The sequence below is a fragment of the Methylocystis sp. genome, assembly GCF_051061225.1.
In the GTDB taxonomy this organism is placed as follows: Bacteria; Pseudomonadota; Alphaproteobacteria; order Rhizobiales; family Beijerinckiaceae; genus Methylocystis.
Genome location: NZ_JBPFEB010000031.1, coordinates 109,439 through 157,715, shown reverse-complemented (window position 1 = coordinate 157,715; position 48,277 = coordinate 109,439). Strand labels below are relative to the sequence as shown.

Below are 48,277 nucleotides of genomic sequence, written 5' to 3'. Positions count from 1 at the left end.
GGCGACACGATGCAGGCGGCTCGTCAAAGATTACGAGCGCTATGCTCAGACCCTCGCAGGCCTCCACGTCGTCGCCTTCGCATGTCTCATGCTCAAGCGCGCCGCAGAATTCATGCTCCAAGGTGCATAACACCCTCTAGTTAGAAGCCAGAACGGAACGGTTATCTTCGAAATAAGCAGAGATTCCCCTGGGCGCTAGATTAAAACGCCCCGCCGATACATCCACGGTCGGGGCGTTTGCAGACTTTCAAACTGCGATCTGCAACGCTGTGATGATCGTAAGGACAAAAGCCTCCAGGGTGATAGCGAGGGCTATGACTTGTTCCGGCATGGCGAGTTCTCAGGCAAGCGAGGGGGCCTCCTGAGAGCGTAATGCGAGTAACACCGTTCGGTTCCAGATAGTTAGATGCAAAAACGCCCGGCCTGTCCATTCGCGGTCACGCCGGAACGAAATCCAGTTGGCCGCATTGTCATGGTGCCGCGGCGGCTCATCCATCTCGCCGGCAAATACGCACGGCACCATGGATGGCTGCCACAGCAAAGGCCCCGCCGAATACAAGGGAGCGCATGATCATGGGCAACGACGACAAACCTTCAACGTCGGTAAAATCCACAGAGCCGACGACAAAATCCACTGAGCCCAGCAAGCAAACATCGCAGCCCGCCAAGAGTGAAGAAGATAAGGACATCGAGAACAAGTCCAGGAATTGGGGAGACAGATTTGGGGGCATCATTAGAAACCCCGGTAAACCCGGAAATCCTGCGAATTGAGCAGAAACGAACATTGCTTGGTTAGCAAAAAATGGGAAAAAACATGAATATGACAACACAGCCAATCGCCGAATCCAACGATTTGCCCAATCTTCCGGAAGAATTAGCCATTGCACGACGCGCAATAGAACTGCCCGAGATTCAAGAAATGATGCGCAAATTGGCAACATATAATCTCGGCATTTACATGCCGCATATGCACGATGAGAAGACCGGAGCGTTCAAAGTCCTTCCTGCGGGTGTGACCCAAGTGGAAGACAATTTGAAGATATCGTTCCAATCGGAGGATCCGCAGGGACGCTCCTACGTTCCTGTGGCGTGGCTATGGCGTGACGGTCCAACCCCAGGAGCTAAATGTGCGGCGATTTGTATGACGGTCCATCACGCCCCCTTGGGAGCAGAAGACTCTAGCTTGTAACCATCCTGCCGAGCAGGGCGTAGACGATGGCGAGAAGGGGGGAGGACGCGCGTCAGGCCACGCGCCGCTGGGCGGTGATGTCGCGGCCCATGTTGATCGGGCTGGCGCTCGGCGCGAATGCGTTCCGCCGCCCATGGCGTGCTCAGGCACCGTTGGAACGCAGCGGCCGAGCCCGCGAAAGTCGCCCTTCGTTAGCTCGGCCGCCTTCGCCCTTCTGGCCTGGTGTATAATTCGTGCGCATGGGTCCTCCGGCAATCCCGATCATAGTTTCACTCGGCCGCCTGCATCGCCGGCGGCCAGCGGCTCGGGAAGCGCCAGCCGCCGCGCCGATCGAGAGGCGGTGTCCGGCCTCTGAAGCGGGTCCACGCGGCCCATTCAGGGGATCCGCACTCGATCCAGACGAGCGGTTTAACCGGCCCAGATTTTGGCCCGTTGCGCCACCGCCCCTCATCCAGCCAGCGCCGCGCCGACATGGTGAACCTCGCCGGCTGGCCCTCTCTGGACCGTGCATAGGCCAAGGCGCCCGCGATGATCGCCTCGGAGTCCGCGCGCCTGATCGCCCGGGCCCATGCCTCCCGCGCGGCGGTGACGTCGTGCGGCTCGTCTCTCGCCGGGAAGGCTGAGAGGAACCGCTGGAAGGGGTCTGTCTGGTCACGATCAGCGGGCATTGGGCTTCCCCAAGAGCGTCTTTTTTTCAGATGTCTTTTCGGGAGTTTCCCCGATGGCTTTTGGTGAGGGCGGGGAGGACGCACTTCGCCTAGCAAGGGCGAAATGCATCGGCTGGCTTTCGGAGCCGGGCCGTATCGTTGCACTGGCGTGGCGACTGCTTTCGCGGGCCCGGGTCAGCCGGTAGGCCCTTCATCGCTGCTTCATCTGACGGCGGGGAAACGGCGCGACGCCAGCCACATCCGCTTCCCGTGCGGCTCCTGTTCGGGCCGCGTCCTGTGCGCCCAACGCAAAATTGCGTCGGGCCACTTTCGCCCGCTTCGCTGCCCGGCCGGTCATGTTCCCGGTCCTTCGTCCCATGGGGGAATCGCTGCTGTGGACTTTCCCGCGCCCGTAGGCGCGGGCCGAGATCAGTAAATCCGGGTGGGATTTCGGTCGCCGCTCGGCGGCCCAAGCTCTTCGTCGGCTCCGTCTTCGAGATCCGCGTCGCCGTCGAGCTGATCAAGCAAGTCGATCAGCGTCTCGACCAGCGCCTCGATACGGCGGCGAGCGTCGCGGGGGAGTTCTACGAAGCTGCGCGATGGAGGGGCCGCGTGCATCATGGCTGCCCTCTTGTCGTCAGGTGAATGTCGATCGCGGTGAGAATCTCTTCGGCGTAGGACGTCGCCCAGCTAGCCCCCCAAAGCGCCTTCTGGACTGAAAGCAGGTAGGCGAGCTTCGAAAAGAACTCTGCGTCGTCGGCGCATGGGGTGCGGGCCAGCGTGTCCAAGGCGGCAGTCTCGGCGTCGACGAGCTCCTGCGGCACATCGTCGGGGCCGGTGTGGGCCTCGATGGCGGCGCGGGCCGTCTTGTGGCGCTCAATGGCGGCGGACAGGGGATCAGCCATTTCTCGCCTCCTTCTCGGCACGCATCATCTCAAGGAGGTCACCGGCTGCTCTAGCGGCGTCCTTCAACAATTCGTCCAAGCCGTCGACTCTGTTGATCGCGTCATACTGCTCGGCGATGGAAACGAGCTGCGCCAACGCGTCGAGCCGGCGGAACTGCCTAAGCGCCAAATCGTAAGGCGTCGGGCCGATGATGGTTTCGGCTTCGGTCTCAGCGGCCATGACGGCGGCCTCCCCGAATGGCGGCCACGGCGCGCGCGGTTTCGGCCGCGGTGAAGGCGAGCCAGAGCAGGGCAAATGGACTGAGGAAGTAGAGGGTTGCGGCGGTCTTCCAGGTCATGGGCATGGCTTTCCCGTTCACCGGAAAGGGGTTTTCCGGCGGTGCGAGGCGTGATAGAAAGTTATAACGACGCTCTAACGTTAGGGCGAAAAACTCAGGACGTCAACTCAAACTTATAACAGGGTGCGCACATGGTCCCGGTTCAATGCAAGATGGCCAGAGTCGCACTTGGTCTAGGCGTGCGAGAATTGGCCGAGCTTGCGAAGGTCGCTCCGGCAACAATCTCTCGGCTCGAGGCAGGGGAAAATCTGCATCCGCGAACGCTTGACGCCATCCGCGCCGCGCTCGAGGCGGCGGGTGTCGTTTTCCTCGAACCGGGCGAAAGCGCCGATGGCGGGCCGGGCGTACGTCTCCGGAGGGACAAGCAGGACAATGCGGCGGCTTCTGTAATCCCGATCGAGAATCTCAGCGCCGAGAACGACGAGTAGTGCTGCAAACGCGGCGCTAGGAAAGGAACTGATTATGAGTGATGCCGCCGCGGCTTTGGCTAACCGAGCGCGTAAGAGCGCGAGGAGCGCCGGAATATCGTTCTGGGAGTTGCGCGAAGGACGTTGCAGGTTTCCGTTAGGTCTGATCCATGAACCGCCGACGCTCTTTTGCGGCGCGCCGGCAGTTATCGGCGTGCCTTATTGCCCCGACTGTGGGCGTCTAGCGTATGCGCCAAGCTCTCGGAGGTGAAATAGGCGCCAACCTCGGACCCTCGAAGCTCCGCAGCACGCCAACCATCGCGAGGAGCCCATGTCGAGGATTTTGCGATCGCTGAAGCCGCCCGCACAGGCACCGCCGACCACTCCACAGCGTAGGCAGCAGGCGTGGCTTTCGACAACCGCGATGGTATGGTGCCTGTGCGGCTGGCAAGATCGAATGGACCATAGGCGATGGCCGAGCCGCTAAGCCCTACGACAATCATTGAAACGCTGCGGTCCATGGGGATTTCGGACGCAGAGATCTCTTGCCGAGAATTAGCGCACGGCTGGCGGGTTCGGGCCCCAGGGGGGCTCGTGGTGCAGATCCGCAAGAATGGCGAGCTGGTGATATCGGGCAAAAACACTCACGCCGTGCGCAGAGCGCTGGGCCTGACCGGGCGGGGAAAATTAAAGCCGCCGGCATGAAGGTCCGGGGGTGCGGCGCAGAAAGGAAACTCGGAAATGAGTTCGACGGACAATGAGCAGCGAATGCGACTAACTGAGGCGGCGAAGCTCGTTGGCGTCTCAGTCGGCGCGCTTCGCACGGAAAGAGACCGCGGGCGGCTTGTCATCTGGCGCATTGCAGGAAGGGATTGGGTGTCCCTCGAAGAGGTTGACAGGTTGCTTCAAGCGGTGCCGAGGCGGCCATGAGGATCAAAAAAGGAAAGCGCGGAGCGAGGCCGGCCTAAGGTGGAGAAATTCCTGGGCGGGGGCGGAGCGGACGGGCAATAGGGCGTCGGCCCCTTGGGGAGCGATGGGATGAAGCTCAAAGTCGAGATGACCCCAGAAGCTCAAGGAGACGGGCGAGCGCCTAGCGGGCATGAACCTAGGCGAAGACGGATTGCTCGCCGCGGCCATCCTCATGCGCATCGCTGCAAATTATGAGCGGGCACGCGAAGTGGCCGACTTTGAGTTGCTTCTTGAGAACGGCGAGGGGCCGGGGGTGAGGCCGAGGAAGTAATAGGCACGAAGATGAACGATCAGGCTGAAGACGATGATGATCTAGAGGAATCCCTAAAACACCGAGAACGCTTTTTTGAGTTGGTCGGGCGTTGCATCGTGAGATACCAGAGTGTCGAAGACTTCTTGCCGCAGGTATTCTGTGCCGCTTTGGGCGGCGATGAGGAGAGAGCATCTGCCATATTCTCGGTTGTGGCAAATAGAGGCCTAGACACAAAGATTAAGGCTATATCTGCCGCGCTTTTTGGTCTTGATGAAAGCATTGTCGCCCCATGGCGCGATCTCAGTGGAAGAGTCATTGCTGCGGCAGAAGCGAGAAACGAAATGGCGCACGGCAATTCTGTCAGTGCGGGCACCACAGTAATTATCACCGTGGATAAAAGCGGAAAGCCTTTGCGGGTCTCCTCAGTAGGAAAGACACGGACTGAGCTCCACAAGACTAAGGGGGCAAAAAAATCTGTGTGGACGCTGGAGAAACTGGTGGAAGAGGAAGAGAAGATCTGGAGGCTGATCCGCAATCTCATCGCCTATCAAAAATTCCTACGCGGCGAAAAGGTGCCTCCACATTTGCTTGAGTGCTGAAGTCATCCTCTCGGAGGTCGAGTTTGCCACGATGCGCTGGGCGCGTTGTGGGTTTCAGCACGGTCGCGATCACAAGAGGGCTGTTATCTCACGCCCGATCGCCCGCTCCAGCTCCGGGGGCAGTTCGATGGCGGGGAGCACCTTCCCCCCATGCGCCACGCCCGGCGCGTCGATCGTGAGCTTGCCGTCCAGGCCGCGGCGGACCTCGAGGCCATTCACGGCGATCTCGACTCCCGAGATCCACACGCGGGCGCTCGCGATCGCCAGCACGCCGCCCCTGCCGACGTGCTGGATTTCAACTGTGAGGCGCGTTTTCGTCGTGCGCGTCATTGCGTCGGCGGCATGGACACGCCAGTGTCAGGCGACAGCGCGCCCTCTGTCGACGTTGTCGAGGTCGCGAAGATGCTGAAACCCGGCGCGGGCGCCACGCGCACGTCTACAGCGATGCGCGCCGCGCCCTCGAGCTTCGCGACTGGCGTTTGCTGCATCACAGGCCCGCCGAGCCCAAAATTCAGGATGCCGGCGCGTTCGCTTTTGGCCGGGGCAGTCATCTCGGCGATCGGTTTCGGAACCTGAAAAAGTTTGTCGGTCTCGTCCAGCATCGCAGAGAGCTTGCGGTAGTTTTCCGTCAGCTTGTAGCCAAGAGCGCCCAGGTCTGCGGCAAGCGCGACAGGCCCCATCGTATTCGCGAACGCGCCAAGAGACGCGCCGAGCCCGGCACCGCCGAAATAGCCGCCGAGGCTCGCAAGGCCGAAATGCGTCCCAAGCCCGGCCAAAAGCCCGCCCCCGATGAGCGTCTGCGTGCGCTTATGCGGATCTTCGGTCAGGTCCTTGTTGAGGATTCCGAGCTTTTCCGACGCCCAGTCTACAATGCCCGTCAGTTTCGGCGTCACGTCCTTGCCGAGCGTCGCGGACAAGGCGTCAAACTGGTTCTTGAGCCCCTGCGTTGCCTGCCCGAGGTCTTGCGTCATTTGCGTGTATGCGGCGTCGAGGCCCTTCGCACCTTCGATGAGCGCAGCATCCTTGGTGATGCGCGGTTGCTGCGTCGCGAGCAGGCCGACCATCTGCGCGGCCGTCTGGTTCTGGAAATCTTGCGAGATGCGCGCGAGAATATCTTCCTTGCTCGTCACGCCGGCCTTGGCGAGTGATGGCAGATAGAACTGCTTCACCCACTCGTTGGGGTCGCTCTGCGCGAGCTGCCAGCCCTGCATGTGGGCTCCGGGCTTAAAGCCCTTTGCCTCACCCGTCTTCGTGAAGAGCAAGTCCTTCTGATCCGCAAGCCCGAGGGACACGAAGTCCTTGAGCGCCGAATGCTTCATGACGCCGCCGACAATCGCCGCGTTGAACGCACTCACCGCCTTACCGTAAGACGAGCCGCCCAATTCCTGCGCCAGCGTGGGGGCAGTCGAAAGGATGAAATGCTCGGAGAGGCCCGGCGTAGCCTGACGGCCATATTTGAACATCTCGTAATACTGATAGGGCTTCAGCGTGTCGCCGAAGACGTTGAGCGCCTTCGCAATGCCGTTCAGATATTCCTTCAGCTTCGGCAAGTCCTGCGTCACGCCTTTGATTTCGAGACCCTTGACGAGCTGGTCGAAATCTTCGTTTACGTTCTCACTCGGCCGGTTGAACTGCGCTATCGTGCGAAGCTTCAACATCGGTTCCATGATCTGCGCGGCTTCCTCATAGGTGCCGACGATGGAACGCGCGTTGCGCAGCATGTGAAGAATGTCGTTTTGCGCGATCGGCTTGAACTCGCGCGAGAGCTTCCCCGCCTCGCTGAAAGCGTCGGCGATCTCCGGGCCGGTCATGCCGGAGGATTCCATCTTGATGCGTTCGTGAACTTGATCCGCCGCGTCCTTTGAGATTTTCGCAACGAAGGGGACAGTGGCGCCTGCCAACGCGCCGGTCGTGATGGTTGCTCCGACAAGGCGCTCGCCGACAACGCGCGCGGTCTCGGAAAGACGAGTGCGGTTGGCCCCAACGCTCGCCGCGACGGCCGCAGTCGTCATATTCAGAGAACTGGACATACGCTGGGCAATGTCCTCGTGGAGCATTTTGGATTGCCCCACGGAGCTCATCGCCCGAGCGATCCCGTCCATGCGGCGGCTGGCCCCGGCGGCGGCTCCCTCCATCTGCCGGAGCTTCTGCGCGACGCTCGCGAATGTCGCGCCGGTGCGATCCTCAGCGGTGATTTTCGCGCGTGTTTCGATCGTTTTAACGGCCATGGAGTTACTCCGCTTTCAGTTCGGCGCCCGCCGCGCGTTGGGCGTGGTCTTCCTGATCCATGATCGCTTCGGCGGCAGAGAGAAGGAATGCCGCCGTTTCCCGTGGCGAGGTCCTTGCCTTCATCATGCCAATGGCTGCCTCAAATGTGCCGGTGCAATGCGCGAGCGTCACATCGTCAGCCTCTTTTATGGCAATTCGCGCTAGGCGCGTGGCGGTCTCTCTCAGCGCCGCGTCTCTCGCGGGATGGCGGGCGACCTGTTCTTCAGTCATTCGATTTTTCCTTTGCTTGCGCGTCAAGATCATCCGCGATTTCGGTCAAAGCGTCGCGAATGTAGCGGTCGAATATTTCGAGCTCGGCTCGGGTCAGGTGTGGAATATCGAAGGGGATCTGAGATGGGATGGCCAAGAGCCGATTGCGAATGAGAAAACACATATCGCCCCATTTCCGCTCAACGTCTTTGGCGAGGACGTATTCGCCGAGGAGCGACCTGGTTTTGAGTTCAACGGCTTCTCTCTGAGCGCGCGCCAAGGCAGCGCGTTCCTTCGCCAAGTCTGCCTGCGCGCTTCCCCCGCCACGGCCGGCGGCCGTCTGTGAGAGGTGTTCGATCAGCGCTTGAAGGCCGGCAGGGTGCGGAATCTTGCCCTCGGCATTCGTGGGGATCGCTCCTTCGCGGACGAAGCGGCTAACACGCTGTCGGGACATGGCGCACATCGCGCCGAATTCGGCCTGCGTCTTCTCAGCCTCTTGAACTGTCGCAGCCATCCCCCTGCTGGTTTGCACATTTTTGGTCGGTTTTCTCATAAGGGTCCGCCGCTCAAGTGGTTGAAAACGTTATGTCAATGCCCTAGGGGGAAGTTGAAGAGCGTCTTTTCCCGGGCTGCCACGCACCGCCCCGCTTTTTTGGAGCGCCTGGAGGACCCGTGACGGCATACCCTCCAGCCCTCCTCGCCCTCCCGATGGTCAGCGGGCGGCGGCGCTGCTGCTCGCCACCGCCCGCCTCGCGCGTCGTCTTCCGCCGATGGGGACGGGCGCGCATTCCGAGACCCTGCTACGAGATCGACTCGAGGACGCGCAGCGCGCGGTTATGTGCGGCGAGCTCGTCACAGATCGAACCGTGCGCGCGCTCGATTTCCGCGATCTCCTCTTCGCTAGTCGCCTGTTTTACTTCCCCGGCTTTCGCGCTTGCCGCCAGGTCGAGAGCATCGATCCTCCGTTGCAGAAGCTCGCGAGCCGAGGCATTCCCGCTGCCTGCGGAAAAGTCTGGCGAAGGGCCTTGGATGCGCTCGGCGGCTTCCGCTGGCGCGTCGCTGGCGACGCCGAAGAAAATCAGGGCGTCGGCTTCGTGGGCGGGGAGCTCGAGTGTTTGCCCCGCCCTGTAGTGTCGGAAGTCCTTAAGCATTCTGATCATTCGACCGTCCCCCAGTTCTCGAAAATCCCCCGCCGCGCCCCGCCGGCCTCCAGCAGGCGTTCGGCCGTTGCGGCGGGAACCATGAATTCGACTAGCCCCGTCTCTTCGGCGTGCTCGGCTTTGATCAGTTCGAGGCGCAAGCCGCGCGACAATTCGTCGGCGAGGTTTTTGACGGCGCGCCAGACCATGGGCGACGCTAGCAACCGCCGGGCGGCCATCCGGGTTAGTCGCGTCCAGGCGTCGGCGGAGCGGCCGCTGGCGTAGTGCGTGAGATTCGCCAAGCTCGTTACGCGCCGCATGTCGCCTTCGTCGCCATGGGTATTGCCGGCGACGCGCTCCTGCGCCAACGGGCCCGCCCAAGCGACCAGAGCGCCGGGGAGAAAGAGGCGATGACTCTCGAATGACTTGGCCCATGCCGGTGGTGGGCCAGGGTTTTCTTGGGGAATGTCGTCGATCGAGACGCGCCGGCAGCTATGAAACTCGCCGACGTAGCCCGATAGCCGCGCCCCGCCGTCGCGCGCCTGCAAAACCGCGTCATTGACAGGCAGCCCGAGCACGAATGCCGCGGCGGCATGGGCGGCTTCGTGAGTGGCGAGAGCTCTGATCGGGTCGCTCATTCGGCTCCCCCGTCCAGCGCCGAGCGGCGGCTATCTTCGTGGCGGCGCGCTTGATCCAGCCGACTCCCGAAACCCTCCACCACCTCGTGACTGACAGCGAGAATCCCACCATCATGCCAATGCGCCGGCACATGGCCAGCCCTACGCGCAGCGGCGTCGTATTCCACATGGGCAGCCTTCACCGCTTCGAGAGCTGCGTGAGCCGATTTCATCGCCTCGTGGAAAGCGGTTGCCGCGTCGTGGCGCTCATCGAAGGCAGAGCGCATCTGGCGTTCGGCGACTTCGCGTTGCGCTTGCTGGAGGCGGTCGTTCAGCTCGGCCTCGAGCGCGTCCAGCCTTTCAAGCCGCGCGTGAAGGCGATCTCCTGAGACGTCGTGTTTAACGATTGCGTCTTCGCTCACGGTAGAGTCTGTGAGCATCCCCTTGCGCTTGGCGGCGTGACCGGAAAGTTCGGCGTGGAGGCGCGCGCGTTCGGCTTCGATGGCCTCCAGGTCGTCCAGGATGGTCGCGATTTTCGCCTCGGCGGTCTCTGCCGCGTTGGCGTTGCTGCGAATGAAATCAAAGAAACCCATATCACTTTTCCCCGGCCATGGCGTTGGCGGCGGTCTCGTTTTGTCTTTTCAGCCCCAGCGCGGCGGCGGCGCGGACAAGAAGCGGCGTGGCGTCGACGGCCACCTTCGCAGCGATGAGCGCATTGGCCTCGGCGTCAGAGAAGCCGGCGATTTCGTCGACTTGATACATCCGATATGTCTTGAGAAAGCGCACGCTCTTCAATTTGCCCTCCATTGGCCCGAAGCAAATCACCTGTGCGGTCATGTTCCTTCGGGCTGGTTTGCAACATCAAGGCGGGAAAGTTGCAAAGTCTCGCGCCCCCGGTCGCCGTCGAGGATGTTGAGCACTTGCCGCCACCCGATCGGGCGATCCCGGTTGAGCGAAGCGACCTGGCGAAGCGCGGCGCGGAGATCCCCGCTGCTGATCGGGCCGCCCGTCAGAACGCGGCCGAGGTCGCGCGCGAGGGCCTTGGCAGCCGCACTCGGTGGCATGTCGGGATAGAAGGTCGCAACGGTGTCCCGGATTGCGTCGTCTCGCCGGTCCAGCCGCGACCGCGCATCAGTCGCATCGGCGCGCGCCGCGAGGTCGCGGACGAAGGCGGCGTCGGCGGGATCGAGCTTCGAGAGGATGGCGGAGAGGGTGGCGGAGGGGGTCATTGGCCCCGACTCCCACCGGACAAACCGGACAAACCGGACTTTTGTCCGAAAATGTCCTGGCCATAAGTCGGAACGGGAACCGGACGGACAGGACACTCTCCCTTTAGGGAGTGTCCGAAATGTCCGGTCCGGTCCGAATGGGGCATCAGGGGAGCCATATGAAGCGCTCCCCGTTTCTCTCGCCCGCGATTAGGGCCCTGGATTTCAGCGCAGCCTCGAGCGAACGCTTGAAGCCCTTGCGCTGGCGATCGAACAATTTCTCTGGATCTTCGTCAGTATCTGCCTTTTCGGCTATCCTGGCGAAGTAGAGTTTCCGGACTGCGGTGTCCGAAACTCCCCGGACAAGCGGCCCATTGGCGAATGGTTTGAACCTCTCGCCTGCTTCCTCGATCGCGTCGCTAACGCAGGCCATCATCAGCCGTTGCGAGGGTGGGATGAATTTCACGCGCGGCTTGGTCGCGGCTGCTTCCGTCTCCTCCACAGAGGTTACGACGAGGGTTGAAACCTCGTCGCCATCCTCGTCGTGGCCAATCACTATGCGGTCGAGCCGCGCGATCATCTTCACGTCTGACATGTCGTCTTTGAGCTTGGCGAGTGTCAGCGTTGCGGCAAGTTCGCCTTCTATCCGCTCACAGAGGATCGCGGCGTCGAGCGCCCCCAAGAGAGATGAATGGCCGCGCATCCGGCGGTCATCGCCAAGGCCCGTATGGTGCACCACGAGCACGAGACAGTTGAAGCGCTCAGCCAGCGCGCCGGCATTCGCGACGAAAGAGGTCATTCCGGCCCCGTTTTCATCATTGCCCGCGAGCGTCGCGGCAAGCGTGTCCAACACGAGCAATCCGGGAGTTTCGCAGGCCCCTTCTATGGCCGAGACGAGCGCCGCAAGGTCGCCCTTCTCGGCGCCTAGGTTCGGCGCGGCAGGGATCATCGCAAAGGGAACATCGTCGCCAATGTTAGGGTGCGCGATCTGAAACCCGGCCTTGCGTTTCCGCAGCCCAGCCGCCGCCTCTGCCGCGATGTATAAAACGGGTGCCTGATTGGCGCGCCGCCCCGCCCAGTCCCAACCAAGGGCGACCGAAAGTCCGATATGGGCCACAATGAAGCTCTTAAAGCTGCCTGGCTTTCCGAAGATCGCCGCGAGTCCAACACGCGGGAGAACGCGCTTGATCGCCCATTCCTCGCGCCCGTCGAAGGCGATCTGCGACCATGGTTCGACCCTGAAGCGCTTATCGCTGGCGGAGCGGGACCTCGACTGTGGAGGGTTGTCGTCGAGAGGGGCCCAATCGTTCATGCGGCCCTCCTGCGTTTTTCCCGCGGTGCGACGATGCGAGGGGCGATCGTCAATTCCTCGCGTAACCGTCTTCCGAACTCGTGATCCATGACGCCAAGCGTCACGCCATCAAGCCAGCGCGCCGCGCGGGAAGGGTCGATAATAAAAACGCCCTCGCGGTCGGCTCGCAGCCAAGAGAGAACAGTCTCGTGAGCGACCAGCGGCCCATCTCCCCGTGGGCGCTCGAGGTTATCCAGGCCGAGCGCCGGCAGTGCACCGCGCCAGAGGGCAAGTTCGCCGCGTTCCAGGCCCCAAGCCGCGAGATCCACGACGTCGGCAGATTCGTCGCGTGCCGGGATGAGCGCGGCTGGCGTCGACGGGTTTCCTGGAGCGAACTTCGCGAGCTCAAACCGTGCGCCAGGGAGGAAGACAACCGGCTCGGCGGCTAATGCGTCGAGATGGTCGCGGCCATTGACGGCGCGCCCGCGCACGCCGAGGCGCCACAGCGCAGACCAGGCGTGTTCAACGCACACAATTGGCGCGCACGCGAGATATTCCAGCTCAACGAGGTTGAGCATGCCGGGGCCGAGCGTGCGCGGGTCTATCGGCCGGCCATTGGGGACGTCGGTAATTGGGAGGTCAGCGTCCATCGGCGCCCCCTTCTATGGAGCGGAGGCGCAAGAGGCCAGCAACTGCGATCAACGCCGCCTCGGCGCGGCCATCGTCTTTGACACGGGCGAACAGGTGGGCCTTATCGGGCCACCGGCGGATTGCTTCAGACCTGGCAGCGTCCTTTGCGCCGACCTTGCCCGGGGGAATGCCGATAGCTCGCTTCCAAGACGGCGAGGTAATCAGCGTCGCTGGGATTCCGGCGGCGGCGAGCACGCCCTCGATCGCTCCGCGGGCGCGACCAAAACTGAACGCGCCGACCGCGCCTTCGCCGGGGCGGGCGCCGACGAACTCGACAAACGCGTGTCCGCCATGGCTTTTCCAAATTATGTCCGCAAGCAGGGGCGCGTTGACGGCCCTGCGGCCGGCCGGGCCATCGGCGAGAGTCGGCATGTCGATCACGTCGACCAGCTCTCCGGCAGGCGTGATTAGCGCGATCGCGCCGGAGACGCCAACGTCGATTCCGAGGATGTGTTTCACGGGCGCCCCCAATCGGGAGAGAACGACGCGACGGCGGCCCAGGCAGTCGGGAAACGATGACGGCGCGCGAGGTGCGCGACGCGAATTTTGTGGATTTCGGTGGGGTTTTCGAGTATCTCGCAAGTGACAGCCGCCAAGCAGTCACATTCGCGAGCCCGCCGAGCGCCACCCGCCGGCGGGTTCATCGTTTTGTGGGTCATCGGTCAAGCGGCCTCCTGGGGAAGCGGCTTGCCGGCGATATACGCCTTGGCGTCCTCCGCCGCGACGACGCTCTTCGTGCCGAATTTACGAACACGAATGCGGCCGGCTTTTACATCGGCGTAGAATTTTGTCGTCCCGACATTGGCGAGCGCCATCGTTTCCTTGACGGAAAGATTGCCCCCGGCTTCGAGACGCTCTTTGATCGTCAGCTGCATCGTTTCCTCTCTCCTTGCGCACCGCGACGAAGCGGCGAGAACGAGGAAAAGAATGAGCGAACTCCGCTGGCTTTCGCGGCGGAAAAAAGTTCCGAGTTTTTACGGCTTAAAATCAGGAGCTTGCGGCTCGCCGAACAAGTTTTTAATCCGGCGCGCGGCTACCGGCGGGATGGATAGGCCGAGGTTGACGAGGGATGTATTTGCAATGGCTCCGGCGCCAGGGGCCTCGGCGAAAAGCATATCGACGGCGTGAAAAGCAGCCACAAGCCACAGTGCGTCATCTATTTCGTGCTGCGAGAGGTGCGCAGCTTTCGTAAGCTTCCTACGGGGATCGACAAGCGGCCAGTTTTTTTCAATCTTCTTCCGTAGGCCGTCCACTCTCGACCTGAGAAATTGACGGTTACCAGGCGCGGCGGCGGTGTTGCGCGGCTCGGCGCCTTCAAAGCTTATGGATCTCGAGCCGGCCAAGTTCCTGGCCCCGATGCGAAGGCGGGTGCGTTCGCTTTCCGCGTCAAGCTCGACCTCATCGTTGGGGTCGAAAAGCAGCGCTATGAGTTTTATTTCCGCGGCGTTCAAGATTGTCTTCGACCCGCGATTGAACATCAACCAGAGTGCGAAAGTCACAATAAGCCTGTCGCGATCGTCGGATATAGCAAGCCGTGGTCGGCCTCCATCGCCCTTGCGCGGCCCGCGCCGCGTTTTTTGCAAGGGTTCAATCAATTTCCGCTCCCGCAATAATTCGCCCAAGCCTCCATAAGAGCGCGGCGCTTTTCGAGTGCATCGGAGCGTCTATAAGCGCGCTCGGTCTCATCGCCTACTGAATGCGCCAGTGCGGCCTCGGCGATCTCCCGTGGAAAGTGTGTCTCGTTACCCGCCCAATCTCGGAACGCGCTTCGGAACCCATGCACGGTCGCCGCGACACCGAGCCGCTCGAGCACCTTCGCCATGGCCACATGAGAGAGCGGTTTGGCGCGTCTCTGACCCGGAAAGACATAATCCCCCACGCGAATCGGTTTCACGGCATTGATGACGGCAAGCGCCGCATCGGAGAGGGGCACCCGATGCTCACGCGCTGTCTTCATGCGTGCGGACGGGATCGTCCAAATGCGCTCGTTGATGTCTATTTCTCCCCAGGCCGCGCCATAGACTTCGGCCGATCGCGTGGCGGTCAGGATGCAAAATCGAAGTGCATGGGCAGATGTGGTTTCGACCTCCTGCAGACGTAAAAAGAGCGAGGGCAACTCAGCGTAGGGCAATGCTGTGTGATGTCCTTTGACCAGGCGCGGCCGTTCCGGGAGCAAATGCGAGAGGTGGCCACGCCAGCGCGCTGGATTCTCGCCAGATCGCAGGCCCTTTGCCTTTGCTGCGTCCAGAACTGCTTCGATCCGCTGGCGCAGCCGCGAAGCCGGCGCGGGCTTTTCGAGCCATATCGGCTTCAGAACATCCACGACCGCTTCCGTATCTATTTCGTCGACCGGTCGGGAGCGGAGTGAGGCCGCTGACTCCTTAAGCGAGACCTTCCATTGGTGCACGTGCTTTGGATGCTTCCAAGATGAAGCTTTCGATTCGAGAAGTTCATCTGCGACCTCGCCGAAGGTCTTTTTCGTGGCACTGGCGCGCCGCGCCGCCTCCCGCGCCTCGATGGGGTTCCGACCAGAGCGCCTGATGGCGCGGGCTTCGTCACGGGCGGCCCGAGCCTCGGCGAGTCCGACGCCTTCCTCCACGGTCCCGAGCCCCATCTCCGGCCGTCGGTCCCCAAATGAGAAGCGGTAGACCCAGCTCCGCGATCCAAACTCGGAGACGATCAGGTAAAGACCGCCGCCATCGCAGTATGTGCCGGGCGGCGCAGTGGCCACTTTCCGCGCGTTGAGCGAGCCGCCTCTCACCCGTTCAGTCCCCCGACCAGTCCCCCAGTTGAACGCGGATTATAGCGAACATGGACGAATGCTCAAGGATACCATTTACGCCAAGCGGCTTGTTTTATTGGTGTTTTGTGAATGGTGGCGAACGGTGCCGAATAAGCCTTGGTAGGCCGGGAGGGACTCGAACCCCCAACCAGACCGTTATGAGCGGTCGGCTCTAACCATTGAGCTACCGGCCCCCCTTCGGGGAGACTACGTCCTATACAGCAAACCGTCCGGCGGGCAATATCGCGCGAGGGAGGCGGCGCGATGACGGAAGCCGGGGGGCGCGAGGAGATTGTTTCGGCGGCTGTGGAGCTGGAGCGGCTGGGGCTCAACCACGGGTCGGCGGGCAATCTGTCGTTGCGCGTGGAAGATGTTGTTCTTGTCACGCCCAGCGGCGTCCCCGCGCGGGAGCTTCGGAACGAGATGATCGCCCGGATGCCGCTCGCGGACGCCCAGGGCGCCTTCGAGGGACCGCTGCCGCCCACGAGCGAATGGCGCTTCCACCTCGACATCTACCGCGCCCGCCCGGATGTCGCGGCCGTGGCGCATATGCATTCGACCTACGCCACCACGCTGGCGACGCTTCGGCGCCCGATCCCGGCGGTGCATTACATGATCGCGGCCTTCGGCGGGCCGAGCGTGCCCTGCGTTGGTTACGCCTCCTATGGCACGCCGGAGCTGTCCCGCCTCGTCGTCGAGGGGCTGAAAGACCGTGACGGCGCGCTTCTCGCCAATCACGGCGCCATTGTCGTGGGGGCGGACATGCGCCGGGCGCTCTGGCGCGCGGTGGAGCTCGAGGCGCTGGCGCAGGTCTATTATCTGGCCGCCATGGCAGGCGAGCCGGTCGTGCTGCCCGACGATGAAATCTGGCGGACCGTCGAACGCTTCAAGAGCTACGGGCCGCGCAGGGAGGCGGAGCGGGGCTAACCGGCGAGATCGGGAAACAGGCTCGCCAGGCCGCTCGCGCTGGCGGCGCAGACGCCGCGCTCCGTGACCAGCCCGGTGACGAAACGCGCCGGCGTCACGTCGAAGGCCCAGTTGCGGGCGGGCGAACCCTCGGGCGTCACCTGCACTTCGGCCAGCCCGCCATCCGGCAGGCGGCCGCCGATATGCGTGACTTCGCGCGCGCCGCGCTCCTCGATCGGAATTTCCGCCACGCCGTCCGACAGTCGCCAGTCGATGGTCGAACCGGGCAGCGCGACATAGAAGGGCACGCCATTGTCATGCGCCGCCAGCGCCTTGAGGTAGGTGCCGATCTTGTTGCAGACGTCGCCGGTCCGCGTGGTGCGGTCGGTCCCGACGATCGCCAGATCGACGAGCCCGTGCTGCATCAGATGCCCGCCGGCGTTGTCGGCGATGACGCTGTGCGGCACGCCCTCGCTGAGAAGCTCGAAGGCCGTCAGGCTCGCGCCCTGATTGCGCGGGCGCGTCTCGTCGACCCAGACGTGCACCGGAACGCCGGCGCGCATCGCCTTGTAAACAGGCGCCAGCGCCGTTCCCCAGTCGACGGTCGCGAGCCAGCCGGCGTTGCAATGCGTGAGCACATTCACTGGCCGGCCGGGGCTTCTCTCCGCCGCCGCGCGGATCAGCGCCGCGCCGTGCTCGCCGATGGCTGCGCAGCAGGCGACGTCTTCATCGGCGATTCGCCCGGCCTCGGCATAGGCCAGCGCCGCGCGTTCGGATGTCGAGGCGCGGAGCAGCGCCGCCTTCACGCGGTCGAGCGCCCAGCGCAGATTGACGGCGGTCGGGCGGGTCGCGAGCAGCGTCCCATAGGCCGACTCGAGCGCGGCGTCACCGGGGTCCGCGCCGGCGGCGAGGGCGAGCCCATAGGCCCCGGTCACGCCGATAAGCGGCGCGCCCCGCACGATCATGTCCCGAATGGCGCGGGCTGCGTCGTCGAGGCCGTCGAGACGGACGGTCTCGAAGCGATGGGGCAGGCGGGTCTGGTCGATCACATGGACTCGCCGGCCGTCGGCGTCGAGCCATATCGTTCTGTAGTCGCGGCCGTCGATGCGCATGAGCGGACCCTGGCGGAAAAGCTTGAGCGCACTTGTGCCTTTTGGCCCGGAACTTGTAAACCGGGGGCGGGCGTGCTGGGGGAACGGCGCGGCCCGGCCGGGGAGGCGCCATGACCTATTGCTGCGGCATTCTGGTGCGGGACGGGCTTGTGCTCGTCGCCGACACGCGCACCAACGCCGGTCTCGACAACATCTCAACCTTCCGAAAGCTGCATGTTTTCGAGAAGCCCGGCGAGCGCGTGCTCCTGCTGGCGACGGCGGGCAATCTCTCCGTGACTCAGGGAGTCGTGAATTTCCTCACCGAGGGCTTCGAGAATCCGGAGACCGGCGAGGTCGAAAACGCCATGACCGCGCCAACCATGCTTCAGGCGGCGCAGCTCGTGGGCCGGGCCGTGCGCCGCTCGCGCAAGGAGGCGGACAGTTCGGCCGAACAATCCGCAGGCGTGAGTTTCGACGTCTCGCTGCTGCTCGGCGGGCAGATCGCCGGCGGCGCGCCGCGACTTTTCATGATCTATACGGCCGGCAATTTCATCGAATGCACGCCTGACACCAACTATCTTCAGATCGGCGAGCACAAATACGGCAAGCCGATTCTCGACCGCGCGGTGCATTACGACAGCGACATCTTCGACGCGCTGAAGATTGGCCTGATCTCGATGGATTCCACCATCCGCTCCAACCTGTCCGTTGGTCTGCCCATCGACATCGCCATGCTGCGCCGCGACGCGCTGCAACTGGAGGTGTCGACGAGAATCGACGCGACGGATGACTATTTCCGCGACCTGCGCGAGCGGTGGTCGAAGGCGTTGCGCGCCGCCCATATGGCGATTCCCGCGCCGCCCTATCGGGGTCGCGGATCATGACCGTTCTCGCGCGCGCCGATGCGGAGGGGATCGCCCGCGCGGTGGAAATTCTGCGCGAGGGCGGGCTCGTGGCCTTTCCCACCGAGACGGTCTATGGGCTCGGGGCCGACGCCACCAGCGGCTGGGCGGTCGCGCGCATCTATGACGCCAAGGGCCGCCCGTCGTTCAATCCGCTGATCGCCCATGTCGCCGACCTTGCGGCCGCGCAGCGGGAGGCGCTGCTGCCCGAGGCGGCGGTTAGGCTGGCGGAGGCGTTCTGGCCGGGGCCGCTGACGATCGTCGCCCCCGCCGCGCCCGGAGGGAGCGTGAGCGAACTGGCGCGGGCGGGATTGCCGAGCGTCGCCCTACGCATCCCCGACCATCCGGTGGCGCTGGCGCTGATCGCGGCGCTCGGCCGGCCCGTCGCCGCACCCTCGGCGAACCGTTCGGGGCATGTCAGCCCGGTGACCGCGGCCCATGTCGCCGAAGACCTCTCCGGCCGCGTCGACATGATTCTCGACGGCGGCCGCACGGCGGCCGGACTCGAGTCGACGATCGTTTCATTCTGCGAGGGCGCGCCGGCCCTGCTGCGACCGGGCGCCATCGCCCGCGAGAAGATCGAAAAGGCGCTCGGCCTGAAGCTCGCGGCGCCGCCGCGCGCCGAGGTGCTGGCGCCCGGCATGACAGCCTCGCATTACGCGCCGAACGCAAGGCTGCGACTGGAGGCGCATGAACTCGAAGAGGGCGAGGCGGCGCTGGATTTCGGCGGCCGGCTCACACCGCTCGCATCCGACGGCGCCGTAACGCTCGATCTCTCGCCCTCGGGCGATCTCGTCGAGGCGGCGGCCAATCTGTTCACCTTCCTGCGCGAACTGGACGCGCGCGGCGCGCTCCGGGTCGCCGTCGCGCATATCCCCGAGCGCGGGCTTGGGGAAGCGATCAACGACCGCCTGCGCCGCGCCGCCGCGCCGAGGCTTTGATCAAGCAGCGAGCGCGATCGGCTCCGACGCCCGAAGGTGAAAATCATGCGTCACGGGCCGAGCATCGCCCCTCAGCAGCGAGGGACTTTCGTAGCCGCGCGCCGCGAAGTCGCCTGCGCCAGCGGCGGACATTTCCACCGCGAGGCGGGTCAGGCGATTGAGAACCGGCTCGCTCACCCAGGAAAAGAGCGGGGCGTCGGGCGCGACGCCGCGCATGGCCGCAACCCGCGCGTTGTTGTTGGCCTCGCTCATGCGCGCCTGCCAGCCAGGCAGCGGCTCTTGCCAGTCATTGGCGACGATCACCGGCCCGCGATAGACGCGCGCCTCCCGCTCGGTGCGCTCGATCAGCGCAATTTGCCCGGGCCGGACGCCGGCGAGGGTGAAAAGCGTCGGCCGCGCGAGCGGCTCGCGCCTGATCAGCTCAATCGCCTCCTCGAAGGTTTCGCAGGTCTCGAAGGCGTAGCGCAGGAGGTGATCGGGCGGCCAGCCGCCGTCGCTCGCCAGCGCGTCGCGGAGGTTCATGGCCGCGTCATAGGCGAAGCCCAGCTTTCCACGCGTGCGCCGTTTCATCGGCGCCTGATTGATGACGGCGCAAAAACGGCCCGGCGCCATGGCGGTCAGCACGCCCACGGCTCCCGGCCAGGTGGAGTTGTAGAACTCTCCGGCGCTCCCGGATTGCCACGCCATCTCGACGGCTTGGCCGAGCCCCTGAAAGGGCCAGTCGAGCGTGCGACGGATGCGCGGCAGGCCATCCGGCCCCGAATAAGCCTGGGTCGTGCAGGCAAAGAGATAAGCCATGTTGAGCGTCACCGCGCCAACGCCGAGAATCTCGGCGATATGCTCCAGCTCGGCCCGATATTTGGACGCGGAGCGGCGCAGCCAGTTGGACGCCAGCCGATCGACCGGGGAGAGGCAGAAATTACCCACCGGCGCGAGCTTGCCCAGGCATGCGTCGCGCAGCGCCGCGGCGGCGTGAGTCCGCGCCCTGGCGTGCGCGACGGGGCCGCCTTCACGCAGGTCGAGGAAAGGGATGGGGATCATCGTCGGCGTCTTCCCGTCATTGAAGCGTCATCTCAGCGAGATGATTTTCACATCCAGCTGTCATAATACAGTCAAAAATTAGATAGGCTTCGCGGCGGTGCGGAAAACCGCTCTTTGGGATAGAAAGCGCCGATCCTCCGGAGTCCGGCCGATTCGGCTGCTCGTTCCTGCTTTGAGATCCAAAATGTCGCACGCTGTCGCCGCCGCTTTTCTTGCCCTCGACTCCCATGCGCCCAAGCTCGAAGCCGTCAGGACGCTCGACCTTTTCGCGGCCGACCCAGAGCGCTTCGAAAATTTCAGCGTCGGGTTCGATGATTTCCTCTTCGATTTCTCCAAGCACAAGGTGACGGGCGAGACGCTCGATCTTCTGCTCGCGCTGGCGCGGGCGAGAAATCTCGAAGCCCGTCGCGACGCTCTCTTTGGCGGCGAGGCCGTCAACAACACCGAACATCGCGCCGCCATGCATATGGCGCTGCGCGATCTGTCGACGCGGCCGCTGCTCGTCGACGGCGTCGACGTGCGGCCGCAAATCGAGGCGGAGCGGGAGAAGGTTTTCGCCTTCGCGCGCGCCATCCGCAGCGGAGACCTCAGGGGCGCGACCGGCGAGACTTTCTCAGACATCGTGAACATGGGCATTGGCGGCTCCGATCTCGGCCCGGCAATGGCGGCGCGCGCCCTGTCGCCTTTCGCGGACGGCGGGCCGCGCACGCATTTCGTCTCCAATGTCGACGGCGCCGATCTGGCCGACACGCTCGCGGGTCTCGATCTCGCGCGCACGCTGTTCATCGTCTCGTCCAAGACATTCACGACGCAGGAGACCATGGCCAACGCCGCGAGCGCCCGCGCGCGACTCGTGGCGGCGCTGGGCGAGGCGGCGGTGGCGGCGCATTTCGCCGCGGTCTCCACGCGGCTCGACAAGGTGGCGGCGTTCGGCATCGCGCCCGATCGCGTGTTTGGTTTCTGGGACTGGGTCGGCGGACGCTATTCGCTGTGGTCGTCGATTGGCCTCGCGCTGGCCGTCGCCATCGGCCCGGAGCATGTCACGCAATTCCTGCGCGGCGGATTCGAGATCGACGAGCATTTCCGCTCGGCGCCGCTCTCGCGAAACATTCCCGTGCTGATGGGCCTGCTCGGCGTATGGCATCGCAACGTCATGAAGCGTTGCGCCCATGCGGTCATTCCCTATGACCAGCGCCTCGCGCGGTTTCCCGCCTATCTCCAGCAGCTCGATATGGAGTCGAACGGCAAGTCCGTGACCCGCGACGGCAGGCTCGTCACCCATGCGACGGGTCCGGTGATCTTCGGCGAGCCGGGCACGAACGGGCAGCACGCCTTTTTCCAGTTGCTGCATCAGGGAACGGACGTCACGCCGATCGACTTCCTCGTCGCCGCCGAACCGACGGCCGCCGACCCGCATCATCATGCGCTGCTGTTCGCAAACTGCCTCGCGCAGGCGGAAGCGTTCATGCGGGGGAGGACGCTGGAGGAAGCCAGGGCGCAGTTGCGCGGGCAGGGGCTTTCCGCCGGGGAGGCGGAGTCGCTCGCGCCGCACAAGGTCTTTTCCGGAGACCGGCCGTCGAGCGTCTTGCTGTATCGCCGCCTCGATCCGCGCACGCTCGGCCGCCTCGTGGCGCTCTATGAGCACAAAGTGTTCGTGCAGTCGGTGATCTGGGACATCAATCCCTTCGACCAGTGGGGCGTGGAGCTCGGCAAGGAACTCGCCAACCGCCTCGCGCCGATTGTCGAGAACGCCGCCGCGTCGACGGCGGGGCTCGATGGTTCGACGGCGGGGCTGATCGCCTGGCGGCGCATGCGCGCGTGAGGCGCGGCGTCTCCGCGAAGGCGGGCGCGCGCGGATCGCGCGTCGGCGGAGAGGGCGTCAAACCGCCTTCGCGACCAGAATGCTCGTCAATGTCGGCAGCGCGTTGCGCAGCAGCCGTGTCGCGCCGAAGCCGGACTGCCGCAGCAGCGCCTCGATTTCCTCGACGCGGCGCGGCTCTCCCCGGCCCATCGCCAGCGTATAGAAGCCATAATAGGCGTCGAGCGGCTCCGCGCCCGCCACGCCCGACATGGCTTCGATGATCAGAAGCGTCGCGCCCGGCTCCACCGCCGCGCGAATGTTGCGCAGCACGGCGAGCGCTCTCTCATCGTCCTGATCGTGAATGATGCGGACCAGCGTGACGATGTCCGCGCCTCTCGGCAGCGGATCCCGCAGGAAGTCTCCGCCGCAGATCTGCGCCCTCTCCAGAATGCCCGCCGCCTCGAAGCGCGCGCGGGCGCGTTCGGCGACGGCGGGGAGATCGAGCAGCGTGACGTGCAATTGCGGCGCGCGCGCCGCCGCCGCGCAGAGAAAGACGCCCTCGCCGCCGCCCACATCCATCAGCCGGCGGTGCTGTGAGACGTCATAGGCTCCGAGCGCCTCCTGGGCCACCATGGGCTGGGACGCCGCCATGAGGGCGCTGTAGGGCGCAATCTGGGCGTCGCCGAGCGCCTTCGGCTGTTCGAGGTCCGAGTAGGGCCAGTAATCGGCGAGGGCGGCGCGCTTTTCCCCGCGCAGCAGCGCCACCGGATCGGCGAGATCGGCATAGAGCAGGGGCTGGTGCTCCACGAGCGACAGCGCCGCGCGGTTGCCGGCAAAGGCCGCGCCGAGCTGACCCAGCCCGTAACGCCCGCCGCCGCGCCGCTCGGCAAGGTCGAGCGAGGCCGCCGCGTCGAGGAGCCGCCGCGTGGCTTCGGCCGAGAGGCCAAGACGCCCCGCAAGCTCCGCGACCGTCAGGGGGCCGCCGATGAGGCTGTCGAAAAGCCCGAGGCGCGCGCAGGCGAACAGCACCTGCGAATAAACGAAGCCGGCGGTGAGATCGAGCGCCGCGCGGGCCCGCCGGCGGGCGAGGACCCGGGCCAGCGGATTGGCGAGCGACCAGCGCTGGAACTTCGGATCGGCGATGAGGCGGTCGCGCCGCGCCCGCAGCCGGTCCAGCCAGTCGTCGATGAATTGCGCCATGGGGGCCTCCCTTGTGAGGCCGCCCGGATAGCATGCGCTTTCCCGGTGGAGAATGGGCGTCGACGTTGCGGCCGGCCGCCGCTTCCTGTAAAAGAGTTTCGTCGACTCCCGACAGGCGCCCGTAGCTCAGCTGGATAGAGTGCTGCCCTCCGAAGGCAGAGGTCGCACGTTCGAATCGTGCCGGGCGCGCCAGTCAAACTTGGCTTTCGTGAAAAATCCTCAAGCCGAAGGCGGGGCGCAAATCCGCGCCTGACCGTGACTGGCGCATGCGCTGGGTCGGCCGTGGCCGATCATCCCCAAAAATTCCCCCACGAATCTTCGCCGTCGCCCGCGCCATGCTCGGACAAATGGCCTGTCCCTGCGGAGGGACAGGCCTTTCTCGTTGTCATGGTCTCGTTGACCCTCGGAACCTAGCGGGATTCTGACATCAAAATAGTCGGGAAAATTACCTAGGACCGGAGATTGGGAGCGCGCGAAACGAGACTGGCGCCGCGCGTCCTTTCAGACGCCGAGACGGCCGCGCCACGGGGAAGCGCACGCGAGCGACGCCGCGGCGGTCGCGGCGACAAGGAAGGCGAGGGGCAGGGGAAGACTCCGATAGGCATGGCCTGAGTCACAATAACGCCTCGGGTTCGTTCGCGTGCTAACATCAAAATCGCCATTTGTAACAATGGCGGAAACATGAGGGTTGCGGTCATGAAGAGATTGTCAGCTTTGCTTTGCGCCACGATTCTTTCGGCCTCTGTCTGTTCGGTGGCGACGCCCGCGCTGGCGCTGGGCGGGTGCGGTCCAAACGGGCATCGGAATGGGTGGGGGAATTGCGTCTTCGGCGGTCAGAATCAGGATTGGTGTCTCAGACGGACAGGCCATCCCGCCACGCGCATGCCAAACGGCACGCTCCGCTGCTTCAGGTAACAGGAGCGCGCGGCCTGCCTCAGCGCGCCGTCCATGCGCAGGCGCACAGACGGGCGCCGCATCGCCCGCTTAGGGCTGGCGGGGCGGCGCGTTAACGTGCGCGCTCGCAGAGAGAGGCCGCCGAAGCTCCCCGAGCCTCCGGCGGCTTCTCGCCTTTCCGTCCCACATTGCGTGATCAGAGCGCGGCCGGGCCTCACCTGATGATCCAATACTCGTCAGGATCGCCGCGCCTGTGCGCTTTCACCAGACGACTGAGCGGCGGCGTGGTTTCAATGACCAGTTCGCCAGCCGGAATGATCTTGCACTCCTTGTTCTTCATGCCCCGCTGGATCAGGCGTTGGGAGGCCAGGTCATCTGACTCATCCATCAGCTCGATGGCGCGCGCCATGACGCCACGATCCTTGCAGGCGGGATAGCCCGGCCCCGCGCCAAACGCCGCCGAGAGCGCCTCGGCGAGGATGAGAAAGCTGAAAAGCGCCCGGGACAGCCACATCGCCTGCTCCTTGCAAGCTCGGTTTCCATTTACCTGTGGTCCGGCGTGCGCCTGGCAAGCATGTCGCCTTGCGGATGCGCAACCGCGTCAATGCCTGCTCGTGAGCCGACCGGCGTCGGCCCAGCCGCTCGCCCCGCCCCGCAGGCGCGCTAGTTGAGTATAGGCAGATGAAAACAGTGAGCGAAGCCATGTCGGACGAAACAACCGCCATGATGGTGGGGTTGATCGCCTTCCTCCTGATGGCGTTGGCCATGTGGAGGATCATTGTCGATTAGACGGCTTCCCTAATGTGACGCTCATGCTTTGCGTGCAGGGAACTTTCGTCCACGGTCCACAGCCGGCCCTCCTGTGCGCGCCCGCACATCCGGCCCGCCCGGCGCCGTCTAACGTCTTCCCGTGAACTGAATCGAAACGGGGAGCCACCGCCATGAACAAGTTTTTCGCCATGAGTCTCGGCGCGCTGATTGGCACGGCCATGTTTGCTGTTATTGGAGTCGGCCTGGCGCATGCCCAAATGAACACGAATGACGGCTACGGCGTTGTTGTTTTGGACAACGTGCGCGCCCGATGAATTGTGGGACGGGCGCCGGAGTCCGCGCCGCTGATTGAAGAGTGACCAGCGGAAATTTGGCGAGGAAATTATGCCTGTAAGGCCAATCAATTATGGGGCCGAATGGTCCGCCGGGGATCTGGAGCGTCTGAGGCGGATGGCTTCGGATGAGCTTCCGCTGGCCGTCATGAGCAAGACTCTGCAGCGGACGGAAAACGCCGTGCAGACCAAGGCGAAGGAACTCGGCCTGATCGTGAAGAAGCCGTCCGTGAAAAGGTCGGACTGGTCGGGGGATCATATCGAGCTGCTCAAGCAGATGAGCCAGGAAAATCTGCCGGTTCTCGTCGTATGCAAGAAGCTCGGACGCGCGAAGCGAGCGGTTGAAATGAAGGCGAAGGAGCTTGGGCTCAGCCTCAAGCCGCCCGGCAAGAAGCGCTTCAGCTCGTAGGCGGGCGTCCCGGCGGCGGGAGACGCCATTCGCGAGGACCGCTTTCCTCCATGTCGGGAGACGCTAAGTGCTGCGGCGGGAGGACGCCGCCATGAGTGAGAAATGGATCTATGGGGCTGTCGCGCTGCTGTACTTCGCGGCTTTCACCGAGATTTTCGTGCTGGGCTGGTAGGCTCGGCGAGAGGCGTTCGGTCTGCCGGGCGCTGTGGAAGGCCCCGCGCCTGACTCCTTGAGAAACGACGATCGCTTGCCAAATGAATAGGCAAGCAGTCTCACGTTCAGGTGCGGTCATGGTCTTTTTGCGCGCCCTCCGGATCGCTCTCATTCTGGCGACCGGCTTCGTCATCGGCCTCTCCTTCGGAGTGGTCGAGCAAAGCCCGCAGGCGAAACTGTGGCTGTCCGAGCGAACGGGCTAGCTTGGCCCGGCCGTTGACGTCTTCACGCCCGCGGCGGCCTCCCGGCCGGTCGCGGGGGGCGGCGCGTCGCCGTTTTGCCGTGATTGCCCGTCAAACATCGTTTCAGGCAACAACACGAAAAATCAAAATGCTACGAAAAGCCTCCATCGCGGTCGCGCTGTATGCGCTCGCTCTGGGACCGGCCGCGCCGGCGTTCGCACAAGGTTACGTTTATCCGCCCGGGCGGGGCGGCCCTTATTATGCGGATGAGGAGCCCGATCCCTATTACCCGGACGATGACCGGCCCACCCGCGCGTTGCCGCGCGATCCGTATTTCGACGAGCGCGATCTCGGGGCCTATGGCCCGGGGAGAGGAGGCCGCGCGTCGCCGCAGCGGCGCGCCCGCGTCGCATCTCTGCCGGCGGACGCCGATCCGGCCTATTCGACCGCTCTCGATTATGACGACCTCGTTGACCCCAGCGTGTCGACGCGCGCGCTCGTGGATGATCCGACCGGACAGCCGCCCGGCACGCTCACGATCGATACGGCCGCGCGCAAGCTCTACCTCTCCGTTGGCCGGGGGCAGGCGTTTGAATATGGCGTCGGAGTCGGGCGTCAGGGCTTCGCCTGGAAAGGCCGCGCTCAGGTCGGTCGCAAGGCCTTCTGGCCGGGCTGGACGCCGCCGAAGGAGATGCTCCTGCGCCGCCCGGATCTGCCGGCGCATATGGAGGGCGGGATCGACAATCCGCTTGGCGCGCGCGCCCTCTATCTGTTCAACGGAAGCAAGGACACGCTGTTTCGCATTCACGGCACCAACGAGCCGGATACGATTGGCCAGGCGGTCTCCTCGGGATGCATCCGCATGTTGAATGCGGATGTCATCGATCTTTACCAGCGGGTTGCGAAAGGCAACCGGGTGGTCGTCCGGTGAACGGGCCTCAACTGGGCTGTTGGGCGTCCAGCGCCTCGACGAGCGCCTTGATCCGGTCCGGAACCGGCTCGCGCAGCATCGCCTGATAATAGTCGGTCAGTTGACGGCCGAGCCGGTCTTCCGCCTCCTGCGCGCGGCGGGATGCGAGAAGGGTCGCCGCCTTGTCTCCCCGCAAGGGCGCATGCCGCGCCTTGCCCGCGCGCCGGATGAGCTCGGCGCCGGCGAGAGTGTCGTAGGCTTTCAAAGCGCCCTGCGCCCTCGTGCGTTTGGCGCCCGTCACGCCAGCGGGGGTAGCGATGTCCTGCAGATTCATGGCGCGCCTCGAGTCAGTTGCACGGGCATAAAGGGAGCGCATACAAACGCTCACGCGAAGGAATCGAAACTGAAAAACGTTAATCAACAGTAAAAGGTTTTTCGAATAGAGCTTTTCCGGCTTTTGGCGGATCCCGCCGAGATCGCCTGTCGCGGCCGTCTCCGGCTGCTTGAACCCTTGGGACCAGACGCCGTGCTGCTCTTCATCAATTCCTTGCCGCCGTTGCTCGGGGCTTTTTTCGTCGTGGCGGCGCCGACGGCCGTCGCCATGCTCGGGCCGATGCTGGTGCGCCGGCGCTACAAGCTCTCGGCGCTCGTGAAGAATAATGAGGTCGCCGGCTTCAAATTCGCCACGCTCGGCGTGATCTACGCCGTGCTGCTCGGCTTCGCCATCGTGTCGGTGTGGGAGAAGTTCAGCGAGGCGGAGCTTCTCGTCCTGAGGGAGTCGGGCGCTTCGGCCACGCTCTATCGCCTGTCCGCCGGTCAGGACGCGGACGCCGCCGCCACGCGCTCGGCGTTGCGCGCCTATCTCACAGCGGTCGTCGAGGACGATTGGCCGCGGATGGCGGCCGGGAAGGAAAGCCGTGAGTCGGGAAAAGCGCTCGAAGAACTTTATGCGGCCGCCATGCGTCTTGTCGACAGCCGGCCGCTCGCGGTCGGCGTCGAAGTTCTCAAGGAACTCGGCGCCGTCACCGAGGCGCGTCGCGGGCGGCTTTATCTCGCCGCCGGCGTGGTGCCCTCGGCGCTGTGGGCGATGCTCGTCACCGGGGCGCTGCTGACGGTCGGCTTCACCTATTTCTTCGCCATGGAGAACCTGCGGGTGCAAACCGCCATGACGGGAGCGCTGGCCCTGATCGTCTTTCTGGGGCTCTTCGTCATCGTCTCCTACGATCACCCCTTCACGGGCTCGGTCGCGGTCGACGCCGCTCCATTCCGGGCGCTGATCGCGGAACTGAGCGGCAGTCCGTGACGCCCCTCAGCGCGGCGCGAAAGCGATCACGCGCGCCGGCGCGCCCGATCCTTGCGCGATCTTCATCGGCATGGCCATGACGATGGCGCCCGTCGCCGGCAACTGATCGAGATTCATCAGATTCTCCAGCCCCGGAACATTGGCGGCGCCGATGATTCGGTGAACCATGAACTCATGCGAGGGTCCGATGTCGACGCTCGCCGTGTCGAGGCCGATCATCGAAACGTGCCGTTCGCTGACCAGCAGCGTGGCGGCCTCGGGGCCGAAGGAGGGAAAGTGCAGGTTGTTGACGGCGCCGGGCGTGTCGTCGCCGAGATAGGCCTTGCGATCGGGCCAGCGCGCGCTCCAGCCGGTGCGCAGCAAGACGATGGCGCCGTCGGGGATGCGGCCGTTCGAGTCCTCCCACGCCGTGATGTCGGCCGGAGCCAGCGCATAATCCGGGTTTTGCGCCACCTTTGCCGTAATGTCGATCACCACGGCCGGGCGGATCAGCCTGTCGAGGGGAATGTCCGAATTGGTCCAGTGGTTTTCGGCGAAATGCATGGGCGCGTCGATATGCGTGCCGCCATGCTCGGGGGAACAGAAGGCGTTCGAATAATAGAAGAAGCCGCCCTTGGTCAGGCCCTTGTGCTCCTGCTTGAGCTGGAAGCCCGTGGGCTCGGTCGGCCAGTAGATCGTATTGGCGTCATAGGGGTGGCTGAGATCCACGACCTTCGAGGCGGCAAGGTCGATCGTCTGCGCCGAGGCGCCCGGCAGCCATGCCGCCGCCAAAGCGCCGGCGCCAATGATCCCCGCCAGTTTTCGCCTCATCCGCCCTCTCCCCCAACAGGCGCCGACTGGCGCGCTATGAGGGAGATTGCCTCTTTCGCGCCGATTCGCCAACGCAGGGACGGTCTTTGCGAAAGCGCGGCTGGCGTTGGCCGCGCTGGCGTGACGGGAGCCATTTGCATTAGATGACGCATGCGCCTTCCATGGGTGAGCCTCGGGGGCTGATGTGATCATCTCTGCCGCTTCAGACTACCGCGCGGCGGCGCGCCGCAGACTGCCTCGATTTCTCTTCGACTACATCGACGGCGGCGCCGGCGCGGAGGAGACGCTGCGCGCAAACTGCGCCGATCTGACGGCGATCCGCCTGCGTCAGCGCGTGCTCAGGGGCGCGGCCGACGTCGATCTCTCGACGCAATGGTTCGGCCGGTCCTCGACGCTCCCCCTGCTTCTTGGGCCAGTGGGGCTGACGGGCATGTTCGCGCGCCGTGGCGAGGCGCAGATGGCGCGGGCCGCCGCGCGCGTGGGCGTCCCGTCGGTGCTCTCGACGGTTTCGGTCTGTTCGCTCGAGGAAGTCGCCGGCCAGAGCGCGGAGCCGATCTGGTTTCAGCTTTATGTGCTGAAGGACCGCGCTTTCATGCGCGAGGTTCTCGAACGCGCGCGCGCCGTCGGCGTGTCGACGCTTGTTTTCACAGTTGATCTGCCGACGCCGGGGCCGCGCTACCGGGACGCGCATTCGGGACTGTCTGGCCCCAATGCGACGATGCGCAGGCTCTTGCAGGCGATGACGCGGCCGCGCTGGGCCTGGGACGTCGGGCTGATGGGACGCCCGCATGATCTGGGCAACATCTCCCGCTATCTTGGCCGCCGGGTCGGGCTCGAGGATTACATCGGCTGGCTGATGGCGAACATGGACCCGTCGATCGGCTGGGCGGACATCGAATGGATTCGCGCCTTCTGGAAGGGGCCGATGATCATCAAGGGCGTGCTCGACGCTGAGGATGCGCGCGACGCGGTGCGCTTCGGGGCCGATGGGCTCGTCGTCTCGAACCATGGCGGACGCCAGCTCGACGGCGCCCTGTCGACGGCGCGGGCGCTGCCGCGCATTGCCGAGGCCGTCCGGGATGACCTTGTGGTGTTCGCCGACTCCGGCGTGCGGTCCGGTCTCGACGCGTTGCGGATGCTGGCGCTGGGCGCGAAAGGCGTTCTGCTGGGACGCGCGGCCGTCTATGCGCTGGCGGCGGACGGGCAGGCGGGGGTTGAAAACGTGCTGCGCATCTTCGCCAATGAAATGCGCGTCTGCATGACGCTGACGGGCGCGGCGTCTGTCGCGGACGTCAACTCGAATATTCTCGAAGTTTCCTGAAACCCAGCCCTTTGCAGGCAAATTGCGCCGATGCCGGCTGGCTGCTAGCATTCATTGGCCCTGGACCGGACGCTCATGCAACTGCGACATTTCTCCATTGTCTTCTTCACAACGGCGCTCTTGCTGGCCGGCGCCAGCCTCTCCATCGGCATGCTGCTCGAAGGCGTCCAGGACGACATTGAAAGCCAGCAGGCGCAATTTCTGGAGTCATACAAGCTCGCCGACGAGCTTCGCGCCTCCTCGGAATATCTGACGCGTTTCTCGCGCAGCGTCGTCGTGACGGGCGACCCGCGCGAGTCGCGATTTTACAAGGATATTCTCGATATCCGCAATGGCGTGCTCGCGCCGCCGCCGGGTTACAACAGCGTCTACTGGGATCTCGTGGCCGCGAAAATTCTTCCCGAACCGGCGCTGACACGGCAGGGCGCGGCGTCTCTGGAAGAGCGCCTTCTGAAGACCGGCATCACGGCGCGTGAATTCAATTTTCTGGAGGACGCCAAGAACCGGTCCGACAGGCTGTCGCAATTGGAGTTGCGGGCGATGCACGCCGCAATGGGCGAGTTCGACGACGGCTCCGGCGCCTATGCAAAAAAGGGCGCGCCGAACCGGGAACTGGCGATCCGTCTTCTCAACGACGAAAGTTACAGGAAGGCGAAGGGCGACATCATGCAGCCGATCGCCGCCTTCATGCAGGCGATCGACAGCCGCGAGAAGGCTGCCCTTGCGGCGCTCAATGAGCGGTCCGACAGGCTGGTGCGCGTGAACACCGTCATGGGGGCGCTGTTCCTTCTGTCCATCGTCGCCGCGGCAGCCATTCTCTTTGTGCAATTTGCGCGTCGGGGCGCGAGGCTGATGACGGCGGTCCATCGCATCGGCGCCGGCGATCTCGACACGACCACCGGCCTCTCGGGCCCAGACGAAATCGGACGCCTCGGCGCCGCCATGGACGACATGGCGGACAGGCTGCGTTCGGCCTTCTCGCGGCTGGAGGAAAAGGTGCGCGCGGTGGAGGAAGCCTCGCATGAGCTTGCGAAGGAGCGCGACCGCTCGGAGAAGCTGTTGCGAAACATTCTGCCGGCGGTCATTGCGGAGCGCCTTCGCAATGGCGAGGAGATGATCGCTGAGACCTATCCGGAAGTCACGGTTCTCTTTGCCGACATTGTCGGCTTTACAGGAATTGCCGCGAGACTTGGACCCTATGAAACGGTGCGCATGTTGAACGACGTCTTCGGGCGGTTCGACGAACTTGCGGAAAAATACCGGCTCGAGAAGATCAAGACGATTGGAGACTGCTACATGGTGGTCGCTGGCGTTCCGGATCGCACGCCGCTGCATTGCCAGCGGATCGCGCACTTCGCGCTGGAGGCGATCGAGGCCATGCGGTCCTATTCAGAGAGCTTCCCGATCCCGTTGCAGATTCGCATTGGCGTGCATACGGGCACGGTGGTCGCGGGCGTCGTCGGGAAGCGGAAATTCTCCTACGATCTCTGGGGCGAGGTGGTCAATCTGGCCAATCGCTACGAATCCACCGGCCACGCGAACCGCATTCACGTCTCCGACTCTGTGCGTCTGCGCCTTGCCGACGATTTCGAGTTCGAGAGCGGCGGCGTCGTCGATCTGAAGGGCATGGGACGGGCGCCATCCTGGTTCCTCGCCGGCGAGAAGGCTGCGTCGGCGGAAGTCATCGAGCTGCGCGAGCGGCGGGCCAGGGCCGAATGAGTCAGCCGTGCAGAAAGGCGTCCTGCGCCTCCTGCGCAAGGCGCTCGCCTTCGCCCCGGTAGCGCGGGGAATAGTGGAAGGTGACGAGGCGTTTCACATGCGCGGCGCGGGCAAGGAGGCCCGCCTGCCGCGCCGTGAGGTGGCGCCGCTGCGCGGCGATCGCGGCGTCTGCGTCCAGAAAGGTCGCCTCGATGAAGAGCGCATCGGCGCCCTCGACGAGACGGATGATCTTTTCAGCGTTCTCTCTGTGATAGGCGCAGTCGACGACATAGGCGAGCTTTCGACCCTTCGAGACCTGCATGATCTCCTGCTTGAGCTGGCCGAGCGGCAGCGTTGCGGGCGCGTCGGACGCGGGGGTGCGCCAGAGGACCGGAACAGCGACATCGTCGCGGGCGCCCGCGAGAATGGCCTCCTTGAACATGCGCAGCCAGGGACCGACGCTGAGGCCCGCGGCCTCCAGCGTGTTGCGCCAGATGTTGATCTGGGCGCGCTCCTGCAGCGCGAAGGCGAGAACCGGCACGCCGTGATCGAGGGTCGCCGCGCGGAGCTCGAAAGCGGCTTCGCTGATCAGCAGGCCACTCGCATTGCCGCTCGCTTCGGCTTCCCGGCGACGGAAGACGTCGTGTCCGGAGAAGATCGCGGCGCGCGTTTCGCCGGACGGGTCCAATTCAGTGACACGGAAGCTCACATTGCCGTCATAGCCGTCGAGAAGGTTCCATGTGTAAGCCCGAAGCTTGTGATCCACCGCGTCGATCATGCCGGCGGGACCGAAGACGCCGATGGTTTTCTCGCGGCCCAGCACGAGCCGCAAAAGCCGGTCGAAACCGGCGAAGTGGTCCATGTGGCGGTGCGTGATCAGGAGATCGCTGATGCGCAGGACCTTGCGGGTGGGCAGTTTGGCGATATCGCCGATGTCGAACAGCATCGCGCGCTTTTCGAAGACGAGGTCGACGTAAAGACCCGGATCTTCGAATGGATCATTGACGAGCAGCGGATCGAAGCGGCGCGGCATCGGGTCGACGGGCGTCAGGGCTTTGGCTTGACGAGCTGATCGAGGTCAGGCTCGCCGCAATGCGCCAGCACGAATTTCCGCGCCTCGTCGCGCAGCGCGATCATCGCGGTGAAATCGGAGCCCGCCGGCGTCAGCGGCGGCCCGATATGCGCGCTGAGCGGCGACCATCTGGGAAACCACTGGCCGCTGCGTAACATGGATCGCGTGCCGCACAAGGCGCCCGGAACAACCATCAGCCCGGCCTGCGCCGCAATTCTGAAGGCGCCCAGATAAAATCCGGTGAGGCCGGCCCGACGCGTGAAGGTGCCTTCGGGGAAGAAGACGAGATTGCGTCCGGTGCGCGCGGCGGCGACAAGCCGTTCGACGTCGGCGAGGCTGGCCGCGACGTCGAAGCGCTCGACGAATTGCGCGCCGAGGCGGCGCAGGAAGGGGCCGGCGAAAATCTGCGCGGCCAGTTCCTTCTTCGCCACGAAGACAGGTTCGCCCGGCAGCGCCGCGGCGAGAAGAATGGCGTCGGCGTAGCTCGAATGATTGAAGACGAGCGCGGCGTTCGATGGCGGGATATGCTCGATCCCCCTGATCTCCAGCGGGACGCCCAGGGCGGCGAGCGTCGCGCGCGCGATTTTACGGGAGAACGCCCAGCGCGCCTGGAGCGTCGGCAGGGTCATCACGCCGAGCCACACGACGGCGTAGCCGATCCCGACGGCGAGCCACCACCAGCAGGCGTAAAAGAAGCTGCGCACCGAGGCCAGAAGGCGCCATCCCTGCGTGCCCGCCGCGGCGAGCGCGAGCCGCGTGAGCTGTCGCCACACAGCCTGTTTCGGCGCGCCGAGACAGCCCTTTTCATAAAAGGCCTTCGCCGCGCTGCGGCGGATTTTCCCGCTGGAGGTCTTCGGCGCGGCATGGGGCGGAATCAGGACAATCTCGTCCGCCACCGCGCCGCTCACCTCGCTCACCACCTGTTGCGCGCGTGAAATCAGACCGTCGCGCGCCTGCGGATCGGTCTCGCCGGTTTCCGCGACGACAATGACGCGCTCCGTCGCGGAGCGCGGGTCGAGCGCGCCGAATACGGCGATGCAGCCCTTGCGCAGGCCGGGAATGAGGCCGACCGCTTCCTCGATCTCCTGCGGATAGAGATGACGCCCCGCGCGGATGATGATGTCCTTGATGCGGCCCGTGATGAAGACGTCGCCATTCGCCATATAGGCGCGGTCGCCACTGTCGAGCCAGCCATTGCGGATGAGATCGCGAGTCTTCGACTCATTGCCGAAATAACCCGCCGTCGAGGACGGGCCGCGAAATTCGAGTCGTCCTTCGCGTCGTTCGCCGAGTTCGCGGTTGTTTTCATCGACGATGCGGATTTCATGGCGGGGCAGGGGCTGGCCGCTGGCCACAAACTCCATGGCTTTGGCGTCGCCGTCGCGGGCGGGCTGCGCGAGACCTTTGCGCATCATCGCCTCGCGGTCCACCCTGTCGATCAGGGGCGCGCGGCCGATCGGCGGGAAGGCGAGGCCGACGGCGTTTTCGGCAAGCCCATAAACGGGCGCCATGGCTTCGGGGCGGAAGCCATGGCGACGAAATCGCTCGGTGAAGCGGCGCAGCGTGTAAGGGCTCACCGGCTCCGCGCCATTCGCCACCATGCGCAGCGAGCTGAGATCCAGCGCTTCGAGGCTCGCCTCGTCGATCTTGTTGACGCACAACTCCAGGCCAAAATTCGGCGACGCGCTGAGCGTCCCGCGAAAGCGGTGGATCGCCCAGAGCCAGTTCGCGGGCCTGGTGAGAAAGCTCAGCGGCGACATCACATAGAGCGGCGCGGCGAAATAGAGGCTGCCGAGCCATGCGCCGATCAGGCCCATGTCGTGGTAGAGCGGCAGCCAGCTTATGAAGACGTCCGACGAGCCCGCGTTGATCGCTTCGCCCATGGCGCGGATGTTTGCGAGCAGATTGGCGTGGCTGAGCACGACGCCCTTCGGGTCGCCGGTGCTTCCGGACGTGTACTGGATCAGCGCCGGCAGGGTCTCGTCGACGATCGCCGGCAAGGCGGTTTCCTCGCGCGCCTCCAGCGTCGCCGTGCTTTCAATCGACTCGAGGCTGTGGGCCTGCGCCCGCAGCAGCGCGGCCAGCGCCAGGCCTTCCGGCATCGTCACAAGAATTCTCGCGCCGGCGTTTTGCAAGATTCCGGCCTGGCGGCGCAGATGGTCTTCGATTTGCGCCAGCCGCATGGGAGGATAAATCGGAACGGGCGCCGCGCCGGCGTAGAGCGCGCCAAAGAAGACCGCGAAGAACTCCGGGCCGGTCGGCAGCATGATCGCGACCCGGTCGCCGGGAGCAATGTCGCGCGCGACAAGTCCGGCCGCGATGCGGCGCGCGCGTCGGGCCAGCGCGTCGTAGGTATAGGCGCCGGTTTCAACGCGGTCGTCTTCCAGCACGGTCAGATGCAACCTGTCCGGATGATGCGCGACATGCCATTCCAGCGCCTCGACGAGAGTCCGCGCCTCCGCGGGCGCCTGAGCGGGCGGCAGGGGCTGAGCCGGCGCCTGCCGGGCCAGAAAATGCGCGTCGCTCGGCAGGGCGTGCTCAATGGCCGCCAGAAGATCGCCGACGGTCTCAGCCTGGCCGACACGGTCCAGCGGCAGGCGGATTCGATATATGCGCTCAATGCGCGCGGTCAGTTCCGTCCGGGCCAGACTGTCAATGCCAAGCTCCTGCTCGAGCCGGCTTGCGCAGGTGATGTGCGGGGGCGTGACCTGCCTGGGCCGCAATTCACGCACGAGCCCCTGCACCATGGCGATGAGCGCAGGCTCTTTCGACGATCCGCCCAGCGGTCGCTCCGGTCCTCGATCGGTGGCCTTGTCATCCATGAGAGCGGCCCTCGGGTCCAGCCTGGGGAACGCCGATGGAGGCCGGCGTGGGAATAGCTGCGCCTTATTCTATCTAATCCGCTGCGCCGTCAGCGACAGTCTGACCGGCCAGGGGGGCAGGAAGGAGGGGACGAAAGGGCGAAGAGCGCGTGGACCGTCAAATTAAAGCTGGAGGGAGAAACATGAGGCCTCCAGCGCGGCTTGTGATGAAGGAGCCATGGCTCTTCCTGCGCGCCACGCCCGGGCATTCCTATGTCTGCCTGAAACGGACCAACCGACCCGCGCCCGCGAAGCTGTCATCGTTTGATGCGGGCATAATGGCGCGCGATGGCGGTCATCTCGCGCGGGGTGAGCTTTTCACCCATGATGAGCATGGCGCCATGCGAACGTTTGCCGGCCTGAAAGGCCTGAAGCTGACGCAACAGATAGGTCTCGCTCTTGCCGGCGAGCGACGGCGTCTGATCGGGAACGACCGATCTGCCGTTGATCCCGTGGCAGGTGTCGCACTCCATGAGCAACCCTTTCAGGGTCTCGTTCTCGCCGGCGGGGGCGGCGGAGGGGAGGGCGACGGCGACGGCGATGAGGATCGGGAGGCTGAACGGTCGGATGGTCGTCATGGGTTGGCCGCAGGGTTGACTGACGCCTCCGTCCTAGCACGCCGCCGCGCGAAAATCGCGGGCGCCGCGCATTTTTCTCGGGCCGCGCATTCCTGGTGGGCTGCATTCTTGGCGGGCTGCATTCTTGGCGAGCGCGGGCGGATGGCCCATATTCACCGAGACGAAGACTTGAGGGGGACGGGTGGACGCCCCTCCGGAGAGGCTGCGCCGCCAATGGATACGCGAAAACGTCCGTCGCTTGCAGGGTTCCGGACCCAGGTCGAACGCATCGAGCGGCGACTTTTTCTCAAACAGGGGCTCTCGCTGGGAGCGATGTCTCTGCTGACGGGCTGCACGCTCAAGGACGATGACGCCGTCGACCGGGCGCTGTGGGCCATGTCGCGCTGGAACGACCGGGTGCAGGCCGCGCTGTTCAATCCCGACAAACTCGCGCCCACCTATTCGGAAGCCGAGCTGACGACGCCGTTTCCCTTCAACGCCTATTACGAGGAGGCGCTGGCGCCGGTCGTCGACGGCGCGAGCTACAGGCTGGCGCTCTCGGGACGGATCGCCGACAAGCGCGCATGGACGCTTGCAGAGTTGCGCGCTCTGCCGCAGGCGACGCAGATCACCCGCCAGGTTTGCGTCGAGGGGTGGAGCGCGGTCGGCAAATGGGGAGGGGTTCCGTTCAGAACCTTTCTGGAGCGTGTCGGCGCCGATCTCACCGCAAAATATGTCGGCTTCCACTGCGCCGACAAATATTGGACCAGCATCGACATGCCCAGCGCGCTGCATCCGCAGACGCTCCTCGCGCTCGACTTCCCCGGCAGGCCGGGCGAAACGAAATACGGCTATCCGATCAAAATTCGCATTCCCACCAAGCTCGGATTCAAGAATCCGAAATTCGTCACGGAGATTTTCGTCACCAACGACAATCCGGGCGGCTATTGGGAAAAGCTTGGCTATAACTGGTTCAGCGGCTCATGAGCTCGATTGCGCTTGGCCACGCAGCGCTCGCGCCCGCGCGGCCGGCGGCGCCAGCGAACTGATTCGCTCCGCGTGCTTCGCGACGTCTTCGGCCGCGCTGGAACAGGGGCGTTTCGGGGCCGGCGCATGTCGACGATCGGTTATCCACAATTGCACTTAACTGCATGATATGAATGACTCTCGAAGTTCGGCGCGCGAGCGAGCGCCGCGCGCGACACGCCTTTGGGTTGAGATTTTTCGGCATTTCTTGCCAAATGCTTAAAATGCGTATCGAGTGTGGATGAACCAGATATTTTGCAAACGCGGGGGTTGCTTTGGCGGCGCTGGACCTGGACCAAGTCGTGAACAGATTAGTTCAACTCGATGAACCGAGCTCCCCGTCGATGAGGGGTTCGATGCGCCGGGCTGGCGGCGCCGAGGACGCGGCAAACTCCGTCCTGGCGCTGGTGTCGGAGGCGGCGGCCTCTATCCGGCAGCGCGAGCAGCAGGCGGCCACCGCCGTCGCGCGCGCCCATGATGCGGCGAAGGCCGTCAAGGAGCAACTGCGCAACGCGGAGGCGCGCGCCGATCGCGCGGAGGCGGCGCTGCGTCAGGCCAAGGCCGAGATCGCGGAGCTGACCTCGGCTCTGGCTCAGGCCAACAAAGACATCGAATTGCTGCACTCCTATCTCGCGGCGAAAGACGCCGAGCTGTCCGCCGCCGAGCAGCGGGCGGTCGCCGCGGAGCAGCGCGGAGGCGACGCCGAGGCCGCGATCCAGAGGATCGTCGAGGCGATCCGGCGGGAGTTTTCCGTCAGCGCCAGTCTGGCGCTGGAGCATGCCGCGCGCTCGGAGGCGTTTTCCTGACGGCGGAAAATGCGGCCCGAATGGCCGGTTTTCCCGCAGCGGACGCGGGGCGCCGAGTGTAGAACCCAAGAGACATCAGTCGGATCCCTCCCCCTGCCCGGGTCGTCAGACCCGGGCTTATTTTTTTGCCACGATGGGTCGTCTTTTTTTTATGAGCAGCGCTCAGAGGCGGCGTATTGCGCGGTCCCGGCGCGCGCCCGGATTGGCGTCGCTTGAGGGCCTGCGCGTCCATGTGCGCCAGTCGTCCAGGCGCGGCGCCGGCGTGTTTTCCGACGCGCGCACCGCCTGCCGGTGCAGGGCTTCGACTCGTTCCGCCGTTTTCAGGGCGGCGAGCATCGGTTCACAGATCAGGCGGCCGGCGGCGGGATCTTCATGACAGAGGGGGTCCCACAGGCCCATCGGCGTCCAGACGTCCCGCTCATGCCATTCCGGCATGCCCAGGATCGGATAGAGGCAGACGCCGCGCAGCGGAGCGTTTTCCTCGAGCAGGGTCTCGGCGGCCCGCACCACTTCGTGCAGCCATGGGCCGCGCCGGTCTCCGACATGGCTGGTTTCGGTGATCATCACCTCGCGCCCGTAGCGTTTCCACACGGACCGAACGAGCGCGTCCAGCGGCGCGCGGCGGGGGTCGTCCTCGGCGAGCGGCGGAAGGATTCCGCGCGCGTCGGGCGCGGCGTCGAGCTCCCACTGGTTGGTCCAGTAGTAATTGATCCCGACGATGTCGAGATGCTCCGGGCTGCCGCCGAGTTCCGGCAGGAGCCGCCCGCACAGCATGTCCCAGGATTGAAAAACGAGCCGGTCGTTGAAATCCTCCGCTTCCGCCGCCAGTTCGGGTCTGTCTTCCGGCGCGACGACGCGGCAGAGCGGGTCGACATTGACGAAACGCGCGGTCGGACAGGCGGCGCGAATGGCGCCGATCCCCGCGATCGCCGCGCGCGCGAGCGCGACCTTCAGCTCCCAGCCGCGGCCCGTCGCGTGCGGCGCGAAGAGTCCCTTTTCGCCGCCCGCATAGGCCATGAAGGAGGGTTCGTTCACGGGGGTGAAGACGTAGGGCCCTTCCGAGCGCGACATGATGAAGCGCGCGACAGCATAGCAATAATCCGCGAAGCGGCGGGGAAAGGCCTTCGACCAGAGATCGACGTCCCTCGGGAAGCCGTAGTGGAACAGGTCCCAGACGACATCGACGCGTCTGCGCCTCGCCGCTTCGATGAACGGCGTCAGGGTTGAAAAATCATGGCGGCCCGCCCGATCGACCAGCGGCCAGCGGACCGTCTCACGCGCGGCATGCAGGCCATGCGCGGCAATGTCGCGATAATCTTCGTGAACGCGCCGGTCATGGCCCGTCGCGACGATCTGATCGAACCATTCCCCGTGCTGGTTGTAGCCGGTCGAGCCCTCGAACCCGGCAAAAAAGAAGCTTCGAAACATGAGTGCTCCTCCGCGCTCTTCGTCAAATCGAATTGGGAAGGCGCGCTAGCTGGCGCGCTTCCGGTTGCGGGTGGAAAACGGGCGGGCGAGGGGGCCGACGCCTTCGGCGCCGCGCCGCACGAGGTCGCGATAGGCGCCCACGAGGGGAGTCTCGATGCGCGCGAGATCGCCCAGCGGGTCGGGGTCGAGATTCCACAGGCCCATTTGCAGAAGGTGATCGTGCAGCGGCCGGCGGCCCTGGCGCCAGGCCCAGGTCACCAGCGCGAACATGGGCCACCATGTGTAGCCGACAATGGGAACGCCGCCGGCGCGCAACCCTCTCACCGCGGCGACGGATTGATTCAGCCAGTCGAGCCGCCGCGCGACCGAGCCCTTGTCGGCCGTCTCGGAGATCATGAGCGGCGCGCCGTAGCGGTCGAAGTAAAGCTTGCCGATCTTCTCCACCAGCGCGCCGGAGGCGTGCGGCATGCGGATGCGCAGGCGGCCATGGGCGTCGCGCAGCAGCCGCTTGCTCGTGAAGATCGGATAGAGATTGACGCCAATGATCGGCAGGTCGAGCGGCTGATGCAGGAAGTCGGCGAGAACCTGCTCGTCCGCGCCATGGCCAAGGAGCCAGTCCCACAGGACATGACGCCGATCGACACGGCCGCTGATCAGATCGAGCGCGAGGAACACGATCTCCTGCCGCCTGCGCGCCTCGGGCGCGAGGGCGGGGTCATCCGTGTCGAAGATGTCGGTCGCATCGACGTGGAAGGGGACGATCTCCGAATCGACCCGCTCCAGCGCCCGCACCGTCTCCACAATGCCCTTGCAGATCGCGAGCATGAGCGAGACGAAGCCGTTCCAGCTTCTTTCATAGGGCGGCCACCAGCCCAGCCGGCCGCAATACCAGGCCGTGATGCGGGGCTCGTTGAGCGGCGTGTACCATTTCAGGCGCCCGCGAAACCGTTCCGCCAGCCGCGTGGCGTATTCCGCGACGAGGCGGGGATAGTCGGGATGAAGATAGGCGCCCTCGATCCAGGCGGGCAGCCCGTAATGAACAAGATCGACGATGGGCTCGATCTCCAGCTCGAGCATGCGCTCGAAGGCCGCGTCGACGAAGCCCCAGGACCAGACCTTCGGCGCCGGCTGCACGCGATGCCACGGGACGCCATAGCGCGCGCAGGGCACGCGAAGATGCGCCATGAGGCCGATATCCTCGCGCCAGCGCTCATAGTGGCCGGTCAGCTCATATTCATCGAGCGTGCGGCCCGTGCGCGCGTGCGGCGCGGTGATGAACGTATCCTCGATCCCCACGGCCCACAGGAAGGAGTCGGGAGCCGTCAGCCGGCCGATTTCGGAGGCGCCGGGCATCATGGTCATGCGGCGCGGCGCCGTCTCTGGCGGGGACGAGGCCTTTGATGGCGTTCCAGGTCGCGCCGCATTCGGTCTCCTCCGCATGCACGCGTCGGGCGAGAGCCTGTCTTTGCGCTCGAACCTGTCCGCGTTGACCGCCGGACATTAACCCTGTCGCCGCGTCGCGGTTCCTCTCTTCGCTGCCAGCGGGGCCTCCGCGCGCGCGGCTAAACCCTTCAGATGTTGTTAAGCTAAAGGAATGGTCGTGACCGCCGCAGGCGGGCGGCGTGCGGGGCGGCTGACCTTATCGGGCAGGAGACGTCGCCGCAGCCCGGCCACACGCGGGCTCGGCTATTGGTGCAAATTTTTTGTCTTCGCGGATTTGATTGGTGGAGCCAGACGGAATCGAACCGACGACCTCTTCAATGCCATTGAAGCGCTCTCCCAACTGAGCTATGGCCCCAGCATTTTACCCACCTCTTGGGGGAGGTTTCGGCCGACGCGCGGCGTCGACGCAGCGGTGTATAGTTCAGCCGGACGCGCGCCGCAAGCCCGGCGTGACATTTTTTCAAAGGCCTCAGGCGGCGGCGGCCGTCACCCTGTTGCGGCCCGCGGATTTCGATGCGTACAGCGCCTTGTCGGCGCGCCGGAGCAGGGCGTCGGCGTTGGCGTCGGAGCCGCGCTCGGCCAGGCCGATCGAGGTCGTCACGGGAATCATGCGGGCGTCGTCGATCGGGAATCCTTCACCCTCGACCACGGCGCGCACGCGCTCGGCGACGCGCTGCGCGACCGCCAGCGGAGTGTCAGGCATCACCACCACGAATTCTTCCCCGCCCAGCCGGCAGACCAGATCGGCGCTGCGCAGCACCCTCTTGATGCGCCGGGCGAAAACCTTGAGCACTTCGTCGCCCGCGTCGTGACCATAAGTGTCGTTGACGGACTTGAAGTGGTCGATGTCGAGGATCATCAGCGACAGCGGCCGGCCCTTGTGGGCGGACTGATCCAGCGCCTGGGCCAGATGCGTCTCCAGAAAGCGGCGGTTGTTGAGCCCGGTGAGCGCGTCGACAACCGCCAGTTCGATCGCGGCCTGGACATTGTCGCGCAGCGAATCGGCGTAGCGCTTGCGTCGCAATTGCGTGCGCACGCGGGCCATCAGCTCGTTGCGGTCCACCGGGCGCAACACATAGTCGTTCACGCCGAGGTCCAGGCCGCGCAGCAGGCGGGGGCGGTCCTCGGTTTCGGCGAGCAGAAGGATGGGGATGGTCCGCGTCCGCTCCAGCGAGCGAAGCTGGCTGCACAGGCGCAGCGCGTCGAACTCCGACAGATTCAGGCTGACGACGACCAGCTCGTAACTGTTCTCGGCGGCGCGGAACAGCGCGTCCGGCGGGTGGGTCTCCACCTCGACGTCGTGAAAATCCCGCAGGCTGGCGACGATGCGTTCGGCCGAGCTCGGCCGGTCCTCGACGAGCAGGATGCGGCCGCGCGCGCCGTCGTTGGGCTCCTGCGACGCCAGGCCGAGATTGGCGGAGGTGCTGGCGCGGGCGCGCAGCTCGTCCAGCATGATCTTCAGGCGGGTCAGCGAGCGGACCCGGGCGATCAGCGCGATCTCGTCGACGGGCTTGGTCAGAAAATCATCGGCGCCGCATTCGAGTCCGCGCACGCGGTCCGCCGGCTGATCGAGCGCCGTCACCATGACGACCGGAAGATGCATCGTGGCGGGATCGGCCTTCAGGCGCGTGCACACCTCGAAGCCGTCCATCCCCGGCATCATCACGTCGAGAAGCACGATGTCGATGCGGCCGTCGCGGCAGAGCTCCAGCGCCTCCGGGCCGTTGGTGGCCGAGACGACGTCGAAATATTCCGCGGACAGACGCGCCTCGAGAAACTTGATGTTGGGCAGCAGGTCGTCGACAATCAGAACGCGGGCAGTCATGTTGCGGCGGTCTCCTAATTCTTTTCGCTCAGAAATGCGTTCACGGTTTCGAGAAACTTCGCCACGGAAATGGGTTTGGACAAATAGGCCTCGCAGCCGCCCTGCCGGATCTTCTCCTCGTCGCCCTTCATCGCGAAGGCGGTGATGGCGATGACCGGGATCGCGCGGAGCTCCTCGTCGTCCTTGAGCCAGCGCGTGACTTCGAGCCCGCTGACCTCGGGCAGTTGAATGTCCATCAGGATGAGATCGGGGCGGTGCTCGCGCGCCAGCGCGACCGCCTCCACGCCGCTCTTGGTGCGCAGCGTCGCATGTCCGTTCGCCTCCAACAGATCGTTGAAGAGCTTCATGTTGAGTTCATTATCCTCTACGATGAGGACGGTCTTTTTCATGACGCTGCTCACTCAGCCGCCCGGCGCCTGGCGCGAACGCGCCGCGGAGCGCAGGCCGGTTGAAACTTAATCTAGCACTGGAAGATTAATGAAAACCGGCAGGCTCCCGTTCAACAACCGACCTCCGAAGGCCGCGGGCCCCCCGGCGTCCGAACTCGCGCTGCGCGCGCTTGCTTTCCTCGCGCAGGACGAGGAGCGCGCCGCGCGCTTCCTCGCGCTCACGGGCCTCGAGGGGAGCGAGGTGCGCAACCTGCTCGGCGAGCCTGCCTTTCAGCTCGCCGTCCTCGATCATCTGGCGGGCGACGAAGCGCTGCTTCTCGCCTTCGTGGGCGCGGAATCCCTGCCGCCCGAGGTCGTCGGCCGCGCCCGGCGCGCTCTGGGCGGCGGCGAGGCGTGATGGCGCGCCGCGCGCTCGGCTACGCGTCCGTCGCCAGGGCGTCGGCCCCCGCTTTGGCGACAATGCCGTCCTCGAAGGACTGGACGCCGGAGACGCCGATGGCGCCGACGACCTGCCCCTCGTGCGAGAGCGGCAGGCCGCCTTCCACCGGGGTGATGTGGGGCAGGCTGAGCAGCGCCACGCGCCCGGCGGCGACGGTCTCTTCCAGAGCCTTGGTGGGGCGGCGGAACAGGGCGGCGGCGCGCGCCTTGGCCTGGGCGATGTCGCAGGAGGCCGGCTGCACGCCGTCCAGCCGTTCCAGATAGACGAGCAGGCCCGCCTCGTCGACGATGGCGATCACCACGGCCCACTCGTTGCGCCTGGCCTCCTGAGCGGCGGCGGCCGCCACGCGCTTGGCGTCGGCAAGCGTGAGGGCAAATTTCATCTTCATGGTTGCTCCCTGCTCAAATCTTTCTCCCCCACGGGCCGGGCTTGCGCCCAAACTGCGGCTCGACTAGGGATTTTTTCGTTCACAAAGAAATCCGCTAAAGGGACATCCCACGACGCGGCCGCCGGCGCAACGCCCGCGCCCTCCGGCGGCGGGGACAATCACAGCGCAGGAGGAGGCGCTCGCCAATTGACGCTCATCATGCCCGCGCCGGAGCCGGACATTCTCGCGCGCCGAGACGAGCTGATCGAACGTCTGCGCGCCATTCTTCCCCCGACCAGCCTCATTGTCGACGAGACGGCGCGGCGCGCCTATGAGTGCGACGCCTTCACCATGTATCGGGCGCTGCCGCTCGTCGTCGCCCTGCCGGAGACCGTCGCGCAGGTGAGCGCCATCATGGCGCTTGCCGCGCAGATGAACGTCAAGGTCGTCCCGCGCGGGGCCGGAACGTCGCTCTCCGGCGGCTCCATGCCGCTGGTCGACGGCATTCTGCTCGGCATGTCGAAGTTCAGCCGCGTGCTCGAGATCGACTATGAAAATCGTTGCGCGCGCGTGCAGCCGGGCGTGCAGAATCTTGCGATCACGCGGGCTGTCGAGGGCAGGGGCTTTTATTACGCGCCCGATCCCTCCTCGCAGATCGCCTGCTCGATCGGCGGCAATGTCGCCGAAAACGCCGGCGGCGTGCATTGTCTCAAATATGGCCTGACGACCAATAATATCCTGGGCCTCGAAGTCGTGCTGATGGGCGGCGAGGTCGTGCGGCTCGGCGGCAAGCACCTCGACAGCGAGGCCTACGACCTTCTCGGGCTGATGACCGGCTCCGAGGGCCTGCTCGGCGTCGTGACGGAAGTCACGGTGCGCATCCTGCAAAAGCCGTCCGTGGCGCGCTGCCTGCTCGTGGGTTTCCCCAGCGTCGAGGCCGGGGCGCGCTTCGTCGGCGCGGTCATCGCGCGGGGCGTCATCCCCGGCGGCATGGAGATGATGGACAAGGCCACCATCCACGCCGTCGAGCGTTTCCAGCCCTGCGGCTATCCGATGGACGCGGAGGCCCTCGTCATCGTCGAGCTGGACGGAACGCAGGCGGAGGTCGACTGCCTCGTCGGCCTCGTCGAAACCATTGCGCGCGCCGAAGGCGCGACGACCACGAAGAGTTCCACGAGCGAGACCGAGCGCCTGCAATTCTGGGCCGGACGCAAGAACGCCTTCCCCGCCGTCTCCTGCATCGAGCCCGACTATCTCTGCATGGACGGCACGATCCCGCGCGCGCGCCTGCCCGAGGTGCTCGCGGGCATGGATGAGATCGCCAAACGCGAAGGGCTGAAAGTCGCCAATGTCTTCCATGCCGGCGACGGCAATCTGCATCCGCTGATCCTCTACGACGCCTCGAAGGAGGGTGAGATGGAGCGTGCGGAGAAGGTTGGATTCGACATTCTGCGCCTTTGCGTTTCGGTCGGCGGCGTTCTGACCGGCGAGCATGGCGTCGGGGTCGAAAAGCGCGACCTGATGGGCGAGATGTTCACCGAAGCCGACCTCGAGCAGCAGATGCGCGTCAAATGCGCCTTCGATCCGATGAACCGCCTCAATCCCGGCAAGGTGTTTCCCACCCTGCATCGCTGCGCCGAATTCGGCATGATGCATGTCGTGGGCGGCAAGGCGCCTTTCCCCGACCTGCCGAGGTTCTAGATATGGACGCCGCCATCGCCACGCTGGACATTCGCGACGCCGCCGACGCGGCCGAGGCGATTTGCGCCGCCAATGCGCGCAACCAGCCCTTCTCGATCGTCGGCGCCGGCACGAAGAGGCGCCTCGGCCGCCATGCGCCGCATCCGCGTGAGCTCTCGACGCGCGCGCTGACCGGCGTGACGCTCTACGAGCCGGAGGAGCTGGTGCTCTCCGCCCGCGCCGGAACGCCCCTGCGCGAGATCGAGGCGGTGCTCGACGCCAATGGTCAGCAACTCGCCTTCGAGCCGATGGACCACGCGCCGCTCTTCGGCGGGGCCACGCGCGGCGCCACCATCGGAGGCGTGATCGCCGTCAACGCCTGCGGGCCGCGCCGCATCAAGGCCGGCGCGGCGCGCGACCATCTGTTGGGGTTTCACTGCGTCACCGGACGCGGCGAGATCGTGAAGTCCGGCGGCCGCGTGATGAAGAACGTCACCGGCTATGACCTCTCCAAGCTGGTCACGGGTTCGTTCGGCACGCTGGCGATCCTCACCGATGTGACCCTGAAGGTCCTGCCGAAGGCGGAGACCGAGCAGACGCTGCTGCTTCTCGGCCTCGACGAGGCGCAGGGTCTCGCGCAATTGCGCCGGGCGTCCGGCACGCCGAACGAGGTCTCCGCCTTCGCCATGTTGCCGGCGGGCGCCGCGCCGCTGGGGCGCGGCGCTGCTGTCGCGGCTCTGCGCATCGAGGGACCGGAGATTTCCGTCGCGACGCGCCGCGACGCGCTGGCGGCGGCGCTCTCGGACAGCGGCGCCGAGTTCGAAACGCTGTCTCCGGCGCGGTCGGCGGCCTTCTGGGCGGCGATCCGCGACGCGGCCCCTGTCTGCGCCCAGTCCGGCCAGGTCTGGCGCCTCTCGCTCGCGCCCACGGACGGCCTCCGGGCGGTCGAGCGGCTGCGCCAGAGCGGCGCGCCGATTCTGGCGCATTTCTACGACTGGGCGGGCGGGCTCGTCTGGCTTTGTCTCGAGCCCGCGGCGGATGCCCATGCGGCCGCCCTGCGCGCCGCCGTCGACGCTTTCGGCGGCCATGCGACGCTCATGCGCGCGTCCGACGAGACGCGCGCGCGCGTCGAGGTGTTTCACCCGCAGCCCGCGCCGCTCGCCGCGCTCACCCGCCGCGTGAAGGAAAGTTTCGATCCCGCGCATATTCTGGAGCGCGGGCGCATGCGGGCGGAGTATTGAGATGCAGACGCATTTCTCGCTAGCGGCGCTGGCCGACCCCGACATGGCGCAATCGGAAAAGATCCTGCGCGCCTGCGTGCATTGCGGCTTCTGCAACGCGACCTGCCCGACCTATCTCCTGACCGGCGACGAACTCGATTCACCGCGCGGCCGCATCTATCTCATCAAGGAAATGCTGGAGAACGGGCGGCCGGCGGATGCGCGCACCACCCGCCACGTCGACCGCTGCCTCTCTTGCCTCTCCTGCATGACCACCTGTCCCTCCGGCGTGCATTACATGCATCTCGTCGATCACGCGCGCGCGCGGATCGAGAAAACATGTCGCCGTCCCTTCGCGGACAGGGCGCTGCGCACATTGCTCGCCTTCATCCTGCCACGTCCGAAGCTCTTTCGCGCGGCGTTGCGCCTCGCGCCTCTGGGCAAGCGTTTCGCCGCTCTTCTGCCGCAGCGTCTGAAGCCGCTCTTGGCGCTGGCGCCGGAGAGCGTCCCGGCGCCGTCCGATGCGGACCGCCCGCAGGTCTTCCCGGCGGAGGGCGCGCGGATCATGCGCGTCGTTCTGCTGAACGGCTGCGCGCAATCCGTGCTCGACACGCGCATCAATGAAGCGATCGTGCGCCTGCTGGCGCGTCACGGCGTCGAAGTGGTCGTGGCCGAGGGCGCGGGCTGCTGCGGCGCGCTCCCGCACCATCTCGGCAAGGTCGATGCGTCCCTGGCGCTGGCGCGACGCACGATCGACTCCTGGACGCGCGAGATCGAGCGTGGCGGCCTGGATCATATCGTCATCACCACGTCGGGCTGCGGCGTGAGCGTGAAGGATTACGGCAATCTCTTTCGCAACGATGCACGCTTCGCCGACAAGGCCGCGCGCATTTCGGCGATGGCCTGCGACGTGAGCGAGCTTGTGGA

The 48,277-nt window shown here is 65.2% G+C and carries 57 protein-coding genes, 3 tRNA genes and 1 pseudogene (1 of these 61 only partly in view); 25 read left to right on the top strand and 36 right to left on the bottom strand.

The window, feature by feature from the left end; all coding sequences use genetic code 11:
* The 3 genes and pseudogenes from ACR652_RS07705 to ACR652_RS07695 form a co-directional block, all read left to right on the top strand.
* Positions 1-130: pseudogene (locus ACR652_RS07705) on the top strand (IS5/IS1182 family transposase); the annotation flags it as partial.
* A gap of 443 nt (positions 131-573) precedes the next feature.
* Positions 574-771, top strand: a complete 198-nt coding sequence (locus ACR652_RS07700) for a hypothetical protein (protein ID WP_434505934.1) — start codon at positions 574-576, stop codon at positions 769-771.
* Positions 772-814: 43 nt separating this feature from the next.
* Entirely contained in the window at positions 815-1,189 is a 375-nt protein-coding gene (locus tag ACR652_RS07695; protein ID WP_434505933.1) for a hypothetical protein, read from the top strand.
* Positions 1,190-1,458: 269 nt separating this feature from the next.
* Here ACR652_RS07695 and ACR652_RS07690 read toward each other — a convergent pair whose 3' ends face one another.
* The 5 genes from ACR652_RS07690 to ACR652_RS07670 all read right to left on the bottom strand — a co-directional run bounded on the left by ACR652_RS07690 (position 1,459) and on the right by ACR652_RS07670 (position 3,079).
* A complete protein-coding gene (locus tag ACR652_RS07690; RefSeq protein ID WP_434505932.1) occupies positions 1,459-1,857 on the bottom strand; it encodes a hypothetical protein in 399 nt (132 codons plus the stop codon).
* A 408-nt stretch (positions 1,858-2,265) separates the two neighbouring features.
* Complete coding sequence (locus ACR652_RS07685) at positions 2,266-2,457, bottom strand: hypothetical protein (protein ID WP_434505931.1); 192 nt, start codon at positions 2,455-2,457, stop codon at positions 2,266-2,268.
* On the bottom strand, positions 2,454-2,741 hold the full coding sequence (locus ACR652_RS07680; RefSeq protein WP_434505930.1) for a hypothetical protein: 288 nt from the start codon (positions 2,739-2,741) through the stop codon (positions 2,454-2,456). The genes ACR652_RS07685 and ACR652_RS07680 overlap by 4 nt, the downstream gene beginning before the upstream one ends.
* Complete coding sequence (locus ACR652_RS07675; RefSeq protein ID WP_434505929.1) at positions 2,734-2,961, bottom strand: hypothetical protein; 228 nt, start codon at positions 2,959-2,961, stop codon at positions 2,734-2,736. The genes ACR652_RS07680 and ACR652_RS07675 overlap by 8 nt, the downstream gene beginning before the upstream one ends.
* The gene (locus ACR652_RS07670) at positions 2,951-3,079 is read right to left on the bottom strand and encodes a hypothetical protein (protein WP_434505928.1); all 129 of its coding nucleotides are present in this window, start codon (positions 3,077-3,079) and stop codon (positions 2,951-2,953) included. The genes ACR652_RS07675 and ACR652_RS07670 overlap by 11 nt, the downstream gene beginning before the upstream one ends.
* 131 nt (positions 3,080-3,210) lie before the next feature.
* Here ACR652_RS07670 and ACR652_RS07665 point away from each other — a divergent pair, with 131 nt between their 5' ends.
* The 3 genes from ACR652_RS07665 to ACR652_RS07655 all read left to right on the top strand — a co-directional run bounded on the left by ACR652_RS07665 (position 3,211) and on the right by ACR652_RS07655 (position 5,307).
* Positions 3,211-3,507 (top strand): helix-turn-helix domain-containing protein, encoded by a 297-nt coding sequence (locus tag ACR652_RS07665; RefSeq protein WP_434505927.1) that lies wholly within the window; start codon positions 3,211-3,213, stop codon positions 3,505-3,507.
* Positions 3,508-3,541: 34 nt separating this feature from the next.
* Positions 3,542-3,757, top strand: coding sequence for a GcrA family cell cycle regulator (locus ACR652_RS07660; protein ID WP_434505926.1), 216 nt, complete (start codon positions 3,542-3,544; stop codon positions 3,755-3,757).
* 980 nt (positions 3,758-4,737) lie between these two features.
* A complete protein-coding gene (locus ACR652_RS07655; RefSeq protein ID WP_434505925.1) occupies positions 4,738-5,307 on the top strand; it encodes a hypothetical protein in 570 nt (189 codons plus the stop codon).
* Between the two features lie 69 nt (positions 5,308-5,376).
* On the opposite strand, the gene ACR652_RS07650 is transcribed toward ACR652_RS07655, so the two are convergent.
* From ACR652_RS07650 to ACR652_RS07575, 16 genes are all read right to left on the bottom strand, one after another.
* Complete coding sequence (locus ACR652_RS07650) at positions 5,377-5,637, bottom strand: hypothetical protein (protein ID WP_434505924.1); 261 nt, start codon at positions 5,635-5,637, stop codon at positions 5,377-5,379.
* Positions 5,634-7,535, bottom strand: a complete 1,902-nt coding sequence (locus ACR652_RS07645; protein WP_434505923.1) for a hypothetical protein — start codon at positions 7,533-7,535, stop codon at positions 5,634-5,636. Before ACR652_RS07645 ends, ACR652_RS07650 begins: the two co-directional genes overlap by 4 nt.
* 4 nt (positions 7,536-7,539) lie before the next feature.
* Positions 7,540-7,806, bottom strand: a complete 267-nt coding sequence (locus ACR652_RS07640; RefSeq protein WP_434505922.1) for a hypothetical protein — start codon at positions 7,804-7,806, stop codon at positions 7,540-7,542.
* Positions 7,799-8,338: a hypothetical protein gene (locus ACR652_RS07635; protein ID WP_434505921.1), complete on the bottom strand. Its 540-nt coding sequence runs from the start codon at positions 8,336-8,338 to the stop codon at positions 7,799-7,801. The genes ACR652_RS07640 and ACR652_RS07635 overlap by 8 nt, the downstream gene beginning before the upstream one ends.
* Positions 8,339-8,585: 247 nt before the next feature.
* Complete coding sequence (locus ACR652_RS07630; RefSeq protein ID WP_434505920.1) at positions 8,586-8,945, bottom strand: hypothetical protein; 360 nt, start codon at positions 8,943-8,945, stop codon at positions 8,586-8,588.
* Positions 8,942-9,562, bottom strand: a complete 621-nt coding sequence (locus ACR652_RS07625; protein WP_434505919.1) for a hypothetical protein — start codon at positions 9,560-9,562, stop codon at positions 8,942-8,944. The genes ACR652_RS07630 and ACR652_RS07625 overlap by 4 nt, the downstream gene beginning before the upstream one ends.
* Positions 9,559-10,134, bottom strand: a complete 576-nt coding sequence (locus ACR652_RS07620) for a hypothetical protein (RefSeq protein ID WP_434505918.1) — start codon at positions 10,132-10,134, stop codon at positions 9,559-9,561. The genes ACR652_RS07625 and ACR652_RS07620 overlap by 4 nt, the downstream gene beginning before the upstream one ends.
* Position 10,135: 1 nt before the next feature.
* On the bottom strand, positions 10,136-10,336 hold the full coding sequence (locus ACR652_RS07615) for a hypothetical protein (protein ID WP_434505917.1): 201 nt from the start codon (positions 10,334-10,336) through the stop codon (positions 10,136-10,138).
* Positions 10,337-10,374: 38 nt separating this feature from the next.
* On the bottom strand, positions 10,375-10,770 hold the full coding sequence (locus ACR652_RS07610) for a hypothetical protein (protein ID WP_434505916.1): 396 nt from the start codon (positions 10,768-10,770) through the stop codon (positions 10,375-10,377).
* A gap of 145 nt (positions 10,771-10,915) precedes the next feature.
* The gene (locus tag ACR652_RS07605; protein ID WP_434505915.1) at positions 10,916-12,061 is read right to left on the bottom strand and encodes an AAA family ATPase; all 1,146 of its coding nucleotides are present in this window, start codon (positions 12,059-12,061) and stop codon (positions 10,916-10,918) included.
* Complete coding sequence (locus ACR652_RS07600; RefSeq protein WP_434505914.1) at positions 12,058-12,690, bottom strand: hypothetical protein; 633 nt, start codon at positions 12,688-12,690, stop codon at positions 12,058-12,060. Before ACR652_RS07600 ends, ACR652_RS07605 begins: the two co-directional genes overlap by 4 nt.
* The gene (locus tag ACR652_RS07595) at positions 12,680-13,111 is read right to left on the bottom strand and encodes a hypothetical protein (RefSeq protein WP_434505913.1); all 432 of its coding nucleotides are present in this window, start codon (positions 13,109-13,111) and stop codon (positions 12,680-12,682) included. The genes ACR652_RS07600 and ACR652_RS07595 overlap by 11 nt, the downstream gene beginning before the upstream one ends.
* Before the next feature lie 281 nt (positions 13,112-13,392).
* Positions 13,393-13,605: a DNA-binding protein gene (locus tag ACR652_RS07590; RefSeq protein WP_434505912.1), complete on the bottom strand. Its 213-nt coding sequence runs from the start codon at positions 13,603-13,605 to the stop codon at positions 13,393-13,395.
* A 99-nt stretch (positions 13,606-13,704) separates the two neighbouring features.
* Positions 13,705-14,325 carry a hypothetical protein gene (locus ACR652_RS07585; RefSeq protein WP_434505911.1) on the bottom strand — a complete coding sequence of 207 codons (621 nt, stop codon included), beginning with the start codon at positions 14,323-14,325 and terminating at the stop codon, positions 13,705-13,707.
* Entirely contained in the window at positions 14,322-15,461 is a 1,140-nt protein-coding gene (locus ACR652_RS07580) for a tyrosine-type recombinase/integrase (protein ID WP_434505910.1), read from the bottom strand. The genes ACR652_RS07585 and ACR652_RS07580 overlap by 4 nt, the downstream gene beginning before the upstream one ends.
* A gap of 169 nt (positions 15,462-15,630) precedes the next feature.
* A tRNA-Ile gene (locus tag ACR652_RS07575) sits at positions 15,631-15,706 on the bottom strand.
* Between the two features lie 70 nt (positions 15,707-15,776).
* Here ACR652_RS07575 and ACR652_RS07570 point away from each other — a divergent pair.
* Positions 15,777-16,439 carry a class II aldolase/adducin family protein gene (locus ACR652_RS07570; protein WP_434505909.1) on the top strand — a complete coding sequence of 221 codons (663 nt, stop codon included), beginning with the start codon at positions 15,777-15,779 and terminating at the stop codon, positions 16,437-16,439.
* Here ACR652_RS07570 and mtnA read toward each other — a convergent pair.
* Positions 16,436-17,530, bottom strand: a complete 1,095-nt coding sequence (mtnA, locus tag ACR652_RS07565; protein WP_434505908.1) for an S-methyl-5-thioribose-1-phosphate isomerase — start codon at positions 17,528-17,530, stop codon at positions 16,436-16,438. The two genes, ACR652_RS07570 and mtnA, sit on opposite strands and share 4 nt — an antisense overlap.
* Before the next feature lie 110 nt (positions 17,531-17,640).
* On the opposite strand from mtnA, the gene ACR652_RS07560 reads away from it, so the two are divergent.
* Together ACR652_RS07560 and ACR652_RS07555 are read left to right on the top strand one after the other, a co-directional pair.
* Positions 17,641-18,393, top strand: coding sequence for a peptidase (locus tag ACR652_RS07560; protein WP_434505907.1), 753 nt, complete (start codon positions 17,641-17,643; stop codon positions 18,391-18,393).
* Complete coding sequence (locus tag ACR652_RS07555) at positions 18,390-19,352, top strand: L-threonylcarbamoyladenylate synthase (protein ID WP_434505906.1); 963 nt, start codon at positions 18,390-18,392, stop codon at positions 19,350-19,352. Before ACR652_RS07560 ends, ACR652_RS07555 begins: the two co-directional genes overlap by 4 nt.
* On the opposite strand, the gene ACR652_RS07550 is transcribed toward ACR652_RS07555, so the two are convergent.
* A complete protein-coding gene (locus tag ACR652_RS07550) occupies positions 19,353-20,393 on the bottom strand; it encodes a hypothetical protein (protein ID WP_434505905.1) in 1,041 nt (346 codons plus the stop codon).
* Between the two features lie 184 nt (positions 20,394-20,577).
* On the opposite strand from ACR652_RS07550, the gene pgi reads away from it, so the two are divergent.
* Positions 20,578-22,215 (top strand): glucose-6-phosphate isomerase, encoded by a 1,638-nt coding sequence (gene pgi / locus ACR652_RS07545; protein WP_434505904.1) that lies wholly within the window; start codon positions 20,578-20,580, stop codon positions 22,213-22,215.
* A gap of 57 nt (positions 22,216-22,272) precedes the next feature.
* On the opposite strand, the gene ACR652_RS07540 is transcribed toward pgi, so the two are convergent.
* Complete coding sequence (locus ACR652_RS07540; protein ID WP_434505903.1) at positions 22,273-23,394, bottom strand: methyltransferase; 1,122 nt, start codon at positions 23,392-23,394, stop codon at positions 22,273-22,275.
* A gap of 115 nt (positions 23,395-23,509) precedes the next feature.
* Between ACR652_RS07540 and ACR652_RS07535 the strand changes: the two genes are divergently transcribed.
* Both ACR652_RS07535 and ACR652_RS07530 read left to right on the top strand, forming a co-directional pair.
* Positions 23,510-23,586, top strand: a tRNA-Arg gene (locus tag ACR652_RS07535).
* 504 nt (positions 23,587-24,090) lie between these two features.
* A complete protein-coding gene (locus ACR652_RS07530; protein ID WP_434505902.1) occupies positions 24,091-24,309 on the top strand; it encodes a GCG_CRPN prefix-to-repeats domain-containing protein in 219 nt (72 codons plus the stop codon).
* A 193-nt stretch (positions 24,310-24,502) separates the two neighbouring features.
* On the opposite strand, the gene ACR652_RS07525 is transcribed toward ACR652_RS07530, so the two are convergent.
* Complete coding sequence (locus ACR652_RS07525) at positions 24,503-24,802, bottom strand: hypothetical protein (RefSeq protein WP_434505901.1); 300 nt, start codon at positions 24,800-24,802, stop codon at positions 24,503-24,505.
* 427 nt (positions 24,803-25,229) lie between these two features.
* On the opposite strand from ACR652_RS07525, the gene ACR652_RS07520 reads away from it, so the two are divergent.
* The 4 genes from ACR652_RS07520 to ACR652_RS07505 all read left to right on the top strand — a co-directional run bounded on the left by ACR652_RS07520 (position 25,230) and on the right by ACR652_RS07505 (position 27,126).
* Positions 25,230-25,373 (top strand): hypothetical protein, encoded by a 144-nt coding sequence (locus tag ACR652_RS07520; protein WP_434505900.1) that lies wholly within the window; start codon positions 25,230-25,232, stop codon positions 25,371-25,373.
* Between the two features lie 136 nt (positions 25,374-25,509).
* Entirely contained in the window at positions 25,510-25,800 is a 291-nt protein-coding gene (locus tag ACR652_RS07515; RefSeq protein WP_434505899.1) for a hypothetical protein, read from the top strand.
* Positions 25,801-26,090: 290 nt separating this feature from the next.
* Complete coding sequence (locus tag ACR652_RS07510) at positions 26,091-26,216, top strand: hypothetical protein (RefSeq protein WP_434505898.1); 126 nt, start codon at positions 26,091-26,093, stop codon at positions 26,214-26,216.
* A 127-nt stretch (positions 26,217-26,343) separates the two neighbouring features.
* The gene (locus ACR652_RS07505) at positions 26,344-27,126 is read left to right on the top strand and encodes a L,D-transpeptidase (RefSeq protein WP_434505897.1); all 783 of its coding nucleotides are present in this window, start codon (positions 26,344-26,346) and stop codon (positions 27,124-27,126) included.
* 7 nt (positions 27,127-27,133) lie between these two features.
* Here ACR652_RS07505 and ACR652_RS07500 read toward each other — a convergent pair whose 3' ends face one another.
* The gene (locus ACR652_RS07500; RefSeq protein ID WP_434505896.1) at positions 27,134-27,439 is read right to left on the bottom strand and encodes a NepR family anti-sigma factor; all 306 of its coding nucleotides are present in this window, start codon (positions 27,437-27,439) and stop codon (positions 27,134-27,136) included.
* A gap of 123 nt (positions 27,440-27,562) precedes the next feature.
* Here ACR652_RS07500 and ACR652_RS07495 point away from each other — a divergent pair, with 123 nt between their 5' ends.
* Positions 27,563-28,408: a hypothetical protein gene (locus ACR652_RS07495; protein ID WP_434505895.1), complete on the top strand. Its 846-nt coding sequence runs from the start codon at positions 27,563-27,565 to the stop codon at positions 28,406-28,408.
* A gap of 6 nt (positions 28,409-28,414) precedes the next feature.
* Here the strand turns inward: ACR652_RS07495 and ACR652_RS07490 are convergent, their stop codons facing one another.
* Positions 28,415-29,218 carry a cyclase family protein gene (locus ACR652_RS07490; RefSeq protein ID WP_434505894.1) on the bottom strand — a complete coding sequence of 268 codons (804 nt, stop codon included), beginning with the start codon at positions 29,216-29,218 and terminating at the stop codon, positions 28,415-28,417.
* 184 nt (positions 29,219-29,402) lie between these two features.
* On the opposite strand from ACR652_RS07490, the gene lldD reads away from it, so the two are divergent.
* Both lldD and ACR652_RS07480 read left to right on the top strand, forming a co-directional pair.
* On the top strand, positions 29,403-30,539 hold the full coding sequence (gene lldD, locus ACR652_RS07485; protein ID WP_434505893.1) for an FMN-dependent L-lactate dehydrogenase LldD: 1,137 nt from the start codon (positions 29,403-29,405) through the stop codon (positions 30,537-30,539).
* Positions 30,540-30,614: 75 nt separating this feature from the next.
* On the top strand, positions 30,615-32,258 hold the full coding sequence (locus ACR652_RS07480) for an adenylate/guanylate cyclase domain-containing protein (RefSeq protein ID WP_434505892.1): 1,644 nt from the start codon (positions 30,615-30,617) through the stop codon (positions 32,256-32,258).
* A 1-nt stretch (position 32,259) separates the two neighbouring features.
* Here the strand turns inward: ACR652_RS07480 and ACR652_RS07475 are convergent, their stop codons facing one another.
* The 3 genes from ACR652_RS07475 to ACR652_RS07465 all read right to left on the bottom strand — a co-directional run bounded on the left by ACR652_RS07475 (position 32,260) and on the right by ACR652_RS07465 (position 36,748).
* Positions 32,260-33,270 carry a ribonuclease Z gene (locus tag ACR652_RS07475; RefSeq protein WP_434505891.1) on the bottom strand — a complete coding sequence of 337 codons (1,011 nt, stop codon included), beginning with the start codon at positions 33,268-33,270 and terminating at the stop codon, positions 32,260-32,262.
* A 14-nt stretch (positions 33,271-33,284) separates the two neighbouring features.
* Positions 33,285-36,131 (bottom strand): AMP-binding protein, encoded by a 2,847-nt coding sequence (locus tag ACR652_RS07470; protein WP_434505890.1) that lies wholly within the window; start codon positions 36,129-36,131, stop codon positions 33,285-33,287.
* 296 nt (positions 36,132-36,427) lie between these two features.
* Complete coding sequence (locus tag ACR652_RS07465) at positions 36,428-36,748, bottom strand: c-type cytochrome (protein ID WP_434505889.1); 321 nt, start codon at positions 36,746-36,748, stop codon at positions 36,428-36,430.
* Between the two features lie 213 nt (positions 36,749-36,961).
* On the opposite strand from ACR652_RS07465, the gene ACR652_RS07460 reads away from it, so the two are divergent.
* Together ACR652_RS07460 and ACR652_RS07455 are read left to right on the top strand one after the other, a co-directional pair.
* A complete protein-coding gene (locus ACR652_RS07460; protein WP_434505888.1) occupies positions 36,962-37,714 on the top strand; it encodes a molybdopterin-dependent oxidoreductase in 753 nt (250 codons plus the stop codon).
* Positions 37,715-38,109: 395 nt separating this feature from the next.
* Entirely contained in the window at positions 38,110-38,559 is a 450-nt protein-coding gene (locus ACR652_RS07455; protein WP_434505887.1) for an ABC transporter permease, read from the top strand.
* A gap of 162 nt (positions 38,560-38,721) precedes the next feature.
* Here the strand turns inward: ACR652_RS07455 and ACR652_RS07450 are convergent, their stop codons facing one another.
* The 5 genes from ACR652_RS07450 to ACR652_RS07430 form a co-directional block, all read right to left on the bottom strand.
* Positions 38,722-39,987: a glycoside hydrolase gene (locus tag ACR652_RS07450; protein ID WP_434505886.1), complete on the bottom strand. Its 1,266-nt coding sequence runs from the start codon at positions 39,985-39,987 to the stop codon at positions 38,722-38,724.
* Positions 39,988-40,032: 45 nt separating this feature from the next.
* Entirely contained in the window at positions 40,033-41,349 is a 1,317-nt protein-coding gene (locus tag ACR652_RS07445) for a family 1 glycosylhydrolase (RefSeq protein ID WP_434505885.1), read from the bottom strand.
* 360 nt (positions 41,350-41,709) lie between these two features.
* Positions 41,710-41,785 (bottom strand) — tRNA-Ala (locus ACR652_RS07440).
* Positions 41,786-41,899: 114 nt separating this feature from the next.
* The gene (locus ACR652_RS07435) at positions 41,900-43,255 is read right to left on the bottom strand and encodes a PleD family two-component system response regulator (RefSeq protein ID WP_434505884.1); all 1,356 of its coding nucleotides are present in this window, start codon (positions 43,253-43,255) and stop codon (positions 41,900-41,902) included.
* A 14-nt stretch (positions 43,256-43,269) separates the two neighbouring features.
* Complete coding sequence (locus ACR652_RS07430; RefSeq protein WP_434505883.1) at positions 43,270-43,644, bottom strand: response regulator; 375 nt, start codon at positions 43,642-43,644, stop codon at positions 43,270-43,272.
* 88 nt (positions 43,645-43,732) lie between these two features.
* On the opposite strand from ACR652_RS07430, the gene ACR652_RS07425 reads away from it, so the two are divergent.
* Positions 43,733-44,041 carry a DUF3572 family protein gene (locus tag ACR652_RS07425; RefSeq protein ID WP_434505882.1) on the top strand — a complete coding sequence of 103 codons (309 nt, stop codon included), beginning with the start codon at positions 43,733-43,735 and terminating at the stop codon, positions 44,039-44,041.
* Between the two features lie 19 nt (positions 44,042-44,060).
* Here the strand turns inward: ACR652_RS07425 and ACR652_RS07420 are convergent, their stop codons facing one another.
* Positions 44,061-44,471 (bottom strand): GlcG/HbpS family heme-binding protein, encoded by a 411-nt coding sequence (locus ACR652_RS07420; protein WP_434505881.1) that lies wholly within the window; start codon positions 44,469-44,471, stop codon positions 44,061-44,063.
* Positions 44,472-44,657: 186 nt separating this feature from the next.
* On the opposite strand from ACR652_RS07420, the gene ACR652_RS07415 reads away from it, so the two are divergent.
* The 3 genes in view from ACR652_RS07415 to glcF are tightly spaced (at most 2 nt apart) and all read left to right on the top strand, a layout consistent with a single transcriptional unit that may run on beyond the window.
* A complete protein-coding gene (locus ACR652_RS07415; protein WP_434505880.1) occupies positions 44,658-46,151 on the top strand; it encodes an FAD-linked oxidase C-terminal domain-containing protein in 1,494 nt (497 codons plus the stop codon).
* 2 nt (positions 46,152-46,153) lie between these two features.
* Complete coding sequence (gene glcE, locus ACR652_RS07410) at positions 46,154-47,371, top strand: glycolate oxidase subunit GlcE (protein WP_434505879.1); 1,218 nt, start codon at positions 46,154-46,156, stop codon at positions 47,369-47,371.
* A 1-nt stretch (position 47,372) separates the two neighbouring features.
* Positions 47,373-48,277, top strand: the 5' portion of a protein-coding gene (glcF, locus tag ACR652_RS07405) for a glycolate oxidase subunit GlcF (RefSeq protein WP_434505878.1). It continues 382 nt past the right edge of the window; the window shows 905 of its 1,287 coding nt (coding positions 1-905); it begins with the start codon at positions 47,373-47,375; its stop codon lies off the right edge, out of view.

Excerpts from the sequence above, each read along its gene's own strand:
- ACR652_RS07700 (WP_434505934.1), top strand. The coding sequence starts at position 574 with ATGGGCAACGACGACAAACCTTCAACGTCGGTAAAATCCACAGAGCCG.
- ACR652_RS07695 (WP_434505933.1), top strand. The coding sequence starts at position 815 with ATGAATATGACAACACAGCCAATCGCCGAATCCAACGATTTGCCCAAT.
- ACR652_RS07690 (WP_434505932.1), bottom strand. The coding sequence starts at position 1,857 with ATGCCCGCTGATCGTGACCAGACAGACCCCTTCCAGCGGTTCCTCTCA.
- ACR652_RS07685 (WP_434505931.1), bottom strand. The coding sequence starts at position 2,457 with ATGATGCACGCGGCCCCTCCATCGCGCAGCTTCGTAGAACTCCCCCGC.
- ACR652_RS07680 (WP_434505930.1), bottom strand. The coding sequence starts at position 2,741 with ATGGCTGATCCCCTGTCCGCCGCCATTGAGCGCCACAAGACGGCCCGC.
- ACR652_RS07675 (WP_434505929.1), bottom strand. The coding sequence starts at position 2,961 with ATGGCCGCTGAGACCGAAGCCGAAACCATCATCGGCCCGACGCCTTAC.
- ACR652_RS07670 (WP_434505928.1), bottom strand. The coding sequence starts at position 3,079 with ATGACCTGGAAGACCGCCGCAACCCTCTACTTCCTCAGTCCATTTGCC.
- ACR652_RS07665 (WP_434505927.1), top strand. The coding sequence starts at position 3,211 with ATGGTCCCGGTTCAATGCAAGATGGCCAGAGTCGCACTTGGTCTAGGC.
- ACR652_RS07660 (WP_434505926.1), top strand. The coding sequence starts at position 3,542 with ATGAGTGATGCCGCCGCGGCTTTGGCTAACCGAGCGCGTAAGAGCGCG.
- ACR652_RS07655 (WP_434505925.1), top strand. The coding sequence starts at position 4,738 with ATGAACGATCAGGCTGAAGACGATGATGATCTAGAGGAATCCCTAAAA.
- ACR652_RS07650 (WP_434505924.1), bottom strand. The coding sequence starts at position 5,637 with ATGACGCGCACGACGAAAACGCGCCTCACAGTTGAAATCCAGCACGTC.
- ACR652_RS07645 (WP_434505923.1), bottom strand. The coding sequence starts at position 7,535 with ATGGCCGTTAAAACGATCGAAACACGCGCGAAAATCACCGCTGAGGAT.
- ACR652_RS07640 (WP_434505922.1), bottom strand. The coding sequence starts at position 7,806 with ATGACTGAAGAACAGGTCGCCCGCCATCCCGCGAGAGACGCGGCGCTG.
- ACR652_RS07635 (WP_434505921.1), bottom strand. The coding sequence starts at position 8,338 with ATGAGAAAACCGACCAAAAATGTGCAAACCAGCAGGGGGATGGCTGCG.
- ACR652_RS07630 (WP_434505920.1), bottom strand. The coding sequence starts at position 8,945 with ATGATCAGAATGCTTAAGGACTTCCGACACTACAGGGCGGGGCAAACA.
- ACR652_RS07625 (WP_434505919.1), bottom strand. The coding sequence starts at position 9,562 with ATGAGCGACCCGATCAGAGCTCTCGCCACTCACGAAGCCGCCCATGCC.
- ACR652_RS07620 (WP_434505918.1), bottom strand. The coding sequence starts at position 10,134 with ATGGGTTTCTTTGATTTCATTCGCAGCAACGCCAACGCGGCAGAGACC.
- ACR652_RS07610 (WP_434505916.1), bottom strand. The coding sequence starts at position 10,770 with ATGACCCCCTCCGCCACCCTCTCCGCCATCCTCTCGAAGCTCGATCCC.
- ACR652_RS07605 (WP_434505915.1), bottom strand. The coding sequence starts at position 12,061 with ATGAACGATTGGGCCCCTCTCGACGACAACCCTCCACAGTCGAGGTCC.
- ACR652_RS07600 (WP_434505914.1), bottom strand. The coding sequence starts at position 12,690 with ATGGACGCTGACCTCCCAATTACCGACGTCCCCAATGGCCGGCCGATA.
- ACR652_RS07590 (WP_434505912.1), bottom strand. The coding sequence starts at position 13,605 with ATGCAGCTGACGATCAAAGAGCGTCTCGAAGCCGGGGGCAATCTTTCC.
- ACR652_RS07570 (WP_434505909.1), top strand. The coding sequence starts at position 15,777 with ATGACGGAAGCCGGGGGGCGCGAGGAGATTGTTTCGGCGGCTGTGGAG.
- mtnA (WP_434505908.1), bottom strand. The coding sequence starts at position 17,530 with ATGCGCATCGACGGCCGCGACTACAGAACGATATGGCTCGACGCCGAC.
- ACR652_RS07560 (WP_434505907.1), top strand. The coding sequence starts at position 17,641 with ATGACCTATTGCTGCGGCATTCTGGTGCGGGACGGGCTTGTGCTCGTC.
- ACR652_RS07555 (WP_434505906.1), top strand. The coding sequence starts at position 18,390 with ATGACCGTTCTCGCGCGCGCCGATGCGGAGGGGATCGCCCGCGCGGTG.
- ACR652_RS07550 (WP_434505905.1), bottom strand. The coding sequence starts at position 20,393 with ATGATCCCCATCCCTTTCCTCGACCTGCGTGAAGGCGGCCCCGTCGCG.
- pgi (WP_434505904.1), top strand. The coding sequence starts at position 20,578 with ATGTCGCACGCTGTCGCCGCCGCTTTTCTTGCCCTCGACTCCCATGCG.
- ACR652_RS07540 (WP_434505903.1), bottom strand. The coding sequence starts at position 23,394 with ATGGCGCAATTCATCGACGACTGGCTGGACCGGCTGCGGGCGCGGCGC.
- ACR652_RS07530 (WP_434505902.1), top strand. The coding sequence starts at position 24,091 with ATGAAGAGATTGTCAGCTTTGCTTTGCGCCACGATTCTTTCGGCCTCT.
- ACR652_RS07525 (WP_434505901.1), bottom strand. The coding sequence starts at position 24,802 with ATGTGGCTGTCCCGGGCGCTTTTCAGCTTTCTCATCCTCGCCGAGGCG.
- ACR652_RS07520 (WP_434505900.1), top strand. The coding sequence starts at position 25,230 with ATGAACAAGTTTTTCGCCATGAGTCTCGGCGCGCTGATTGGCACGGCC.
- ACR652_RS07515 (WP_434505899.1), top strand. The coding sequence starts at position 25,510 with ATGGCTTCGGATGAGCTTCCGCTGGCCGTCATGAGCAAGACTCTGCAG.
- ACR652_RS07510 (WP_434505898.1), top strand. The coding sequence starts at position 26,091 with ATGGTCTTTTTGCGCGCCCTCCGGATCGCTCTCATTCTGGCGACCGGC.
- ACR652_RS07505 (WP_434505897.1), top strand. The coding sequence starts at position 26,344 with ATGCTACGAAAAGCCTCCATCGCGGTCGCGCTGTATGCGCTCGCTCTG.
- ACR652_RS07500 (WP_434505896.1), bottom strand. The coding sequence starts at position 27,439 with ATGAATCTGCAGGACATCGCTACCCCCGCTGGCGTGACGGGCGCCAAA.
- ACR652_RS07490 (WP_434505894.1), bottom strand. The coding sequence starts at position 29,218 with ATGAGGCGAAAACTGGCGGGGATCATTGGCGCCGGCGCTTTGGCGGCG.
- ACR652_RS07480 (WP_434505892.1), top strand. The coding sequence starts at position 30,615 with ATGCAACTGCGACATTTCTCCATTGTCTTCTTCACAACGGCGCTCTTG.
- ACR652_RS07475 (WP_434505891.1), bottom strand. The coding sequence starts at position 33,270 with ATGCCGCGCCGCTTCGATCCGCTGCTCGTCAATGATCCATTCGAAGAT.
- ACR652_RS07470 (WP_434505890.1), bottom strand. The coding sequence starts at position 36,131 with ATGGATGACAAGGCCACCGATCGAGGACCGGAGCGACCGCTGGGCGGA.
- ACR652_RS07465 (WP_434505889.1), bottom strand. The coding sequence starts at position 36,748 with ATGACGACCATCCGACCGTTCAGCCTCCCGATCCTCATCGCCGTCGCC.
- ACR652_RS07460 (WP_434505888.1), top strand. The coding sequence starts at position 36,962 with ATGGATACGCGAAAACGTCCGTCGCTTGCAGGGTTCCGGACCCAGGTC.
- ACR652_RS07455 (WP_434505887.1), top strand. The coding sequence starts at position 38,110 with ATGCGCCGGGCTGGCGGCGCCGAGGACGCGGCAAACTCCGTCCTGGCG.
- ACR652_RS07450 (WP_434505886.1), bottom strand. The coding sequence starts at position 39,987 with ATGTTTCGAAGCTTCTTTTTTGCCGGGTTCGAGGGCTCGACCGGCTAC.
- ACR652_RS07445 (WP_434505885.1), bottom strand. The coding sequence starts at position 41,349 with ATGACCATGATGCCCGGCGCCTCCGAAATCGGCCGGCTGACGGCTCCC.
- ACR652_RS07435 (WP_434505884.1), bottom strand. The coding sequence starts at position 43,255 with ATGACTGCCCGCGTTCTGATTGTCGACGACCTGCTGCCCAACATCAAG.
- ACR652_RS07430 (WP_434505883.1), bottom strand. The coding sequence starts at position 43,644 with ATGAAAAAGACCGTCCTCATCGTAGAGGATAATGAACTCAACATGAAG.
- ACR652_RS07425 (WP_434505882.1), top strand. The coding sequence starts at position 43,733 with ATGAAAACCGGCAGGCTCCCGTTCAACAACCGACCTCCGAAGGCCGCG.
- ACR652_RS07420 (WP_434505881.1), bottom strand. The coding sequence starts at position 44,471 with ATGAAGATGAAATTTGCCCTCACGCTTGCCGACGCCAAGCGCGTGGCG.
- glcE (WP_434505879.1), top strand. The coding sequence starts at position 46,154 with ATGGACGCCGCCATCGCCACGCTGGACATTCGCGACGCCGCCGACGCG.